Below are 44,360 nucleotides of genomic sequence, written 5' to 3'. Positions count from 1 at the left end.
CCACCTCCGTGCCGCCGGGGTCCCGCCGAGCGCCGACCCCGCACCCCGGGGAGGCGGGTGGGCAGCCACCGCCCCGCCCCGGCCCCTCGAGGGGGAGATGGCGGGCCCGAGCCGTACGCTCCGGACGTCGAGCCGCACCGCTCAGGCCGGCAGGACCACATGTACCCGGAACCCGCCGCCGTAGCGGGGGCCCGCGAAGCAGGAGCCGCCCAGGGCGCCCGCGCGTTCGCGCATGCCGAGGAGGCCGTGGCCGCCGCCCGGGGCGGCCGCGGGGGAGGGGTCGGCGCCGGTGCCGCCGTCGTCGAGGACGGTGACCTCGGTCGAGGCGCCGACCCGGACCACGCTGACCTCGGCCCGGGCCCCCGGGCCCGCGTGCTTGCGTACGTTGGTCAGGGCCTCCTGGATGACGCGGTACGCGGCGAGGTCCACGGCGGCCGGCAGCGGCCCCGGGTCCCGGCCCAGCTCCACCATCACCTTCACCGGCAGCCCGGCGTGCCGGAAGGTGTCCACGAGTTCGTCGAGCCGGGCCAGCCCCGGCGCCGGCTCGGTCGGGGCCTCCGGGTCGCCGGACTGGCGCAGCAGGCCGACCGTGGCGCGCAGTTCGTTCAGTGCCGAGCGGCTGGCGTCCCGTACGTGGGCGAGGGCCTCCTTGGCCTGGTCGGGCCGTTTGTCCATGACGTGCGCGGCCACCCCCGCCTGCACGTTGACCAGGGCGATGTGGTGGGCGACCACGTCGTGCAGATCGCGGGCGATGCGCAGGCGCTCCTCGGCGACGCGCCGGCGGGCCTCCTCCTCGCGGGTCCGCTCGGCCCGTTCGGCCCGCTCCCGTATCGCGTCGACGAACGCGCGCCGGCTGCGGACGGCGTCGCCGGCGGCCGCGGCCATCCCGGTCCAGGCGAAGATGCCGATGTTCTCCTGCGCGTACCAGGGCAGCGGGCCGGCCAGCATGGCGACGCCGGTCAGCCCGGCCATCGTGAGCAGGCCGATCCGCCAGGTGGTGGGCCGGTCGGTGCGGGAGGCCAGGGTGTACAGGGCGATCACGGTCGACATGGCGACGGGCGCGCGGGGTTCGCCGGTGGTCAGCTCCAGCAGGGACAGGGCGATGGTCGCGGCGAGCACCGCGCGGGGCCGGCGGCGCCGGAAGACGAGCGCGGCCGCGGCCAGCACCATGAGCAGCAGCGAGAACGGCTCGGGGGTGCGGGTGCCGAAGGTGGGCCCGTGCGGGCCGTGCGGGTCGGCGAACGAGCCGACGACCATGGAGACGAGCGCCCCGAGCGCGAGGACGGCGTCGAAGGCGAGCGGATGGGCCCGCAGCCACCGCCGGGTGCGGGCGAACGGCCCGAGGTCTGTCGTCACCCCGATACGGTACGGCCTGCCTTCCCGGGCGGAGCCGGGCAGTGCGGGCGGCCGGGCGGTCCGGGCGGACCGGTCGGCGGCCGGTCGGCGGCCCGTCAGCCGCCGGGGCGCGGTGGCCGCGGGGGTGCGGGCGCGGCCGGGGGCCGGCGGTGCGGCGGCGGGGCGGAGCAGGGCTGCGGGCGGCGGGCGGCGCGCACCAGGCACAGCGCCATGACGGCGGCGATCGCCGCGAGGTGCTCCTTGCCGGCCAGGTTGTCCTTGACGAGCACCTCGCCGATCATGACGGCGATCACCAGGGCGCCGGTCAGGTACGCCCGGTAGCGCCAGCACAGGTAGAGGGCGAGGCCGACGACCGCCGCCGACGGGCCGGTGTCGTTGACGACCCGGTCGGCGACCGGCAGGCCGAAGGGGTGGCCGGGGCCCAGGGAGAGCCCGATCCGCGCGTACGTGGTCCCGGCGAGGGTGGCGACGTAGCCGATCAGCAGCGTGCGCCACCAGCCGATGCAGACCTCGGCGATCCCGAAGACCAGCAGGATCTGGGCGAGGGCCCCCCACACGGGCAGGTCGAGGGCCGGGACGAAAAGGGAGAGGGGGGTCCGCAGCAGGGCCAGCCAGAACGGGTCGGCGGCCTTGACCGACCCGAGGTCCTGGACGGGCTGGAACCCCCACGGGGTGTTCTGGACGACCTGGAATGCCGAGGTGAGGCAGACCGCCCCGAGGGTCATCGGGGCGGCTCGCCAGCGGTCGCGGACGAGGGCGTCCCGGACGGTCCTCAGCAGGGGCCCCCACTCACGGCGGGCGAACCGCCGCAGTGGGGTGGTCGTCCAAGCCGTCAACGATTGGTCTCCAGATGTCTGCGGTTGAGCCACTTCGGCAGCCCGGGAGCCTCCAGGAAGCCCTCGGCCCGGCCCGCCGCGATGCCGATCCGCAGAAGGTCGGAGCTCTTCTCGAAGAGCATGAACCGCGGCTCCCAGATCGGGCGGTATTTGGCGTTGGCCCGGTAGAGGGACTCGATCTGCCACCAGCGGGAGAAGAAGCTCAGAAGCGAGCGCCACAGGCGCAGCACCGGACCCGCGCCGAGCTTGGACCCCCGCTCGAAGACGGAGCGGAACATCGCGAAGTTGAGCGAGACCTGTGTGACGCCGATCTCCTTGGAACGTTCGAGGAGTTCGATGACCATGAACTCCATCAGACCGTTCTCGGAATCGCGGTCACGGCGCATCAGGTCCAGCGACAGGCCCTTGGGGCCCCACGGCACGAAGGACAGCAGCGCCCGCAGGTCGCCGTTGCCGTCGCTGCACTCCAGCATCACGCACTGGCCGTCGCCCGGGTCGCCCAGGCGGCCCAGCGCCATGGAGAAGCCGCGCTCGGTGGCGCCGTCGCGCCAGTCGTCGGCGCGGCGCACCAGCTCGGCCATCTCCTCGGCCGGGATGTCGGCGTGGCGGCGGATGCGGACGGTGTAGCCGGCGCGCTTGACGCGGTTGAAGGCCTGCCGGACGGTGCGCATGGCGCGGCCCTCGAGGGTGAACTCGGCGGTCTCGACGATGGCCTCGTCGCCCAGCTCCAGGGCGTCCAGGCCGTGCCGGGCGTAGATCTGGCCCGCCTCCTCGCTCGCGCCCATCACGGCCGGCACCCAGCCGTGCTCGCGGGCCTCGGCCAGCCACGGGTCGATGGCGCCGGGCCAGGCCTCGGGGTCGCCGATGGGGTCGCCGGAGGCGAGGGAGACGCCGCCGACGACACGGTAGGTGACGGCGGCCTTGCCGGTGGGGGACCAGATGACGGACTTCTCGCGGCGCAGGGCGAAGTAGCCGAGCGAGTCGCGGTCGCCCTGCTTCGCCAGCAGCGCGCGCAGCTTGTCCTCGTCCTCGGGCGTGATCGGGTCCACGGCGCGGCGCGAGCGGAAGGCGGCGAGGAGCACGGCGAGCAGCAGGATCATCGACATCACGTTGATGACGACGTCGACCCAGGCGGGCGTGGTGATGGAGGCGTAGTCGCGGGCGTTGGGGTCCAGGGTGATCAGGCGCATCGCGCCGTAGCGCCAGCGGGCCAGGAACGTGGCGTCGGCGGCGTCGGGGTCGGTGTTGGCGGCGCCGACGATCAGCGCGGCGGCCAGCGAGGTGACCAGAAGGCCGACGGCGGCGACGGCGGTGGCCAGCTTGGGGTTGGAGCGGTCGCCCTTGGCGTAGAACTCCTTGCGGCCCACGACCAGGGCGGCGACGAAGGCCGCGGTCAGGACGAGCGAGATCCAGTTCTGGGTGTGGTCCCGGAACTCGGGGTAGCACAGGTTGAATTCGCCGCTGGTGCACGGCGCGAAGGCGGCGGTGGCGAAGGCCAGCAGGAGCAGGCCGCCGAGGACCAGGTTCAGGATCCACGCGGCCCGCTTGCGCCGGCCCATGGTGACGGCGAGCAGCAGCGAGAACAGGCCGGAGGCGAAGCCCGCCGTGAGCAGGTACGGGGTGTAGAAGTCGGCGGTGTTGTGCCGGCGCAGGTCCTGCCCGAGGGAGACCCACACCGCGCTGAGGAAGTTCACGAAGGTGACGGCGCGCAGGTACCAGACCGCGAAGGCGGCGCTGCGCCGGGAACGGGCCGATCCGCGCCCGGTGTCGCGGCCCCCGCCCTCGTCCTTCTTGCCGGCGTTGCTCCCGGTGTCCTTGCTGCTGGTCTCCTTGGCGCCGTCCTTGCCGGTCTCCCTGGTGGTGTCCTTGGTGGCGGACTGCGGTGTTTTCTTCGGCTGCGCACCCTGTGGGGCCTTTGCGGCCTGAGTGGCGATCCGGTCGGTCTGTTCGCTGGTCAAGCGGGCCTCTCCCATGAAACGCGATGATATGGGGCGCCGCCGTCCATGGGTGGCCGGGTCCGGGGGTCATGGCCTCGTCAAGACCCTGTCCCCCGGCGGCTCAGTCGTTCGGCTCCTGCTCCGGCCGCTCGGGCCGCTCCGGCTGCTCCGGGAGTTCCGGCCGCTCCGGGAGTTCCGCCGCGAGCGCGGCGGCCGCCTGGACCAGCGGAAGAGCAAGCAGTGCCCCGGTTCCTTCTCCCACGGTGACGCCGTGGGAGAGCACGGGGTTGAGTGCCATCCGGTCCAGGGCCTTGGTCTGGCCGGGCTCGCCGCTGGCCTGCCCGGCCAGCCACCAGTCCGGGGCCCGGAACGCCGCCCGCTGGGCCACCAGCCCGCAGGCCGCCGAGACGATGCCGTCGAGGACGACCGGCGTACGGCGCACCGCACACTGGAGCAGGAAGCCGGTGATGGCGGCCACGTCCGCGCCGCCGACCGCGGCGAGCAGAGCCACCTGGTCGCCCAGGACCGGCCGGGCCCGGCGCAGCGCGTCGCGGATCGCCGCGCACTTGCGCATCCACGTCAGGTCGTCGATCGGCAGGCCGCCGCGGCCGGTCACCACCGAGGCGTCGGTGCCGCACAGTGCGGCGACGAGCGTCGCGGCGACCGTGGTCCCGCCGACGCTCAGGTCCCCCAGGACCACCAGGTCGGTCCCCGAGTCCGCCTCCTCGTCGGCGATCCGCATGCCGAGCCGCAGGGCCGCCTCGGCCTCCTCGCGGGTCAGCGCGTCCTCGACGTCGATGCGCCCGCTGCCGCGGCGCACCCGGTGGCGGACCACATCCTGCGGCAGCAGCTCCGGGTCGCAGTCCAGCCCGGCGTCCACGACCCGCACCGAGGCGCCGAGCCGCCCCGCCAGGATCGACACGGGGCTGGCCCCGTCGAGCACGGAGCGCACCAGTGCGTGGGCGGAGCCGGCGGCCCGGGCGGAGACGCCGGCGGCGGCGATCCCGTGGTCCGCGGCGAACAGGACGACCTTGGGCGCCTCGATCGGCTTGACCGGAACCCGCCCCTGCGCGGCGGCGAGCCACTCGGCGAGCTCGTCGAGCCGCCCGAGTGCCCCGGCGGGCACGGCCAGCCGCTCACGGCGCTCCTCGGCGTCACGCCGGACGCCGCCGTCGGGGCGCTCGATCAGATCGGAGAAGTCGTCGAGATTCAGCGTGGTCATCTGCCAGAGCGTACAGCCGGTGAGGCCCTGCCCAAGCCTGTCCCGCCGCTGCGGCCCCCGGGGTCGGACCGGTGCGCCGGATCAGTCCTTCAGGACCAGCGCCTGACCGGCCACCACCAGCAGGACGTGCTCGCACTCGGAGGCCACCGCGGCGTTCAGGCGCCCGAGTTCGTCCCGGAAGCGCCGTCCCGATGCGGTCGCCGGGACGATCCCCGAGCCCACCTCGTTGCTGACGGCCACCACCGTGCGCCGGGTCGCCCGCAGCGCCGCCACCAGCTCCGCCGTCCGCTCCCGCAGGTCCTTCTGCCCCTGCCCGGCCCAGACCGCGTCGTCCCAGGCGCCCACCCGGTCCATCGCGTCCGTCAGCCACAGCGCCAGGCAGTCGATCAGCAGCGGCTCCCCGCCCTCCGACAGCAGCGGCACCAGCTCGCAGGTCTCCACCGTCCGCCAGCTCGCCGGCCGCCGCTCCCGGTGCAGCCCGACCCGCGCCGCCCACTCGGTGTCGCCCTCGCGGGAGCCCGAGGTGGCCACGTACACCACCTCCGGGAAGCTCTCCAGTCGCCGCTCCGCCTCCAGGGACTTGCCCGAGCGGGCCCCGCCCAGCACCAGCGTCCGGCGCGGCAGGTCCGGCACCGCGTGGTACTCGCCCACCGTCACCGTCGTCCCGTCCGGCACGGCCCGCGCCCCGGCCGCCGCGCACCGCCGCTCCAGCTCGCGCCCCGGAGGGACGTCGTGGTCCAGGTGTACGGCGATCACGTCCGTGGTCGGCCCGGCCGCCCCGGAGGCCCGCAGCCGCGCCAGCGCCTCCGGCCGGCCCAGCACGTCCGCGAGCACCATGTCGTACGGGCGCTGCGCCAGGCTCCAGGGCGTCCCGGCCGGCGCCCCGCCGGGCGGCAGGTACAGCAGCCGGGTGCCGTCCGGGCCGGTCACCTCGTACCCGGTGCCCGGTGCGTCCATGGGCACCGCCCGCACCCGGTGCCCGCTGATCACCGCGAGCTCGCGCCCGTCCGGCACCCGCCCGGCCGCCGGCAGCCCCGGCGGCAGTTCCACGGGGGGCCCGTCGTGCGGGTGGGTCAGCAGGACCTGGCGCACGCCGGCCAGGGAGTGGCCGGCGCGGGCACCGGCGAAGACCGCCCCGGGGGTCAGGTCGAGCAGCAGGGCCCCGTCGACGAGCAGGGAGGTCGCGGCCCGCGCGCGGGGGCCGACGCTGACCGCGCAGGCCGCGCAGGGACAGCCGGGGCGGGGCAGTCCTTCGGGTGTGCCGGTGCCGAGCAGAGTGAGTTCCACGAGAAGATCCTCCCGCGTCGCCGGGAGTGGTGCGCGCCCGGCTACTCTGCGGGCAGACTCAAGGCGACCAGCGGATGAGCAGCGGACGAGCAACGGAGGCGGACATGGCGTGGACGTGGCGGTTCGAGACGGCCGAGGGCACCGAGACGACCCCGGCGGTGACCCCCGAGGAGTTCACCACGCAGGGCGATGCGGAGTCCTGGATCGGGGAGTACTGGAAGCAGCTGCTGGAGGGCGGCGCCGAGCGGGTGAAGCTGTCCGACGACAACGGCGTCGAGCTGTACGCGATGAGCCTGCGCGAGGCGCTGGACGCCTGACCGGCCGGGGACGGTCCACGGCAGATACGGGTGCGCCCCGGGTCCCGTCAGGGGACCCGGGGCGCACCCGTGTCGCAGGGCGGGGAATCAGCCGCGCACGCCGCACAGGTGCAGCAGCGCCGCGACCCCGCGGTACGGATCGGTCCGGCCGGCCCGCTCCTCCGCCGCCAGGAGCTGCTCCAGCTCCTCGTCCGGCGGGAGCTGCTCGCCGGCCTCGGTCCCGTCGGTGAAGACGCGGACGCCGTACCAGCTCTGCAGCGGTGCGCCGATCCCGGACAGCGTGGCCGTCAGCTCGGACAGCCGGTCGGCCCGGACGTCCAGGCCCAGCCGGTTCGTGTAGTCGATCGTGTCGAAGGCGGACAGCGCCCCCGACCAGTCGCCGCCCAGGCCGGGCCGCATCGCGAGGGCGTCGCCGTTGCGCACGAGCAGGGACAGCAGGCCGCCGGGCGCCAGCATCCGGGCCAGCCCGGCGAGCATCGCGTCCGGCTCGGGCACGTACATCAGTACGCCGTGGCACAGCACCACGTCGAAGCTGCCGGGGGTGAAGTGCGCGCCGGTCTCCCGGCCGTCGCCCTCCATCAGCAGGACCCGCTCCTGGATGCCCGCGGGCTCGGACTCCAGCGCGGTACGGGCGACCGCCAGCATGTCGGGGTCCATCTCCAGGCCGGTGACCTTGTGCCCGGCGCGGGCGAGGCGCAGCGCCTGGGTGCCCTGGCCCATGCCGACGTCGAGGACGCGCAGCCGCTGCCCGACCGGGAAGCGCTGGGCGATCTGCTCCTCGACCTGTCGGCCCACGAGCTCCTGGCGGACGGCGTTGCGCAGTCCGCCGAGGCCCTCGAGCCACAGCCGGGCACCCCCGGAGAAGCCGTCCCCCGACCCTGCGGGCGCCTTTGCGCTCAGGGTCGTTCCCCGCGCTTGACCTGCGGCTTCGGCAGGCGCAGGCGGCGCATCTGGAGGGTGCGCATCAGGCCGTACGCCACCGCGCCGCGGCGCGGCTGGTCGGCGAAGCGCTGGTTGAGGGCCTTGCGGAGGCGGAAGCCGAGGCCGACGGAGTCGACGATGATCAGGACGATCACGGCGAGCCACAGCAGCAGGGCGACGTTCTGGATCTGCGGCACCCGGATCATGCTCAGGACGAGGATGACCACGGCCAGCGGCAGGAACATCTCGGCCACGGAGAAGCGGGAGTCCACGAAGTCGCGGACGAACTTGCGCACCGGGCCCTTGTCGCGGGCGGGCAGGTAGCGCTCGTCGCCGTTGGCCAGCGCCTCGCGCTGCTTGGCCAGCTCCACGCGGCGCCGCTCGCGGGCGCGCCGGGCGTCCTCCTTGCGGTCGCCGGTCGAGGCCACCACAGCCTTGCGCTGCGACTGGGCCACGGCGCGCTTGGGCGTCGGGCGGCCCTTGGGGGCCTGCGGGTCACGGGGCTTCGAGAGGTCGGCGCTCACCTTGTCGGTGGCGGCGGCCTTCTCTTCCTTGGAGGAGCGGCTACCAAACACAAAACCCAAGCCTACGTGGTTGCGGCCGGGTACCCCACCCCGTCGGGGAACGATCCGGCAACGGCGGGCGTCTGGAGTGGTGCAGGGTTCGTGCTCCCCCGACACCGCCGGACCCCGGCCGGGGTCCGGCGGTGTCGGGGGAGCATCGGGGAAGCACCTACTCCTTACGCCTGATCCGGGCGGGGACGCAGTCGTCCTGGAGGAGGAGCGCATCCGTCCACGAACAGTGCGGTAATGGAGGCAGGGCCCGTACTGTGGGTTCTGTGGCGGTCATCTCGGGTGATCGAGGATCGCAATGTGACCTGGAGCGAAGTCCGTCAGAAGGGGGCGCGCGAAGCCCATGAGCGGTGTCATGAAGCGTATGGGGATGATCTTCCGCGCGAAGGCGAACAAGGCCCTTGACCGGGCCGAGGACCCGCGCGAGACCCTCGACTACTCGTATCAGAAGCAGCTGGAGCTGCTGCAGAAGGTGCGGCGCGGCGTCGCCGACGTGGCCACCTCCCGCAAGCGGCTTGAGCTCCAGCTCAACCAGCTCCAGGGCCAGTCCGCCAAGCTGGAGGACCAGGGCCGCAAGGCGCTGGCGCTGGGCCGCGAGGACCTGGCGCGCGAGGCCCTCTCCCGCAAGGCCGCGCTCCAGCAGCAGGTCAGCGACCTGGAGGTGCAGCACCAGACCCTCCAGGGCGAGGAGGAGAAGCTGACGCTGGCCGCGCAGCGCCTCCAGGCCAAGGTGGACGCCTTCCGGACGAAGAAGGAGACCATCAAGGCCACGTACACGGCGGCCCAGGCCCAGACCCGGATCGCCGAGTCCTTCTCCGGCATCTCCGAGGAGATGAGCGACGTCGGCGTGGCCATCCAGCGTGCCGAGGACAAGACCGCCCAGCTCCAGGCCCGCGCCGGCGCCATCGACGAGCTGCTGGCCTCCGGCGCCCTCGACGACCAGAGCGGCCTGGGCGCCAAGGACGACATCCAGGCCGAGCTGGACCGCCTCTCGGGCGGTACGGACGTGGAACTGGAGCTCCAGCGCATGAAGGCCGAGCTGGCCGGCGGCCCGTCCGCGCAGCAGCAGGCCATCGAGGGCGGCGCCCCGGGCACCGCCCAGCAGCAGCACAACCAGCACCGGTTCGACAAGCAGTAGGACGGGGCCCGGCATGATTGTCCGCATCATGGGGGAAGGGCAGGTGACGGTGGCCGACAGCCACTTCGCCGAGCTCAACAGGCTGGACGACGAGCTGCTCGAGGAGATGGAGGGCGGCGACGAGGAGGGCTTCCGGCGGACGCTGGGCGCCCTGCTGGACGCCGTGCGGAGGCTCGGCGAGCCGCTGCCCGACGATGCGCTGGAGCCGTCCGAGCTGATCCTGCCGGCGCCCGACGCCTCGCTGGACGAGGTCCGGCAGATGCTCAGCGACGACGGGCTCATCCCGGGCTGAGTCTCCGGGAGGCGCGAGGGCGGGTGCTCAGTGTGGCGGCGGTTCCTTCGGGGCCGCCGCCGCTGTCCGTTCCGGGTCCGGGGTGCCGCCGATGAAGTTCTCGAACTTCCGGCGCGGGGCCGCCCAGCGGCGGTCGTGGTGGAAGGCGCGCAGCGAGGCCTTGGCCCGGGCCCGCGGCCGGTTCGCGTAGAACCTCTTCGCGTACGGGGAGCCCGGCCGGGCCAGGCGCACCGCGCCGATCAGCGCCAGGAACGGGATCACCGTGCCGAAGAGCGCGGTGCGCGCCTTGCCCTTCCACAGGGCGATCAGGGCCAGGAAGAAGTTCGCGGCGATGTTCACCACCACCAGGCCGCGGTTCTCGCGCTCGTCCGGGGTCAGGTCGTTCACGCCGAACGGCAGGAACCCGCTGAGGACCAAGGCCACCAGGGCGGCCGTCAGCACCACGACCTCGACGCTCTTGCGGCCCTGCTCGCTCCAGTAGACGTCGTCCAGGTGCAGAATCAGGGCGAACTCGTCGAGGACCAGGCCCGCCCCCAGGCCGAAGAGCACGGCGGAGAGCAGGGAGCCGAAGCCGTGGGCGCCGCTGCCGATGGCCCCGAAGCCGCCGATGATCACCAGGACCACGCCGGGGACGACGTGGTGGACGTGCAGGCCGCCGGGGGTGACGTTCCTGAAGGGGCCCTTCCCGGCCCGGATCAGACGCGTGATGACGCGCGTGACCAGGAACGACAGGACGAAGGACAGCAGGGCCAAGAGCAGCGGGAGCTTTCCCGGTTCGACGATGTTGCGGTACCACCAGTGACCCATCCCGCCCGCTCCTTGTGTCGTGGCAGCTCCCCGTTTGGCCCGTATTGGGCAATTTACCGGTCCCGGCGAGCGGGTAGCGTTCGCGCCGATGACAGATTCGTTCGATGATCAGCCTGCGCCGTCGCGCCTGACGCCGCCCGCCGAGCGGGCCTCGCTGCCCGACGGCCTCCGCTTCGCCTTCGGCACCCTCACCGTGCTGCCCGCCCGCATCACCCGCTGGGACCGGCCCGCGGCCCGCACCGGCATGGCCTGCGCGCCGCTCGCCGGGCTCGTCGTCGGCCTGCTCGCGGCGGCCGCCGGCGTGCTGCTGCTCGTCCTCGGCGGCGGGCCGCTGCTCGCCGCCGCCGTCACCCTCACCGTCCCGGCCGCCCTGACCCGCGGGCTCCACCTGGACGGCCTGGCCGACACCGCCGACGGGCTGGGCAGCGCCAAACCGGCCGCCGAGGCGCTGCGCATCATGAAGAAGTCCGACATCGGCCCCTTCGGGGTGGTGGCGCTGCTGCTGGTGCTGCTCGTGCAGGCCGGGGCGCTGTACGACCTTTACGCCGACGGCTGGGTCCGCGGCGGTCTCGCGGCGGTCGTCGCGGCCGTCACCGCCCGCCTCGCCATGACCCTGGCCTCCCGCGACGGGGTGCCGCCCGCCCGCCTCGAAGGGCTCGGCGCGGCCGTCGCCGGGGTCGTCCCGCGCGCCGCGGCCGCGCTGGCCGCCGTGGCGGTCGCCGGCCTGGCCGCGGCCGCCGCCGCACCGATGGGCCCGTTCTCCGCCGCCCGGCACGCGGCCGCCGTCCTCGTCGCCCTCGCGGTGGCGGAGGTGCTGCTGCGCCGGTGCACGGGCCGCTTCGGCGGGGTCACGGGCGACGTCTTCGGCGCCGTCGCCGAGGTGTCCGCGACCGTGGCCCTGGTCGTCCTGTCCCTCGGCTGACCCCGGGGCCCCTCCGGCGCGCCCCGGCCGCGTAGGGTCGGGCCGTGGAAGAGACGCCGACGCCCATCAGGGTCCTGCTCGCCGACGACCAGGCCCTGCTCCGCAGCGCCTTCAAGGTGCTCGTCGACTCCGAGCCCGACATGGAGGTCGTCGGCGAGGCCTGCGACGGGGCCCAGGCCTACGAGCTCGCCCGCCGGACCAGGCCCGACGTGGTGCTCATGGACATCCGCATGCCCGGCACGGACGGCCTCGCCGCCACCCGGCTCATCGGCGAGGACCCCGAACTGGGCGCGGTCCGCGTGGTCATGCTGACGACCTTCGAGGTCGACGAGTACGTGGTGTCGGCCCTGCGGGCCGGCGCCTCGGGCTTCCTCGGCAAAGGCGCCGAGCCCGACGAGCTGCTGAACGCCATCCGTGTCGCCGCCGCCGGCGAGGCGCTGCTGTCCCCGGCCGCGACCAAGGGGCTCATCGCCACCTTCCTCGCCCAGGGCGGCGGCGCCGGAGCCGCCGTCCCGGCCGCCGCCCACGCCGAGCGGCTCGCCGCGCTGACCGGCCGGGAGCGCGAGGTCCTCGTCCACGTCGCCGCGGGCCTGTCCAACGACGAGATCGCCGGCCGGCTGGAGGTCAGCCCGCTCACCGTCAAGACCCACGTGAACCGGGCCATGGCCAAGCTCGGCGCCCGCGACCGGGCCCAACTGGTCGTCGTCGCCTACGAGTCGGGCCTGGTCAGGCCGCGGGCCGACTAAATCGTGACCGGGCCGTGGGCGGTGGCGAACTCGACCGAGACCAGGCCCGGTTCCTCATCCTCGACCCAGGTGACGTCGATCTGGTCGAGGGGGTGGTCGGCCGGTTCGCCGAGGAATTCGGCGATGGAGGCGGCGTCGCCCGCGATGGAGAGCCCGTGGATGGTGGTGGAGGTGCGCGGGTCGGCGCTCGGGCGCTCCTCGACGGGGACCAACCACTGCAGGAAGTAGGGCAGCTGCGGGTCCTCCAGCAGTTCCAGCAGGCCGATCTGCTTCCACCTCAGGTCGAACCCGTCGGGGCGGACACGGTGGCCCTCGGCCGAGAGGCGGCCGAGGCGGGCCTCGACCGGGGCGATGTCGTCGACGGAGACCACCCAACCGAGCCAGCCGCCGCCCTCGGCGGCGCGGCGCGCGACCGCCTGGCCGAAGGGTGCGCGGTCGGCGGCGGGGTGGTCGAGCGTGGTGACGACCTCGACGTAGGTGCCGCCGCTCAGCGGGAGAACGAAATTGCGGGTGCCGAACCGCGGGTGCACGCCCCCGTCGACGAACCCGGCGCCGAGGGCCGATCCGATCCACTGGACGGTCGAGACGAAGCTGTCGCGGGCCACCGCATAGGACACGTGATCAAGTCGCACTGCGCCATCATCACCTGACAACCGGCACAAAACCGACGCCACGCCCGCCGCCCCGGCCGCGTCCGCCGTGGATTCAGCCGTGGAGCGGATCGATCATCGTCATCCCGGCGGGGGAGACCCGGTCGAAGCCGGGCAGCAGTACCACCGGCCCCGTACCGCGCCGCGTGTACTACAGGCGCGGTATGCGGGAGATAAGGACGGGACCTGGGGCCGACGCAGCGGCGCCCGGGCGTACGCCAGGCTGGAGGGCCACCGCGGCCCCTGCCGCCCTCGCGGCGCCCGCTCAGACCGACTGCAGAGAGATACCGACGCCCATGTCCTGGCTGTCCCGCTTCAGCCTGTCCCAAAGAGCGCTGATCGGCCTGGTCTCGATCACCGCGCTGCTCTTCGGCGCCATAGCCATCCCGCAGCTCAAGCAGCAGCTGCTGCCGTCCATCGAACTGCCGGTGGTGTCCGTGCTCGCCCCGTACCAGGGCGCCTCGCCCGACGTGGTGGAGAAGCAGGTCATCGAGCCGATCGAGGCCACCCTCAAGGGCGTCGACGGCATTACCGGCATCACCTCCACGGCCAGCGAGGGCAACGCCCTGATCATGGCCAAGTTCGACTACGGCGACAGCGGCACCAAGCAGCTCGTCGCCGACGTCCAGCAGGCCGTGAACCGGGCCCGCGTCCGGCTGCCCGCCGAGGTCGACCCGCAGGTCGTCGCCGGCTCCACCGACGACATCCCGACCGTCGTCCTCGCCGTCACCTCGGACAAGGACCAGCAGGCGCTCGCCGACCAGCTGAGCCGCTCCGTCGTCCCCGTCCTCGAGGACATCAAGGGCGTCGGCCAGGTCACCGTCGACGGCGTCCAGGAGCTCCGGGTCGCCGTCACCCCGGACCCCGCCAAGCTCGCCGCCGCCGGCCTCGACGGCGCCGCGCTCGCCCAGGGCCTCCAGACCGGCGGCGCCACCGTGCCGGCCGGCTCCTTCGACGAGGCCGGCAAGAACCGCACCGTCCGCGTCGGCGGCGGCTACACCTCGCTCGCCCAGCTGGAGGAGCTGCGCCTGAGCGCCGGCCCCGGAAAGCCGGCCGTCCGCCTGGGCGACGTGGCCACCGTCAAGCAGGAGCCCGCCAAGGCCGTCTCCCTCACCCGCACCAACGGCAAGCCCAGCCTCGCCCTCGTCCTGACCATGGACAAGGACGGCAGCGCCGTCGCCATCTCCGACGCCGTCAAGGACAAGCTGCCCGAGCTGCGCTCCGCACTCGGCGCCGGCGCCGAGCTCACCGTCGTCGGCGACCAGGGCCCGCCCGTCGCGAAGTCCATCTCCAGCCTCACCACCGAGGGCCTGCTCGGCCTGCTCTTCGCGGTGATCGTGATCCTGGTCTTCCTCGCCTCGCTGCGCTCGACGCTGGTCACCGCGGTCTCCATCCCGCTGTCCGTCGTCCTCGCGCTGATCGTGCTGTGGGCCGACGACCTGTCGCTGAACATGCTGACGCTCGGCGCCCTGACCATCGCCATCGGCCGGGTCGTCGACGACTCGATCGTGGTCCTGGAGAACATCAAGCGCCACCTCGGCTACGGCGAGGAGCGCGAGGCCGCCATCGTCGCCGCGGTCAAGGAGGTCGCCGGCGCGGTCACCTCCTCCACGCTCACCACCGTCGCCGTCTTCCTGCCGATCGCCTTCGTCGGCGGCATGGTCGGCGAGTTCTTCGGCCCGTTCTCCCTCACGGTCGCCGCGGCCCTGCTCGCCTCGCTGCTGGTCTCCCTCACCGTCGTGCCGGTGCTCTCGTACTGGTTCCTGCGGGCTCCGAAGGGCGCCCTGGAGGATCCCGACCGGGCGCGGCGCGAGGCGGAGGAGAAGGAGGCCAAGAGCCGCCTCCAGCGCTTCTACGTCCGGGCCCTCGGCCTGGTCACCCGCCGCCGGGCGAGCACCCTGGTCGTGGCCGTCGTGGTCCTCGTCGGCACCCTGGGGATGACCCCGCTGCTGAAGACGAACTTCTTCGACCAGGGCGAGCAGACCGTCCTGACGGTCAAGCAGCAGCTGCCGCCCGGCACCTCGCTGGCCGCCTCCGACGCGGCGAGCCGCACGGTCGAGAAGGCGCTCACCGGGATCGAGGGCGTCAAGGACTACCAGGTCACCGTCGGATCCTCGGGCTTCCTGGCGGCCTTCGGCGGCGGCACCGGCTCCAACCAGGCCTCGTACCAGGTGGTCCTGGAGGACGGCAGCGACTCCGAGGCCGTCAAGAAGCGGATCGAGGACACTCTCGGCTCGCTCGACGGCATCGGCGACACGAGCATCTCCGCGGGCGGCGGCTTCGGCAGCCAGAACCTCAGCGTGGTCGTCAAGGCGGGCGACGCCGGCGTCCTCGCCAAGGCCGCCGAGCAGGTCCGGGCCGAGATGGCCACCCTCGACGACGTCACCGACGTCCAGAGCGACCTGTCCCAGTCCGTGCCGCGGATCTCGGTGACCGCCACCCCGCGGACCGCCGAGGCCGGCCTGAACCAGGCCGCGCTCGGCGCGCTCGTCGCCCAGGCCGTACGCGGCACCCCGGCGGGCAAGGCCGTCCTGGACAACACCGAGCGGGACATCGTCATCACGTCCGCGCAGCCGGCCGCCACCCTGGCCGAGCTCCAGGCGCTGCCCGTCGGCCCGGCCCGGCTCGGCGACATCGCCGAGGTCAAGGAGGTGCCCGGCCCGGTCTCCATGACCCGGATCGACGGCGCCCGCGCCGCGACCGTCACCGCCAAGCCGGTCGGCGACAACACCGGAGCCATCGGCGCACAGCTCCAGACGAAGATCAAGGCGCTGGACCTGCCCGAGGGGGCCACCGCCACCATCGGCGGGGTCTCCGAGGACCAGGGCGAGGCCTTCGCCTCCCTGGGCCTGGCCATGCTCGCCGCCATCGCGATCGTCTTCATGCTGCTGGTCGCCACCTTCCGGTCGCTGGTGCAGCCGCTGATCCTGCTCGTGTCGATCCCGTTCGCGGCGACCGGCGCGCTCGGCCTGCTGCTGGTGACCGGGACCCCGCTGGGCGTGCCCGCCCTGATCGGCATGCTGATGCTCATCGGCATCGTCGTGACCAACGCGATCGTCCTGATCGACCTGGTCAACCAGTACCGCGCCCAGGGCCTGGGCGTCGTCGAGGCCGTGGTCGAGGGCGGCCGGCACCGCCTGCGCCCGATCCTGATGACGGCCCTGGCGACGATCTTCGCGCTGCTGCCGATGGCGCTCGGCGTCACCGGCGAGGGCGGTTTCATCTCGCAGCCGCTCGCGGTCGTGGTGATCGGCGGCCTGGTCTCCTCGACCCTGCTGACGCTGCTGCTGGTGCCGACCCTGTACACGATGGTCGAACTGCGGGGGGACCGCCGCCGCGCCAAGCGCACGGCCCGCCTCCGCGTGGTCCCCGACCCGCAGGACACGCCGGACGCCGACCCGGCCCCGGCCGGCGTCTGACCGGGCCGGCCGCAGGGAACGGAAACGGAAACGCAAACGGAAACGCGAACGGCCGAAGGGCCGCCCCCCTCGACGAGGGGGGCGGCCCTTCGGGGCGTTCTGCGGGGTACGCGGACCCTGCGCGGGCTGGGCTTGCGCGCTACGGGAGCGCGAGCATGCGCTCCAGGGCGAGCTTGGCGAAGCTCTCCGTCTCCTTGTCGACCTGGATCTGGTTGACCAGGGTGCCCTCGGCGAGGGACTCCAGGGTCCAGACCAGGTGCGGCAGGTCGATGCGGTTCATCGTCGAGCAGAAGCAGACCGTCTTGTCGAGGAAGACGACTTCCTTGTCCTCCGCGGCGAAACGGTTCGCCAGGCGCTTGACGAGGTTCAGCTCGGTGCCGATGGCCCACTTGGAGCCGACCGGGGCCGCCTCCAGCGTCTTGATGATGTACTCCGTCGAACCGACGTAGTCCGCGGCCGCCACGACCTCGTGCTTGCACTCCGGGTGCACCAGCACGTTCACGCCCGGGATCCGCTCGCGGACGTCGTTGACCGAGTCCAGCGAGAAGCGGCCGTGGACCGAGCAGTGCCCGCGCCACAGGATCATCTTCGCGCCCCGCAGCTGCTCGGCGGTCAGCCCGCCGTTCGGCTTGTGCGGGTTGTAGACCACGCAGTCGTCCAGGGACATGCCCATGTCGCGGACGGCGGTGTTGCGGCCCAGGTGCTGGTCGGGGAGGAAGAGCACCTTCTCGCCCTGCTCGAAGGCCCAGTCCAGGGCCTTCTTCGCGTTGGAGGAGGTGCAGATCGTGCCGCCGTGCTTGCCGGTGAAGGCCTTGATGTCGGCGGAGGAGTTCATGTACGAGACGGGGACCGTCACCTCGGCGATGCCCGCCTCGGTCAGCGCGTCCCAGCACTCGGCGACCTGCTCGGCGGTGGCCATGTCGGCCATCGAGCAGCCCGCGGCCAGGTCGGGCAGGACGACCTTCTGCGCGTCGGAGGTCAGGATGTCCGCCGACTCGGCCATGAAGTGGACGCCGCAGAAGACGATGTACTCGGCCTCCGGCTTGGCGGCCGCGTCACGGGCCAGCTTGAAGGAGTCGCCGGTGACGTCGGCGAACTCGATGACCTCGTCACGCTGGTAGTGGTGGCCGAGGATGAAGACCTTGTCGCCGAGCTTCTCCTTGGCCGCGCGGGCGCGCGCCACCAGGTCCGGGTCCGACGGCGAGGGCAGGTCGCCCGGACACTCCACACCGCGCTCGCTCTTGGGGTCGGCCTCGCGGCCGAGCAGCAGCAGGGCAAGGGGCGTCGGCTGGACGTCCAAAGGCTGGGCGGTGGTCACGACACGCACCCTTTCTGTTCTGCGACTACGAGACTTCGTGCGACTTCTCGTCTATTTGACGCTATCTATGATAGCCGCTTCATGTCACTTTGACGATGGCCATAGTGTCGATGTGACGCATTCGCCCGTGATGAACCCGTCGCTCCGCCGGGTCCGCCGCCGCGCGGCGGTGTGCGAGCATGAATGTCTGAAACATGCGTCGGGTCCGGAATGAATCCGCGGCCCCGCTCGTTGCCATCGACGGCAAGAGTCCGACGTTTCCCTGCCTGAGGCGGGGAGCCGCCCACTTCGGGAGTGAATGCAGATGTCCGTACAGGACGACAAGACCACTGTGAGCGACGGCATCCTCCTGTCCGACGCCGCCGCCGAGAAGGTCAGGACCCTGCTGGAGCAGGAGGGCCGCGATGACCTGGCGCTCCGCGTCGCCGTCCAGCCCGGCGGCTGCTCCGGCCTGCGCTACCAGCTCTTCTTCGACGAGCGCTCGCTCGACGGCGACGTCGTCAAGGACTTCGGCGGCGTGAAGGTCGTCACGGACCGGATGAGCTCCCCGTACCTGCAGGGTGCCTCGATCGACTTCGTCGACACGATCGAGAAGCAGGGCTTCACGATCGACAACCCGAACGCCACCGGCTCCTGCGCCTGCGGCGACTCCTTCAGCTAAGCCTGAAGCGTGACGAAGGCCCCCGGCACCACACGGTGCCGGGGGCCTTCGTGTCTGTACCCGGGCCGGAGCCCTACTGCTTCGGCAGCGGCTTGCCCGTGGTCCCGTCGACCACCTTGCGCTCGCCCAGCGGCTGCTGGAGCGTCGCCGACACCGACATCTCCTGGGCGATCATGATGCAGGCCCGGCCGGGATCGGTCGGGGTGTCCGTGATCCGCACCGTCACCGAACCGGCCTCCTCGCGGGCCTCCAGCGCGTACGTGCTGCACACCCCGCCCCAGAAGTTCACCGTCAGCTTCCGGTCCGCCTGCCCGTACGAGAACCCCGGCACCGTCCGCGCGCCCGACGCCGGAGCCGGCGGGACGGAGCCGCCGCCCTCCACGGCGGACTGGACCACCGTGCGACCCGGCGCACCGCCCGTACCCGCCACCTCGAAGTGCCAGGCCGGCACCAGCCCGCGGGCCCCGTTCACCGTCCCGGGGGCGAGCCCCAGCACGGCGCCCTTCACCGTCTCGGTCCGCGGCGGCTTCATCGGCCGCGGCTCCGGGTTGCACGGCAGCGTGTCCGAGGGGCCGACCGGCGTGTCCGGGGTCAGCGGGACCGAGGTCGCGCAGCCGCTCGGGCCGGGGCCCGTACCGTCCGCGCCGCCCGAGGCCCGGTTCAGCCTGGCCAGCGCCTCCACGGCTCCGATCACCGGCTGCTCCCCGGCCCGCTCCGGCGCCTTCAGTTCGCCGCCGCCCCCCACCACCGTGCCGTCCGCGCCGACGCTGACCTTGGTGGACCAGCCCTGCGTGGGCAGCCCGCCGATCACCGGGTCGGCGGTCACCACCCGGACCGCGCCCTGGGTCTGGCGGGCGTCCAGCCGGGCCCCGCTCTGTCCGGCCGCGGCCAGGACCGGGGCGGCGGCCGCCTTCGCGGCCTCCTCGCTCACCGGCTTGCCGCCGCCCTCGCCCTGGCCCTCGCCCTGGCCCTCGCCCTGGGGGAGCGTCGCGGGCCCGCAGGTGTCCTTGCCGCGCTTGCAGTCGTCGCCCGCGCCGCCGCCCCCGTGGAAGCGGGCGAAGTTCCAGGTGCCGGGGGCCTTGCGGCCCACGGTGAGCAGGGGCCCCGACCCGTCGCCGCCCTCCCCGGCCTGCCAGGTCTCGCCGACCAGCCGCGGGGCGCCCGCGATGCCCAGGGCCTGCGCCAGCCGGGCCACCTCCTGTTCGCCGACCTCGCCGGTCGCGGCGTACGAGGGCGCGCTCGCCGGGGCCTCAGGGAGCGGGACCTCCGCCCGGTAGGTCACGCCGCTGCCGTGCGGGTCCGGCTCGCCGGGGGCGATGGCCGGGCCGGACGGGCTCGGGGCCACGCGGGGCGCCGAGGCCGCGGCGGCGCCCGTACGGCCGCCGCCCGAGCCGCCGTCGCCGTACGCCGTGGACGCCCAGTACGCCGTGCCGCCGCCCGCGAGCAGGACGGCCGCCGCGATCGAGCCGATGGCCCAGGCGGGCCGCCGCCGTGTGCCGCGTGATGTGTCGGGTTGTTCGCTGGTCACCGCATGCTCCTTCGCCCGTACCGCCGGTGGCTGATGCGGGTGTGACGGAACAGGAGCGAAACCGGTTCCGCCCCGCTAGTCGCCGTACTCGGCGGTGGCGGCGATCAGACGGGCCGAGGACGGCGGCACGCTCACCCCGTGGATCTGCGCGGGCGCCACCCGGGCCGGCCGCGGGTCCGCCGGGACCGCCCAGTGCGGGGCCATCCTGGCGCAGTCGCCCAGCAGCTGCGCGAACCCGGGCCGCGTGTCGGCCGCGCACTCTCCGTATCCGAATCCATCGGTATAGGTCATGGGGGCACGGTAGGCTCGGCGCCGCCCGAGGAGAAAGACCTACTACGGGGTAGTTTCGTGGGGTCGGCGGGACGGCCGGGACCGGGTAGTTTTGACTGTCACCTCGCCGTCATCCGCAGGAGCATCCACGCCGTGCGTATCGCAGTCACCGGCTCCATCGCCACCGACCACCTCATGACCTTCCCCGGCCGCTTCGCCGACCAGTTCGTCGCGGACCAGCTGCACACGGTCTCCCTCTCCTTCCTCGTCGACAACCTCGACGTGCGGCGGGGCGGCGTCGGCCCGAACATCTGCTTCGGCATGGGCCAGCTCGGCAGCCGGCCGATCCTGGTCGGCGCGGCGGGCTCCGACTTCGACGAGTACCGCGCCTGGCTCGACCGGCACGGCGTCGACACCGCGTCCGTGCGGATCTCCGAGGTGCTGCACACCGCGCGCTTCGTCTGCACGACCGACGCCGACCACAACCAGATCGGGTCCTTCTACACGGGCGCGATGAGCGAGGCCCGCCAGATCGAGCTGAAGGCCGTCGCCGACCGGGTGGGCGGGCTCGACCTCGTCCTCATCGGCGCCGACGACCCCGAGGCGATGCTCCGCCACACGGAGGAGTGCCGGACGCGGGGCATCCCCTTCGCCGCGGACTTCTCGCAGCAGATCGCCCGCATGGACGGGGAGAACATCCGCACCCTGATGGAGGGCGCGACGTACCTGTTCTCGAACGAGTACGAGAAGGGCCTCATCGAGACGAAGTCCGGGTGGTCGGACGAGGAGATCCTCGCCAAGGTCGGCACGCGCGTGACGACGCTGGGGTCGCGGGGTGTCCGCATCGAGCGGGTCGGCGAGGAGACCATCCTGGTCGGCTGCCCGGAGGAGACGGCCAAGGTCGACCCGACCGGTGTCGGCGATGCCTTCCGTGCCGGGTTCCTCACGGGGCTTGGGTGGGGGGTGGGGCTGGAGCGGGCGGCTCAGCTGGGCTGCATGCTGGCCACGCTCGTCATCGAGACGCTGGGCACCCAGGAGTACACGCTGGCCCGGGCCCACTTCATGGAGCGGTTCACGAAGGCGTACGGCGAGGACGCCGCCGCCGAGGTCCGCGCCCACCTGGCGGCCTGACCCCGGCCCGGGGTCCCGCTGCGGGGTCCCGCTGCGCGGAGCCCCTTCCCCACCCCGCCCCTTCCCGAACCATGGCCTGCGGCCCCGGCCCCCGCTGCGGGGCTGCGCCCCGCACCCCGCCCGGGGCTCCGCCCCAGACCCCGCGCCTCAAACGCCGGCGGGGCTGGACAATCCAGCCCGCGCGGCGTTTGAGCGCACCGGGTGCGGAGCACCCGGAAACGGGGTCCGGGGCGGAGCCCCGGTTTCGGGAAGGGGCGGGGAGGGGATCGCTCCGCGCAGCGGGGGACCAGGGAACCCGGCTCCGCCGGGCACCGGGCTCCGCCCGGACCCGCGCCTCAAACGCCGGCGAGGCTGAATATGCCGGACCCTGGCTTCGGAGGTCGGGCGGGGCTGGATCGGTCGGCCAGCGGCTTCGGAAGCCGGGCGGGGCAGGAATCGCCCGGCTTCGAGGCGCGGTCGGGTCAGAGGTTGCGGCGGATGGTGTAGGCCGTGGCCGGGGGGCGGGGGGATTCGCCCAGGTACGTGTGGCCCCGCATCGCGCACCACGCCGGGATGTCCAGGCGGGCCACCTCGTCGTCCGAGACCACGGTGACGGTGCCGCCCACCGGGACCGTGCGGATGGCCCGGGCCAGCTCGATCACCGGCTGCGGGCAGCGCAAGCCCACGGCGTCCACCTCCAGGGACTCCGCGACAGGGGCCTGCGGCTCCTCCTCCGGCACGCCCAGCGTGGCCCGCACCCCGGCCACCACCCCCGGCAGCACCTCGAGGAAGCCGTTCACCTCCGCCGCGGTGGTCCCCGCCGGCAGGGACACCCGGACGTTGCCCTCGGACAGCACCCCCATCGCCTTCAGCACATGACTGGCGGTCAGCGTGGAGCTCGTGCAGGAGGAGCCGGAGGAGACGGAGTAGCCCGCCCGGTCCAACTCGTGCAGCAGGGTCTCGCCGTCCACGTACAGGCAGGAGAACGTGACGAGGTGCGGCAGCCGCCGCACCGGATCCCCGACCACCTCCACGTCCGGCACCAGCCGGGCGACCCGCCGCCGGATGCGGTCCACGAGCACCCGCAGCCGGGCCGCCTCCGCATCGGCCTCGGCCCGTACGGCCCGCAGGGACGCCGCGGCCGCCACGACGGCCGGGAGGTTGCCGAAGCCGGGGGAGCGCCCCGACTCCCGCTCGTCGGCGGGGCCTTGGGGGGCGAAGCGGACCCCCTTGCGGACCGCCAGCAGACCGACGCCGGGCGGGCCGCCCCACTTGTGGGCGCTGGCGGCCAGCACCGACCAGCGGCCCTCCACCGGCCCCCAGCCCAGGGACTGGGCCGCGTCCACCAGCAGCGGCACCCCGGCCGCCGCGCACACCTCGGCCACCTCGGCCACCGGCTGCACCGTGCCCACCTCGTGGTTGGCGGACTGCAGGCAGGCCAGCGCGGTCGACGCGGTCAGTGCCGAGGCGTAACCGGCCGCGGAGGCCGCGCCCATGCGGTCCACCGGCACCCGGGCCACCGTGCCGCCGCCCGCTTCGTGCACCTCCGCCGCGTGGAGCACGCTGCTGTGTTCGACCGCCGATACGACCATATGGCCGCCGACGCGCCGGCGGCCGGCCAGCACGCCCGCGATCCCGGAGTGAACCGCGTGCGTTCCCGAAGGAGTGAACACGAGCTCGTCGGGCCGGCAGCCCACCGCCTCCGCGGCCGCCTCGCGCGCCGCGTCCAGCAGCAGGCGGGCCCGCCGCCCCTCCCGGTACAGTCGGGCGGGATCGGCCCAGCCCTCGTCCAGCGAGGCCTGGAGCGCCTGCCGGGCGACGGGGTGCAGCGGGGCGGCGGACGCGGTGTCGAAGTACGGCATCCGGTCACGCTAACCGGCCGCCCCCCGAGCCGGAGGTCAGGGGGCGTCAGATACCGCCGGAAGGCCGCCATTCAGCCGGTGCTGCGCTGTCCCCCGTACGGCGGATCCATCCCTTCGGGGGCAGTAGCGGCGCGTTGGGCACCCTCCCCGCGCGACCCCAAATAGCGTCCAGTAGGGTTTGGTCCGCATAAACATCCAAACCCCTGCCTGCGTCAGGGCCGGCGACCGACCCGAACACGGCCGCGGCCGGCCGCGCGGGCCGAGACTCTCGGGAAGGCGCTACGTGAGTCCCTACGGCTCCGACCGCTCGCCGCGGCGCCCGATGCGGCGGAAGCTGCTGCAGGCGCTGACTGCGGGCGTGGTTCTGGCGACCGCCACTGGTTGCTCGTACACATGGAAAAACTTCCCCCGCCTCGGAATGCCCACCCCGGTCACGGAGGAGGCGCCTCGCATCCTCTCCCTGTGGCAGGGGTCCTGGGCGGCCGCTCTGGTCACCGGCATCCTGGTGTGGGGCCTGATCCTGTGGAGCGTCATCTTCCACCGGCGCAGCCGGACGAAGGTGGAGGTCCCCCCGCAGACCCGGTACAACATGCCCATCGAGGCGCTGTACACCGTGGTCCCGCTCATCATCGTCTCGGTGCTGTTCTACTTCACCGCCCGTGACGAGTCGAAGCTCCTCTCGCTCACCCCGAAGCCGGCGCACACGATCAACGTGATCGGCTTCCAGTGGAGCTGGGGCTTCAACTACGTCGAGAACGTCGACGGCGACGCGGCGACCCCGAAGGCCGGTGAGGTCCCGAAGGAGCTCTCCCGGATCCCGGACCGCTTCACCAAGGACTTCCCGGCGGGCGCCGAGGGCGTCTACGACAAGGGCATCCCGGGCGACCGCAACCCGCAGACCGACAACCCGGGGCCGACCCTCTGGCTGCCCAAGGGCGAGAAGGTCCGCTTCATCCTGTCCTCGAACGACGTCATCCACTCCTTCTGGGTGGTGCCGTTCCTCTTCAAGCAGGACGTCATCCCGGGCCACACCAACGTCTTCGAGGTCACGCCCACCGAAGAGGGCACGTTCATGGGCAAGTGCGCCGAGCTCTGCGGCGTCGACCACTCCCGGATGCTCTTCAACGTCAAGGTCGTGTCCCCCGAGGCGTACCGGGCGCACCTGAAGGAACTGGCCGAGAAGGGGCAGACCGGCTTCCTGCCGGCCGGCATCAAGCAGACTGACCCGGCCCGGAACGCGGAGACGAACAAACTGTGAGCATCCTCAACGAATCCCAGGGTGCCGCCGCCGACTCGTATGAGAACGAGCTGCCGGTGCGGCGCAAGCAGCCGGGCAACGTCGTCGTGAAGTGGATGACCACGACCGACCACAAGACCATCGGTACGCTGTACCTGGTCACGTCGTTCGTGTTCTTCCTCATCGGCGGCATCCTGGCGCTGTTCATGCGTGCCGAGCTCGCGCGCCCCGGCATGCAGATCATGTCGAACGAGCAGTTCAACCAGGCGTTCACCATGCATGGCACGATCATGCTGCTGATGTTCGCCACCCCGCTCTTCGCGGGCTTCGCCAACTGGATCATGCCGCTGCAGATCGGTGCGCCCGACGTGGCGTTCCCGCGGCTGAACATGTTCGCGTACTGGCTGTACCTCTTCGGCTCGACCATCGCGGTGGCCGGCTTCGTGACGCCGAACGGCGCCGCCGACTTCGGCTGGTTCGCCTACTCCCCGCTGTCGGACGCGGTCCGCTCGCCGGGCATCGGCGCCGACATGTGGATCATGGGTCTGGCCTTCTCCGGCTTCGGCACGATCCTCGGCTCGGTCAACTTCATCACCACGATCATCTGCATGCGCGCGCCCGGCATGACGATGTTCCGCATGCCGATCTTCACCTGGAACGTGCTGCTGACCGGTGTCCTGGTCCTGCTCGCCTTCCCGGTCCTGGCCGCCGCGCTCTTCGCGCTGGAGGCCGACCGCAAGTTCGGCGCCCACGTCTTCGACGCGGCCAACGGCGGCGCACTGCTGTGGCAACACCTCTTCTGGTTCTTCGGACACCCAGAGGTGTACATCATCGCCCTGCCGTTCTTCGGCATCGTCTCCGAGATCATCCCGGTCTTCAGCCGCAAGCCGATGTTCGGTTACATCGGCCTGATCGCCGCGACGATCGCGATCGCCGGCCTCTCGGTGACCGTGTGGGCCCACCACATGTACGTCACCGGCGGTGTGCTGCTGCCGTTCTTCTCCTTCATGACCTTCCTGATCGCGGTCCCGACCGGTGTGAAGTTCTTCAACTGGATCGGCACCATGTGGAAGGGCTCGCTGTCCTTCGAGACCCCGATGCTCTGGACGATCGGCTTCCTGGTCACCTTCACCTTCGGTGGTCTGACCGGCGTCATCCTGGCCTCGCCCCCGATGGACTTCCACGTCTCCGACTCGTACTTCGTCGTCGCCCACTTCCACTACGTCGTCTTCGGCACCGTGGTGTTCGCGATGTTCGCCGGCTTCCACTTCTGGTGGCCGAAGTTCACGGGCAAGATGCTGGACGAGCGCCTCGGCAAGATCACCTTCTGGACGCTGTTCATCGGCTTCCACGGCACCTTCCTGGTGCAGCACTGGCTGGGTGCCGAGGGCATGCCGCGCCGCTACGCGGACTACCTCGCCGCCGACGGCTTCACCGCGCTGAACACGATCTCGACGATCAGCTCGTTCGTGCTCGGCCTGTCGTTCCTGCCGTTCATGTACAACGTCTGGAAGACGGCCAAGTACGGCAAGAAGATCGAGGTCGACGACCCGTGGGGCTACGGCCGTTCGCTGGAGTGGGCGACGTCCTGCCCGCCGCCGCGGCACAACTTCCTCACCCTGCCGCGCATCCGCAGCGAATCGCCGGCGTTCGACCTGCACCACCCTGAGATCGCGGCCCTCGACCACCTCGAGGACCACGGTGCGAAGGCCGTGACCGGTGGCAAGGAGGCCGGCAAGTGAAGATCCAGGGCAAGATGTTCCTCTGGCTCTCCTTCTTCATCCTGATCATGGCCGTCGTGTACGGCGTGTGGTCGAAGGAGCCCGTCGGAACCACCGCGCTCTTCCTGGCCTTCGGCCTGAGCGTGATGATCGGCTACTACCTGGCCTTCACGGCCAAGCGCGTCGACGAGATGGCCCAGGACAACCTGGAGGCCGAAGTCGCCGACGAGGCCGGCGAGCTGGGGTTCTTCTCCCCGCACAGCTGGCAGCCGCTGTCGCTCGGCATCGGCGGTGCGCTCGCGTTCATGGGCGTCATCTTCGGCTGGTGGCTCATGTACTTCTCGGCCCCGATCATCCTGATCGGCCTGTGGGGCTGGGTGTACGAGTACTACCGCGGTGAGAACCAGAACCAGTAGCAGCACCGGCAGTACCACGCGGCGCAGAGCCGCACCTGGGGCCCGGACACCTCGAACAGAGGAGTCCGGGCCCCTCGTTTGGAGTCACCCCGCGCGCCATGATTTGCGTACTTTCATAGCGTGGGTCCCATGAAGCACTCACCGCGTCTTCGGACCGCACTCGGCTGCACCGCGCTGGTCGCGTCCCTCGGTGCCGGCGCCACCGCGTGCGGAGGCCGTGACAACCCGCTGTCCGCCCGCCCGTACGACGCGGGACAGCAGATCACCTTCAACCAGGCCGCCGACCGCCGCCCCGTCGACCCCGACAAGCCCCTCGAGATCACCGCCAAGGCGGGCTCGGGCCGGATCACCGACGTGACCGCCGTGGACACCCACGGCCGCCGTCTCGCGGGCGAGCTCACCGCCGCGGGCGACCGCTGGCACAACACCGCCCCGATGGCGGCCGGCGTGCACTACACGGTCCAGGTCAGCACGGAGGACCAACGCGGCGCTCCAGGGCTGCGTACGCTGGCCTTCGACACCAGCCCGGCCAAAAAGGTACTGGCGGTCGAATTGGGCCCGGCCACGGGCAAATACGGCGTCGGACAGCCCATCACGGCCACCCTCAGCGAGCCCGTCAAGGACAAGGCGGCCCGCGCCGTCGTCGAACGCGGCCTGGTCGTCGACACCCCGCCCGGGGTCGAGGGCTCCTGGTACTGGGTGGACGACAAGCACGTCCACTTCAGGCCCAAGGAGTACTGGCCCGCCCACACGACCGTCTCCGTACGGAGCAACCTGGAGGGCGTCCGGATCTCCGACCACCTCCACGGGGCCGGGAGCAAGCCGGTGAAGCTGGAGATCGGCGACCGCGTCGAGGTCACCACCGACGCCGCCGCCCACTCCCTCACGTTCCGGCGCAACGGAGAAGTGATCAACACCATTCCGGTGACCACCGGAAAGCCCGGCTTCTCCACCCGCAACGGGGTCAAGGTGGTGCTCGGCAAGCAGTACTTCGTTCGGATGCGCGGCGACACCGTGGGCATCGGCGGCAGCGAGTACTACGACCTGCCCGTGTACTACGCGACCCGGGTCACCTGGAGCGGTGAATTCGTCCACGCCGCCCCCTGGTCCGTCGACTCGCAGGGCTACGAGAACGTCAGCCACGGCTGCACCGGCATGAGCACGGGCAACGCCGCCTGGTTCTACGAGAACATCACCGAGGGCGACGTCGTGAAGGTGATCAATTCCATCGGCGCCGACATGGACGTCTTCGGCAACGGCTTCGGCGAGTGGAACATGGACTGGAAGCACTGGCGCGAGGGCAGCGCCCTGCTCAAGGGCACCCAGGACGGCCGCAGTCCGATCGACCAGGCCCGCCTGCGCCCGCAGGTCTGAGCCCCGGCCTCTCCCGCGCCGGGCACCGAGCGCGAGGGCCGGGCCCCGGTGCCCAGGAGCCCGTACGGGGCCCTGCGCACCGGGGGCCGTCGTCCTAGGCGTCCAGCGACAGCCGGGAGCGCAGCAGGGCCGCCAGTGCGTCCGCGAACTCCACCGGGTCGACCGGAAGGGTCACCGCCGCATCCGCGCGGCTCCACGTGGCCAGCCAGGCGTCCTGCGGACGCCCCATCAGCAGCAGTACCGGAGGGCAGCGGAAGACCTCGTCCTTGATCTGCCGGCACACCCCCATGCCCCCGGCCGGAACCGCCTCGCCGTCCAGCACGCACACGTCGATCCCGCCCGCGTCCAGTTCGCTCAGGACCGCCGGCAGCGTGGCGCACTCCGTGAACTCGACGGGCGGCAGGTCCGCGGCCGGCCTGCGCCCGGCCGCCAGGCGCACCTGCTGCCGGGTGTTCGCGTCGTCGCTGTAGACCAGAACCCGTGCAGTCGACCGCATTTCGTTCCTCCACGGTGCCGTGAATCACGTTGATGTTGCGCGGGATGCTACTCCTCCCGACCCGGTGTCAACATCGGTTCGCACACCCTCGCGAACGGTGCTCCGATGGGCCGTTCGGGCCTTGCACACGGCCCTGACACTCCGAACGGCACCCCCCGGGGTGAGGGCGGGATAAGCGACCGACATAATGTCGGTCGTGGCGACAGCAACGACAGTAGATACCGGGCACGCGCACCCGACGGTCAATCGACCGAACCTCGTCAGCGTCGGAACGATCATCTGGTTGAGTTCCGAGCTGATGTTCTTCGCGGCCCTCTTCGCGATGTACTTCACCCTGCGATCGGTGACGGGCGCCGAGTACTGGACAGAGCAGGCCTCGGCCCTGAATCTGCCCTTCTCGGCGACGAACACCACGATCCTGGTGCTCTCCTCCCTCACCTGCCAGCTCGGCGTCTTCGCCGCCGAGCGCGGTGACGTGAAGAAGCTCCGGACGTGGTTCATCGTCACGTTCATCATGGGTGCGATCTTCATTGGCGGCCAGGTGTTCGAGTACACCGAGCTGGTCAAGCACGAGGGCATCTCCCTCTCGTCCGGTCCGTACGGTTCGGTCTTCTACCTGACCACCGGCTTCCACGGACTGCACGTGACGGGCGGTCTGATCGCCTTCCTGCTGGTCCTCGGCCGGACGTACGCGGCCAAGAGGTTCACCCACGAACAGGCCACGTCGGCCATCGTCGTGTCCTACTACTGGCACTTCGTCGATGTCGTCTGGATCGGCCTCTTCGCGACGATCTACCTGATCAAGTAGCGGGAACACGTCGCCGGGCGCCGCCCGGCACTCCATCCAGAAACACCGACGCAGAAGATCCTGACACCGGGGTAATCCGTGAAAAAGCTCTCCGCACGACGACGCCATCCGCTGGCGGCGGTCGTCGTTCTACTCCTCGCGCTGGCGGCCACTGGGGGGCTGTACGCCGCCTTCGCCCCTGCGGGCAAGGCGCAGGCCGATGAAACCGCCCAGTCCCTCGCCATCGAGGAGGGCAAGAAGCTCTACGCCGTGGGTTGCGCAAGCTGCCACGGAACCGGCGGTCAGGGAACCACTGACGGCCCCAGCCTGGTCGGCGTCGGCTCCGCAGCCGTCGACTTCCAGGTGAGCACGGGCCGCATGCCCGCCCAGCAGCCCGGCGCCCAGGTGCCGAAGAAGCCGGTGATCTACTCCCAGGCGCAGATCGACCAGCTGGCCGCGTACATCGCCTCCCTCGGCGCCGGCCCGATCACGCCGACCGAGAAGCAGTACTCCACGGTGGGTGCCGACGTCGCCAAGGGTGGCGAGCTGTTCCGCAACAACTGCGCGCAGTGCCACAACTTCACCGGTGAGGGCGGCGCCCTGACGAACGGCAAGTACGCCCCCAACCTCGAGGGCGTCGAGCCGAAGCACATCTACGAGGCCATGCTCACCGGCCCGCAGAACATGCCCTCCTTCCCGGACAGCACCATGCCGGAGAAGCAGAAGAAGGACATCATCGCGTACCTCCAGCACGTGAACGGCGAGAAGTCGGTCAGCCCGGGCGGCCTCAAGCTCGGCGGCCTCGGCCCCGTCTCCGAGGGCCTCTTCGGCTGGATCTTCGGTCTGGGTGCGCTGATCGCTGTCGCCGTCTGGGTCGCGGCCCACACCGCTAAGGCCAAGAAGTCATGAGTAGCCAAGACATTCCCGAAGACAAGCACCTGCCGAGCGAGCAGGGCGACGCGCACCACGGTGGTGTGGCGGTCGCGGACGACCCGTTCGCCGACCCCGGCCTCCCGGTCCACAAGCCGCGTATCCAGGACATCGACGAGCGGGCCGCCCGGCGCTCCGAGCGCACCGTGGCGATGCTGTTCACGCTGTCGATGCTGGCCACGATCGGCTTCATCGCCGCCTACGTGAGCATCCCGGTCGACAAGATCGTGTTCATCTTCCCCATCGGGAAGGTGAGCGCCCTCAACTTCGCCCTGGGTCTGACGCTCGGCGCGGCCCTCTTCTGCATCGGCGCGGGCGCGGTCCACTGGGCCCGCACCCTGATGTCCGACGTCGAGGTCGCCGACGAGCGCCACCCGATCGCCGCCCCGGCGGAGGTCAAGGCGAAGGTCATGCAGGACTTCGCCGACGGTGCGAACGAGTCCGCCATCGGCCGCCGCCCGCTGATCCGCAACACGATGCTGGGCGCGCTGGCCATGCTGCCGCTGTCCGCCGTCGTGATCATGCGCGACCTGGGCCCGCTGCCCGAGGACAAGCTGCGCAAGACCGTGTGGGCCAAGGGCAAGCTGCTCATCAACCAGAACACGATGGAGCCGCTGCGTCCCGAGGACGTCCAGACCGGTTCGCTGACCTTCGCCATGCCCGAGGGCCTGGAGGAGGCGCAGCACGACTTCCAGACCCAGATCGCCAAGGCCGCCCTGATGATCGTCCGGATCAAGCCGGAGGACATCAAGGACAAGCGGGAGCTGGAGTGGTCCCACGACGGCATCGTGGCCTACTCGAAGATCTGCACCCACGTCGGCTGCCCGATCAGCCTGTACGAGCAGCAGACGCACCACGTGCTCTGCCCGTGCCACCAGTCCACCTTCGACCTCTCCGACGGCGCCCGTGTCATCTTCGGCCCGGCCGGCCACGCGCTTCCGCAGCTGCGGATCGGCGTGAATGGTGAAGGCTTCCTCGAGGCGCTCGGCGACTTCGAGGAGCCCGTCGGTCCTGCATTCTGGGAGCGCGGCGCATGAGCACTGCCACTGACACGAAGCGCAAAGCGCCCGCCGGCGAGCGCGTAGCGGACTGGGCGGACGGCCGCCTGGGCATCTACAGCCTCGCCAAGGCGAACATGCGCAAGATCTTCCCGGACCACTGGTCCTTCATGCTGGGTGAGATCTGCCTCTACAGCTTCATCATCATCATCCTCACGGGTGTGTACCTGACGCTGTTCTTCCACCCGAGCATGAACGAGGTCGTGTACCACGGCTCGTACGTCCCGATGCAGGGCGTCACGATGTCCGAGGCCTTCTCCTCGACGCTCGACATCAGCTTCGACGTCCGCGGCGGTCTGCTCATCCGGCAGATCCACCACTGGTCGGCGCTGATCTTCGTCGCGGGCATGGTCGTGCACATGATGCGCGTCTTCTTCACCGGCGCGTTCCGCAAGCCGCGCGAGGTCAACTGGATCTTCGGCTTCCTGCTGCTGGTCCTCGGCATGTTCACCGGCTTCACCGGTTACTCCCTGCCGGACGACCTGCTCTCGGGCACCGGTGTCCGCTTCATGGAAGGCGCGATCCTGTCCGTGCCGGTCATCGGCACGTACCTGTCGTTCTTCCTCTTCGGCGGCGAGTTCCCCGGCGGCGACTTCGTCGCGCGGTTCTACTCGATCCACATCCTGCTGCTGCCCGGCATCATGATGGGCCTGCTGGTGGCCCACCTGATCCTGGTCTTCTACCACAAGCACACCCAGTTCGCGGGTCCCGGCAAGACGAACAACAACGTCGTCGGCATGCCGCTGCTGCCCGTCTACATGGCCAAGGCCGGAGGCTTCTTCTTCCTGGTCTTCGGTGTCATCGCGGCCATCGCGGCGATCGCCTCGATCAACCCGATCTGGGCGCTCGGCCCGTACCGCCCGGACCACGTGTCCACCGGTGCGCAGCCCGACTGGTACATGGGTATGCCGGAAGGCCTGATCCGTGCCATGCCCGGCTGGGAGATCAACCTGTGGGGCCACACGCTGGTGCTCGGCGTGTTCATCCCGCTGCTGCTCTTCCCGCTGGTCCTCGGCGCGATCGCGGTGTGGCCGTTCATCGAGTCCTGGGTCACCGGCGACAAGCGCGAGCACCACATCCTGGACCGCCCGCGCAACGTCCCGACCCGTACCGCGTTCGGTGTCGCCTGGATCGCGGAGTACATCGTGCTCCTCATCGGCGGCGGCAACGACATGTTCGCGCAGTACTTCCACCTGTCGATCAACAACATCACCTGGTTCGTGCGGATCGGCTTCTTCGTCGTCCCGGTGCTCGCGTTCATCGTCACCAAGCGGATCTGCCTGGGTCTGCAGCGCCGCGACCACGACAAGGTGCTGCACGGTCGCGAGACCGGCATCATCAAGCGCCTGCCGCACGGTGAGTTCGTCGAGGTCCACGAGCCGCTGTCGCAGGACAAGCTGCACACGCTGACCGCGCACGAGCAGTACAAGCCGCTCGAACTCGGCCCGACGGTCGACGAGAACGGCGTCGAGCGCAAGGTCGGCCGCATGGAGAAGCTCCGCGTGAAGCTCAGCAAGGGCCTCTACGCCGAGAACAACCAGATTCCGAAGCCCACGGTGGAGGAGTACAAGGAGATCCAGAGCGGCCACGGCCACCACTGATCCCGTAGGGGACTGATTCCGGTCAGTTCCGGTGTCGCCACGGCGAGAGCCCCGTCCAGGGTCTGGACGGGGCTCTTTGCCGTGTTCCGGGCTGGATAGGCTGAAGCCTTCAAGACCTCTTCATTCGACTTCATTCGACGGTGGACCCTCAGGAGCGGACCATGAACGTTGTGACCCCGGCAGGCGGCGACAGCGTGGCGGCCCCCACCTGGCCGGGCGTCCTCGACGCCCTGCTCGGCGGCCGGGACCTGCACGCCGACGACACCGCCTGGGCGATGGACCGGATCATGCGGGGCGCCGCCACCGACGCCCAGATCGCCGGTTTCGTGGTGGCCCTGCGGGCCAAGGGGGAGACCGTCGAGGAGATCAACGGCATGGTGCGCGCGATGTACGCGCACGCCAACCTGATCGAGGTGCCGGGCCGGACCGTGGACATCGTCGGCACCGGCGGCGACGGCGCCAAGACGGTGAACATCTCCACGATGTCGTCCATCGTCGTCGCCGGCACGGGCGCCAAGGTCGTCAAGCACGGCAACCGGGCCGCCTCCTCGGCGAGCGGGGCCTCCGACGTGCTCGAGAAGCTCGGCGTCAACCTCGACCTCACCCCGGTGCGGGTGGCCGAGGTCGCCGAGGAGGCAGGCATCACCTTCTGCTTCGCGGTGAAGTTCCACCCGGCGCTGCGGCACGTCGCCGCCGCCCGCCGGGAGCTCGGCATCCGGACCACCTTCAACTTCCTGGGCCCGCTGACGAACCCGGCCCGGGTGCGGGCGCAGGCCACCGGCGTCGCCGACGCCCGCGTGGCGCCGATCGTGGCGGGCGTGCTGGCGGAGCGCGGCTCCTCGGCGCTGGTGTTCCGCGGGGACGACGGCCTGGACGAGCTGACGACGACGGCGACCTCCCGGGTGTGGTGGGTGCGCGACGGCCGCGTGCAGGAGCAGCCCTTCGACCCGCGCGACGTGGGCATCGGCCTGGTCGACGTCTCCGAGCTGCGCGGCGCGGACGCCTCGTACAACGCGGACGTCGCCCGCCGGCTGCTGGCCGGCGAGACCGGCCCGGTGCGCGACGCGGTCCTGCTGAACACGGCGGCCGCCCTGGTGGCGCTCGACCCCGGCTCCGGCTCCCTGGAGGAGCAGATCCGCGAGGGCATCGCCCGCGGGGCGGAGGCCATCGACTCCGGGGCCGCGCGGGCCGCCCTCGAGCGGTGGGTGGCGGCCAGCAACGCGTGAGCTGACGGATCCCTTCCGTCGATTTCCGGCCAGGCCCCGGTCCCAGCATGCGGACCGGGGCCTTGTGCGTGCGGGATCTTGTGGCAGGATGCTGCCCAGGTCACGAGTGACAGCGTTTTGGCCCCGGCTTGCTGTCCGGCAACCCTCCTTCCGTGGCGGGGTGCCCCGGGTGATGACCAGGCCGCAGGCAACAAGGTCTGCGGCAAGCGCGGATCCCTCGACACCAGGGGTCCTGGTCTCTCGAGGAGCGTTTTTCCGTGAGCAAGCGAATGCGATAGGGCGAATCCGCCCCTTCTTCACCCCTCGGAACAGGGTCCTCTTCGCGTACCCGCACCCCTTCCGAGACCTTTCCCCGTACCCCGGACGACGGCCGGCCCGTAGCGCCGCCGTACCCGCCCACGGGTGACCTCCGAAGCCATTCCGCCCTGCCTGCCGGGAGAATCCGCCATGTCCGCATCCCTGAACGCCGCGCCCACCGCTGTCGCCACCGCCACCGCCACCGCCGCCTGCGACCCCGCCCGTACCGAGCCGCTCGCCGTGCTCGGCCGCGACGTCACCGTCCCCCTCGTCACCGGCGGGGAGGTCACCTATGCGGCCCTGGACTATGCGGCGAGCGCCCCGGCCCTGCAGCGCGTGTGGGACGACGTGGCCGCGTACGCCCCCTACTACGGCAGCGTGCACCGCGGCGCGGGCTACCTCTCGCAGCTGTCCACCGACCTGTTCGAGCAGAGCCGGGACGCGGTCGCCGCGTTCCTGGACTGCCGCCCGTCCGATCAGGTGATCTTCACCCGGTCCACCACCGACTCCCTGAACCTGCTGGCGGCCGCCCTGCCGGCCGGCTGCCGGGTCTTCGTCTTCGAGACCGAGCACCACGCCTCGCTGCTGCCGTGGGACGACGCGCAGGTCACGTACCTCAACGCACCGCGCACCCCCGGCGAGGCCGTGGCCACCCTGGAGCAGGCCCTGGCGGACCGAGACCCGTACGGTCCCGCGCTGGTGTGCGTGACCGGCGCCTCCAACGTCACCGGCGAGCTGTGGCCGGTGAAGGAGCTCGCCGCCGCCGCGCACGCCCACGGCGCGCGGATCGTCCTCGACGCCGCCCAGCTGGCCCCGCACCACCCCGTCTCCGTGCAGGAGCTGGACGTGGACTGGGTGGCCTTCTCCGGGCACAAGCTGTACGCGCCCTTCGGCTCAGGCGTGCTGGCCGGCCGGGCCGACTGGCTCCAGCAGGCCGAGCCGTACCTGGCGGGCGGCGGCGCCTCGCGGCGGGTCACCCGCCGCGAGGACGGCGGCGTCGAGGTCGAGTGGCACACCACGGCCGCGCGCCACGAGGCCGGCTCCCCGAACGTCATCGGCGTCTACGCGATCGCTTCGGCCTGCCGGGCCCTGACGGAGGCCGGCTTCGACGCCCTCGTCGCCCGCGAGCGCCACCTGATCGCGAAGGTCCGGGCCGGCCTCGCGGACGTCCCGCAGGTGCGGATCCTGTCCCTCTTCGGCGACGAGGCCCCGCGGGTCGGCGTGATCTCCTTCGTGGTGGACGGCTGGAACAGCTCCCACTTCGCCGCCGCCCTGTCCGCCGAGTACGGCATCGGGGTGCGCGACGGCCTGTTCTGCGCGCACCCGCTGGTCCGCACCCTGCTGGGCAGCGCCCCTCAGGAGCCGGGCGAGTGCGGATCCCCGGAGGCGGCGCCCGGCGAGCTCCCCCAGACTTCGTCCGGGGTGACCCCCTCCCTGAACGCCATCCGCGTCAGCTTCGGCGCCGGCACCCCCGACGAGCACGTGGACCGCTTCGTCCGCGCCGTCAGGGAACTCGTCACCGAGGGGGCGAAGTGGCAGTACCGCACGGAGGAGGGCCGCTGCGTCCCGGCCGTGTGACACCCTGCCGCCGTTGCCCCTGGACGACCTACTGGGACCCGGTCCCGACCGTCCGCGCCGCCGCCGGCCGCGTCCTTGCGCAGTGGGGCGCGCCGGTGCTGGACTGGAGCGCCCCGGTCCCGGGCCGCCGGGAGAAGCGCAGCCGGCGCGACGCCTGATCTGCGCCGCCGAGGCCGATCCCTTCGCCGGCTACGGCGCCGATGGCGACCTGTACTGGACGCCGGAACCGGTCCGGGACTGGTGGCGCGAGCGGGGGCGGGTGCGCGAGTGGGCCGTGGGCGCGGCCCGGACCTGGTCGGCGTCGGCGAGCCCGTACGAGCGCGAGGCCGCCCTCGGGGCACGGGAGTACGTCGCGCACATCGACACCGGCCTCGGCGACTGCCTGCGCGGGTACGTCTTCCGGCTGGCCGAGGGCCGACCGGCCGGGCCGGGGGAGGCGCTGCCCCGGCTGTGAGCCGGGGGCGGTGCGGCGGACGGGCCCTACGCGTCCAGGCCGATGGCGAAGGCCGCTTCCAGGTCGTGCTGGGAGTAGGTGCGGAAGGCCACGTGGGTGTCGGTGGCCTCGACGCCCGGGATCTTGCTGATACGGCCCGGGATGATGTCCGCCAGGTCGTCGTGGCGGGCCACGCGGACCAGCGCGATGAGGTCGTACGTACCGGTGACGGAGTACACCTCGCTGACGTTCTCCAGCGCGGCGATGGACTCGGCGATCTCGGGGATGCGGTCCACGCTGGTCTTGATGAGCACGATCGCGGTGATCATGGCTGGCTGTCTCCCTCGGTGGCCGTCGCTGATCGCCTCACTCTAGTCGTACGCCGGTAGCGCCCCCACGCGTAGACGAAGCCGAGCGAGAAGCCCACCAGGTGGGCCAGGTACGCCACCCCCGGCCCGCTGCCCGCCCGGTGCGCCGCCAACCATTGCAGGGCGAACCAGAACAGCAGCACCAGCCAGGCGGGGAACCGCAGCGGCAGGAACAGCAGGAACGGGAACAGGCTCGTCACCCGCGCCCGCGGGAACAGGCACAGGAACGCCCCCAGCACCGCCGAGATCGCGCCCGAGGCGCCGACGAGGGTCTGGTCGGAGGAGGCGTTGGCGGCCGCGTACGCGGCGAGGGCCAGGTAGCCGGTGCAGACGTAGAAGCACAGGAACGCCGGGCGCCCCATCCGCTCCTCCGCCATGGCGCCGAAGACGTACAGGAACAGCATGTTCCCGAGCAGGTGCAGCCAGCTGCCGTGCACGAACAGCGCGGTCAGCGGGGTCAGCAGGGCCCGCCCGGACCCGGTGAAGAGCTCGTCCGGGACCACGCCCCAGCGCCGGAAGTACGCGCCCCCCGTCTCCAGGAGCCGCTCGCCGGTCCCGTAGGAGGGGTTCAGCCCCGACGCCGGGCCGAGCACGAACACCAGGCAGCAGCCGGCGATCAGGGCGTGGGTGGCCACCGGGCCCCGCGCGGCCTCGCGCACGGCAGCCCGCCACTTTACGATCATGCGATTGAGCATGACCCAACCGGCCCCGCCCTACGCACCGGCAGGCCGTAGGGTTACGTGCTGCGGTCCGCCGATTCGCGCAGACGGCGGCTTTAATTGAATCAGCTACGAAGGAGAGAGCGGCCCGATGACGGTTCCCCTGCCGACCGACACCACCCGGTGGCGCTGCACGCTGTGCGGCAACCTCACGCGCTTCGACGTCACTCGTTCGTCGAAGGTCGTGGAGTACGTACACCTGGATCTCGCCGGGGAGCCCAAGGTCGAGGAACGCGAGGTGGTCAGTGAGACCATCGAGTCGGTCCGCTGCCGCTGGTGCAACGCGGTGGACCAGATCGAACTCGTGGACAGGCCGGGCGCGGACTCCTGAGGGAGCCACGCCCTTTTCGGAAAGATCACGGTAGGGGTGACGGATTGTGGAGCCAGCAAGCGGCGCTGAGCCGGCCGATGCGGCCGGCGACGCCGCCGAGGTGCTCGACCGCCCGCTGCCGGAAGGCGTGCGGCGCCGGGTCGTCGCGCTCGTCTCGGACGCCTTCGGCGGACTGACGGTCGCGGACCTCCCGGCGCAGCTGCGCCAGTACGCCCGGTTCACCCCGACCCGGCGCGCCAAGTTCGCGGGCAACGCCATGGCCGCGGCCGTGGAGAGCGACGCCGTCTTCCGCGGCCGCGTCGCCGAGAAGGTGCGCGAGGCCCAGCCGGAGCTGGCCGGGGCGCTGGACGCCGGTGCGCCGCCCGCCGCCGCCGACCCGCTGGACGTGGCCGCGGCCGCGTACGTGCTGCGGCCGGCCGGCTGGGTGAAGCTGGTGGCCGCCGCGGGAGAGGAGGCGCAGCGCGCCGACGCCGAGCGGGCCGACGAGGAGACCCGGCGCGAACTGGACCGGCTGCGCGAGGAGCTGGCCCACGTACGGGACCTCCAGCGCGCCGGCGGGGAGCAGGTCCGCGCCGAGCTGGAGGCGGCGCGCAAGGAAGCCGAATCGCTTCAGCGCAAGCTGCGCAGCGCCCAGAGCGACGTCAAGCGGGGCGAGGCGGCGCTGCGCAAGGTGACCGCGGAGATCGACGCGATCCGCGCCGAGGCCGCCGCCCAGGTGGTGGCCGCCGAGAGCGAGACCCGCCGGCTGAAGTCCCGTCTGGCGGAGGCCGAGTCGGCGCTGGAGACCTCCCGCCGGGCCACCCGCGAGGGCCGCAGCGTCGAGGACATGCGGCTGCGGCTGCTGCTGGACACGGTGCTGGACGCGGCGCAGGGGCTGCGCCGCGAGCTGGCGCTGCCGCCGGTCTCGACGCGGCCGGCCGACACCGTGGACGCGGTGGAGCCGGGCCGGATGACCCCGAAGGACATCGCGGCGCGGGCCCTGTCGGAGACCGACCCGGCGCTGCTGGACCAGCTGCTGGCGCTGCCCCAGGCCCATCTGGTGGTCGACGGCTACAACGTGACCAAGACCGGCTATCCGACGATGCCGCTGGAGAAGCAGCGGCTGCGGCTGCTGGGCGGGCTGTCGATGCTGGCCGCGCAGACCGGCGCGGAGATGACCTGCGTGTTCGACGGGGCGGAGCTGGCGGCCCCGGTGCTGCTCGCGCCGCCGCGCGGGGTGCGGGTGCTGTTCTCCAAGCCCGGCGTGACGGCGGACGAGCTGATCCGCCAGCTGGTGCGTGCCGAACCGCCCGGGCGGCCGGTGGTCGTGGTCTCCACGGACCGCGAGGTGGCCGACGGGGTGGCGAAGGCCGGGGCCCGGCCCGTCACGTCCGCTTTGCTCCTGAAGCGGCTTTCGCGCGTTTCGTAACTCCTTGGCGGAATACGGCATTTCGCCGAGAGCTCGGCGAACGGACCGTCAAGTCGCCTGCACGGAGCGTGCGCCATAGGTAAAGAACCTGGTCGGAGCAAGGGATTTTTGCCGCGAGGATTTGAAGTGATCACAGCCGGGTCACTAGGGTCTGCTCAAACCTTCGTGCGGTAGATCACTCATTCGGGGTGACGGCGAAGGCGACGCCGGGGTGCGTGCGTGCGTTCGTCGCATGCGTTGGACTTTCCCGTTCCCCCCTCCGGCGGCACTGGAAGAAGGAGCTCGGCTTCGTGGCGTCCCACCGTCGACCCAAGCAGCCGACCCGCGCACGGGTGACCGTCCTCACCGCCACGGCCGCCGCAGCCGTCGCTCTCTCCGCGCACGCCGCCTCCGCCGCTCCCGGCGGACCGGGCAAGGACGAGGTCAAGGCCAAGGTCGACGCGCTCTACGAGGAGGCCGAGCAGGCCACCGAGAAGGCCAACTCGGCCAAGGAGCGGCAGGAGAAGCTGGAGAAGGAGATATCCCAGCTCCAGGACCAGGTCGCCCGCGGCCAGGAGGAACTCAACCAGCTGCGCAACACCCTCGGTTCGATGGCCAGCGCCCAGTACCGCACCGGCGGCATGGACCAGTCCGTCGCCCTCTTCCTCTCCGGCGACCCCGAGACCTACCTCGAGAAGGCCTCCACCCTCGAGCAGTTGACGGGCAAGCAGGTCGAGGCCGTCCAGCGCATCCAGGCCAAGCAGCGCAGCCTCGCGCAGCAGCGCCAGGAGGCCGCCGGCAAGCTCGCCGACCTCGACGCCACCCGCAAGGAGCTCGCCGAGAAGAAGAAGGCCTCGCAGGACAAGCTCGCCGAGGCCCAGGCCCAGCTGAACACCCTGACCGCGCAGGAGCGCGCCCAGCTCAAGGACGACGACAGCCGCGCCAGCCGCGGCGACGGCGACCGCGCCGACCTCGGCAACGTGAAGGTCTCCGGCCGCGCCGGGGCCGCCCTGGAGGCGGCCAAGACCAAGCTGGGCAGCGCCTACGTCTCCGGCGCCACGGGCCCGAGCGCCTTCGACTGCTCCGGGCTGACCCAGTGGGCCTACAAGCAGGCCGGTGTCAGCATCACCCGCACCACCTACACCCAGCAGAACGACGGCACGCGCATCGGCCGCAGCGAGCTCCAGCCCGGCGACCTGGTCTTCTTCTACTCGGACATCCACCACGTCGGCCTGTACGCCGGCAACGGGATCGTGCTGCACGCCTCGAACCCGCGCGGCGGCGTCAAGTACGAGTCCATCAACAACATGCCGTTCCAGTTCGGCGTCCGCATCTGACGCCCTGCGCCCGAGGGCCCGCGGCCCCGGCGCGCGATCCGGCGCCTGCGCGCGGGCGCGCCGTACACCGCCCATCCGGGCGAATTCGGCGGCCCCGACGTGACCCCGCGCCCCGCCCGTGACCTGCACACGGGCGGGGCGTCGCCGTGTGCGCCCCGCGGCGGTCGTTGGCCGGTGCCCGCCGCCGCGGCTACTGTCTGCCCCCGCGGAGCCCGGCACACGGCCGTCCACGGGGGCGGACCCGGTCCGCGCAGCGGAAGGGAGCGGTTTCACATGGCGTCCCATCGCCGGTCCGGTCTCGGCGGCCTCGACCGCGCCACCAAGGCCACCGTCCTGACCGCCGCGGCCACGGCCGCCGCCGCCATGACGGGCGCAGCCGCCACCGCGGCCCCGGCCCTGCCGCAGGAACCCCCTTCCGGCGCCCGCGCCCAGGTCGACCGGCTCTTCGAGGAGGCCGAACAGGCCACCGAGCGCTACAACAAGGCCGGCGAGCGGGCCGGTGAGCTGCGAGCCGAGATCGACCGGGCGCAGGACCAGCTGGCGCGGGGCCAGGAGCGCATCAACACCATGCGCGGCGTGCTCGGCGCCTTCGCCGGTGCCCAGTACCGCTCGGGCGGCATCGATCCCGCCGTCGAGCTGATGCTGTCGGACGATCCGGACGAATACCTCGAAAAGGCCTCCGCCCTCGACCGGTTGACCGGCCGCCAGGCCCAGCAGCTCGCCGAGCTGCGGGGGGAGCAGCGCCGACTGGGCCAGCAGCGCCACGAGGCCTCGCTCAAGCTCGCCGAGCTCGACACCGTACGCGCCGACGTGGCCCGCCAGAAGCGCGTCGTCACGGCGAAGCTCGCCGCGGCCCGCCGGCTGCTGAACGAGATGCCGGCGCAGGAGCGGGCCGACTACGAGCGGGCCTCGCGCTCCGGCGACCGCCCCTACGCCCTGCCGCCCGAGCTGCCCGCGCCCGGCTCCGGCGCCTCCTCCGGCCGCGCCGCCGCGGCCGTGCGGGCCGCCCGCTCCGCGGTGGGCCGCCCGTACGTCTGGGGCTCCACCGGCCCCACCGGGTTCGACTGCTCGGGGCTGATGGTGTGGTCGTACCGGCAGGCCGGCGTCTCCCTGCCGCGCACCTCCCAGGCCCAGCGGTACGCGGGCCGCCAGGTCCCGCTGTCCGAGGCCCGGCCCGGCGACCTGGTCACCTACCGCTCCGACGCCAGCCACGTCGGCATGTACGTCGGCAACGGCCAGGTCGTACACGCCCCCTACCCGGGGGCCCGGGTCCGCTACGACCCGGTCGGGATGATGCCCGTGTCCTCCGTCACCCGGCCCTGAGCGGGGCAGTGGCTACGATCGGCGGATGCCCCCGGTCCCTCCGGCCGCCGCCGTACGAGCCGCCCGCCCCCGCCGTCCCCTCCTCCGCGGTGTCCTCCGTCGCGCCGGGGTGCTGCTGCTGGTGGGCGGCCTGCTCGGCGGGTGTTCCGCGGCCCCGGCGCGCGACGCCGCGGAGCGGGACGTGCGGGCGGCCGTCGCCGCCTGGGCGCAGCGGCCGCCCGACCGGCTCGCCGGGATCCCGCTCGAGGGGTGGGCGTACGAGGTCGGCGCGGTCCGGCGGGACGGGGACCGGGCCACCGCGGAGGCCCGGCTCGACTACCGGCTCGCCGGATACGACACGGCCCCGGCCGGATCCGTCCGCGAGGTGCGCCTCGGCCGGTCCGGCGGGCGGTGGCGGGTTACCGGCGAGGGGCCCGGCCCCGGCGCCCCGCAGCAGCTGTGGGACCAGGGGCCGGTCTCCGCGGCCCGGGGCGCGCACGCACTGGTGCTGGGCACCGGCCGCGACGCCGGGGAGCTCTCCGGGATCGCGGCCGAGGCCGACCGGGCGGTGGCCGCGGCGGGTGCCGCCTGGCCGCGGCCGTGGGCGGGGCGGGTCGTGGTGCTGGTACCCGGCTCCACCCAGGGGATGGCGGCTCTGCTGGGCCGGCCGGCCGCCGACTACGCGGGCATGGCCGCGGTGACCACCGGCAGCACGGGCGCCGCGGCGGGCCCCGCCGACCGGATCGTGGTCAACCCGGCCGGGTACGCCGAGCTCAGCGCCGCCGGCCGGGGCGTCGTCCTGGCCCACGAGGCCACCCACGTCGCCACCCGCACCGCCACCTCCGCCCGGACCCCGCTGTGGCTCTCGGAGGGCTTCGCCGACTGGGCCGCCTACCGCGCCGGCGCCACCGCCCCGGCCGGAGCCGCGCCCGCCCTCGGCCGGGCCGTGCGCCGCGGGGAGCTGCCGGCGGAGCTGCCCCGCAACGAGGCGTTCGCCTTCGGCGGCGATCCGGAGGTGCTGGCGCGGGCGTACGAGGGGGCCTGGCTGGCCTGCCGGCTGATCGCACAGCGGTGGGGGGAGGAGGCGCTGGTCGGCCTGTACGAGCGCGCGGGGCGCGAGCCGCTGCCGGGCGCCCTGGAGGGCGTACTGGGTCTGGACGAGGCGGAGCTGACCCGGGCCTGGCAGGAGGCGCTGCGCCGGGAGGCGGCCGGGGTCCGACCGGGCTGACGGGCCCCTCCGGCCCGTCCGGTACTGTCGGCAGGCGATGCACAAGACGCTGATCGTGACCAACGACTTCCCGCCGCGACCGGGCGGCATCCAGGCCTTCCTGCACAACATGGCGCTGCGGCTGGATCCCGACCGGATCGTCGTCTACGCCTCCACCTGGAAGCACAGCGCGGAGGGCCGCGAGGCCACCGCCGCCTTCGATGCGGAACAGCCGTTCCAGGTGGTGCGCGACCGCACCACGATGCTGCTGCCGACACCGCGCGTGACGCGCCGGGCGGTGGGACTGCTGCGCGAACACGGCTGCGAGTCGGTGTGGTTCGGGGCGGCCGCCCCGCTCGGGCTGATGGGGCCGGCACTGCGGCGGGCCGGGGCGCGGCGGATCGTCGCGACCACGCACGGGCACGAGGCCGGCTGGGCGCAGCTGCCCGCGGCGCGGCAGCTGCTGCGGCGGATCGGCGAGGGCACGGACACCCTGACGTACCTGGGGGAGTACACCCGCTCGCGGATAGCGTCCGCCCTGACCGACGGGGCCGCGGCCCGGATGGTCCAACTGCCGCCGGGCGTCGACGAGAAGACCTTCCACCCCGGGTCCGGGGGCGAGGAGATCCGGGCCAGGCTGGGCCTGTCCGACCGGCCGGTGGTCGTCTGCGTCTCCCGCCTCGTCCCGCGCAAGGGCCAGGACACCCTGATCGAGGCCATGCCGCGGATCCTGGCGGAGGTGCCGGACGCGGTGCTGCTGGTGGTGGGCGGGGGGCCGTACGAGGCGGACCTGCGGGCCCTGGCCGTCGCGACGGGCGTCGCGGACTCCGTGGTCTTCACGGGCGCCGTCCCGTGGGCCGAGCTGCCGGCCCACTACGGCGCCGGCGACGTCTTCGCCATGCCGTGCCGGACCCGGCGGGGCGGGCTGGACGTGGAGGGGCTCGGCATCGTGTACCTGGAGGCTTCGGCGACCGGTCTGCCGGTGGTCGCGGGGGACTCGGGAGGAGCCCCGGACGCGGTCCTGGACGGCGAGACGGGGTGGGTGGTCCGGGGTGGCTCCCCGGCGGATGCCGCCGACCGCATCACGGCCCTCCTCCAGGACCCGGCCCTTCGCTCCCGCATGGGGGAACGGGGCCGTGCCTGGGTCGAGGAGAAGTGGCGCTGGGACCTCCTGGCCGACCGCCTCCGCGCCCTCCTGTAACGCCCGCCTGCCGCCTGGCCGCTGCCGCTGCCGGTTCCCGCTGCGCGGAGCCAGTCCCCTCCCCGCCCCTTCTCCCCCAGCTACCGCTGGGAGGTGCCCCCAGAAACCGGGCTCTGCCCGGACCCGGTTCCGGGGGGGGGGGGGCCCGGCGGCGGGGGAGGCGACCCAGGAATAAAAGACAAC

Annotated in this window: 41 protein-coding genes and 1 riboswitch; of the genes, 25 read left to right on the top strand and 16 right to left on the bottom strand. The window is 72.4% G+C overall.

Going from position 1 to position 44,360, the window contains the following annotated elements; genetic code table 11:
• Nucleotides 1–141 precede the first annotated feature (141 nt).
• The 5 genes from ABZ924_RS25460 to ABZ924_RS25440 form a co-directional block, all read right to left on the bottom strand.
• Entirely contained in the window at nucleotides 142–1,356 is a 1,215-nt protein-coding gene (locus tag ABZ924_RS25460; protein ID WP_361914086.1) for a sensor histidine kinase, read from the bottom strand.
• Between the two features lie 95 nt (nucleotides 1,357–1,451).
• Nucleotides 1,452–2,192, bottom strand: a complete 741-nt coding sequence (locus tag ABZ924_RS25455; RefSeq protein ID WP_361914083.1) for a hypothetical protein — start codon at nucleotides 2,190–2,192, stop codon at nucleotides 1,452–1,454.
• Nucleotides 2,189–4,165, bottom strand: a complete 1,977-nt coding sequence (locus ABZ924_RS25450; RefSeq protein ID WP_361914080.1) for a phosphatidylglycerol lysyltransferase domain-containing protein — start codon at nucleotides 4,163–4,165, stop codon at nucleotides 2,189–2,191. Before ABZ924_RS25450 ends, ABZ924_RS25455 begins: the two co-directional genes overlap by 4 nt.
• Before the next feature lie 85 nt (nucleotides 4,166–4,250).
• Nucleotides 4,251–5,351 carry a nicotinate-nucleotide--dimethylbenzimidazole phosphoribosyltransferase gene (gene cobT / locus ABZ924_RS25445; protein ID WP_361914077.1) on the bottom strand — a complete coding sequence of 367 codons (1,101 nt, stop codon included), beginning with the start codon at nucleotides 5,349–5,351 and terminating at the stop codon, nucleotides 4,251–4,253.
• An 81-nt stretch (nucleotides 5,352–5,432) separates the two neighbouring features.
• Nucleotides 5,433–6,638 carry a bifunctional adenosylcobinamide kinase/adenosylcobinamide-phosphate guanylyltransferase gene (locus tag ABZ924_RS25440; protein WP_361914074.1) on the bottom strand — a complete coding sequence of 402 codons (1,206 nt, stop codon included), beginning with the start codon at nucleotides 6,636–6,638 and terminating at the stop codon, nucleotides 5,433–5,435.
• A 74-nt stretch (nucleotides 6,639–6,712) separates the two neighbouring features.
• On the opposite strand from ABZ924_RS25440, the gene ABZ924_RS25435 reads away from it, so the two are divergent.
• A complete protein-coding gene (locus ABZ924_RS25435; RefSeq protein WP_361914072.1) occupies nucleotides 6,713–6,955 on the top strand; it encodes a hypothetical protein in 243 nt (80 codons plus the stop codon).
• Between the two features lie 87 nt (nucleotides 6,956–7,042).
• Here the strand turns inward: ABZ924_RS25435 and ABZ924_RS25430 are convergent, their stop codons facing one another.
• Nucleotides 7,043–7,750, bottom strand: coding sequence for a methyltransferase domain-containing protein (locus ABZ924_RS25430; RefSeq protein ID WP_361914069.1), 708 nt, complete (start codon nucleotides 7,748–7,750; stop codon nucleotides 7,043–7,045).
• A 101-nt stretch (nucleotides 7,751–7,851) separates the two neighbouring features.
• Nucleotides 7,852–8,460, bottom strand: coding sequence for a DUF3043 domain-containing protein (locus tag ABZ924_RS25425; protein ID WP_361914066.1), 609 nt, complete (start codon nucleotides 8,458–8,460; stop codon nucleotides 7,852–7,854).
• Nucleotides 8,461–8,791: 331 nt separating this feature from the next.
• Between ABZ924_RS25425 and ABZ924_RS25420 the strand changes: the two genes are divergently transcribed.
• Nucleotides 8,792–9,586: a PspA/IM30 family protein gene (locus ABZ924_RS25420; RefSeq protein WP_361914063.1), complete on the top strand. Its 795-nt coding sequence runs from the start codon at nucleotides 8,792–8,794 to the stop codon at nucleotides 9,584–9,586.
• Nucleotides 9,587–9,599: 13 nt separating this feature from the next.
• Nucleotides 9,600–9,878: a hypothetical protein gene (locus tag ABZ924_RS25415; protein WP_361914061.1), complete on the top strand. Its 279-nt coding sequence runs from the start codon at nucleotides 9,600–9,602 to the stop codon at nucleotides 9,876–9,878.
• 27 nt (nucleotides 9,879–9,905) lie between these two features.
• On the opposite strand, the gene ABZ924_RS25410 is transcribed toward ABZ924_RS25415, so the two are convergent.
• Entirely contained in the window at nucleotides 9,906–10,685 is a 780-nt protein-coding gene (locus tag ABZ924_RS25410; protein ID WP_361914058.1) for a hypothetical protein, read from the bottom strand.
• An 88-nt stretch (nucleotides 10,686–10,773) separates the two neighbouring features.
• Between ABZ924_RS25410 and ABZ924_RS25405 the strand changes: the two genes are divergently transcribed.
• Together ABZ924_RS25405 and ABZ924_RS25400 are read left to right on the top strand one after the other, a co-directional pair.
• Nucleotides 10,774–11,607 carry an adenosylcobinamide-GDP ribazoletransferase gene (locus tag ABZ924_RS25405; protein ID WP_361914055.1) on the top strand — a complete coding sequence of 278 codons (834 nt, stop codon included), beginning with the start codon at nucleotides 10,774–10,776 and terminating at the stop codon, nucleotides 11,605–11,607.
• A 44-nt stretch (nucleotides 11,608–11,651) separates the two neighbouring features.
• Nucleotides 11,652–12,353 carry a response regulator transcription factor gene (locus tag ABZ924_RS25400; protein ID WP_361914052.1) on the top strand — a complete coding sequence of 234 codons (702 nt, stop codon included), beginning with the start codon at nucleotides 11,652–11,654 and terminating at the stop codon, nucleotides 12,351–12,353.
• On the opposite strand, the gene ABZ924_RS25395 is transcribed toward ABZ924_RS25400, so the two are convergent.
• Nucleotides 12,350–12,985, bottom strand: coding sequence for a VOC family protein (locus ABZ924_RS25395; RefSeq protein WP_361914049.1), 636 nt, complete (start codon nucleotides 12,983–12,985; stop codon nucleotides 12,350–12,352). The two genes, ABZ924_RS25400 and ABZ924_RS25395, sit on opposite strands and share 4 nt — an antisense overlap.
• Nucleotides 12,986–13,299: 314 nt before the next feature.
• Here ABZ924_RS25395 and ABZ924_RS25390 point away from each other — a divergent pair, with 314 nt between their 5' ends.
• On the top strand, nucleotides 13,300–16,422 hold the full coding sequence (locus ABZ924_RS25390) for an efflux RND transporter permease subunit (RefSeq protein ID WP_361914046.1): 3,123 nt from the start codon (nucleotides 13,300–13,302) through the stop codon (nucleotides 16,420–16,422).
• Nucleotides 16,423–16,561: 139 nt separating this feature from the next.
• Here the strand turns inward: ABZ924_RS25390 and nadA are convergent, their stop codons facing one another.
• Nucleotides 16,562–17,749: a quinolinate synthase NadA gene (gene nadA / locus ABZ924_RS25385; RefSeq protein ID WP_361914044.1), complete on the bottom strand. Its 1,188-nt coding sequence runs from the start codon at nucleotides 17,747–17,749 to the stop codon at nucleotides 16,562–16,564.
• 295 nt (nucleotides 17,750–18,044) lie between these two features.
• On the opposite strand from nadA, the gene ABZ924_RS25380 reads away from it, so the two are divergent.
• Nucleotides 18,045–18,401 carry an iron-sulfur cluster assembly accessory protein gene (locus tag ABZ924_RS25380; protein WP_114058871.1) on the top strand — a complete coding sequence of 119 codons (357 nt, stop codon included), beginning with the start codon at nucleotides 18,045–18,047 and terminating at the stop codon, nucleotides 18,399–18,401.
• A gap of 73 nt (nucleotides 18,402–18,474) precedes the next feature.
• Here ABZ924_RS25380 and ABZ924_RS25375 read toward each other — a convergent pair whose 3' ends face one another.
• On the bottom strand, nucleotides 18,475–19,929 hold the full coding sequence (locus tag ABZ924_RS25375) for a hypothetical protein (RefSeq protein WP_361914041.1): 1,455 nt from the start codon (nucleotides 19,927–19,929) through the stop codon (nucleotides 18,475–18,477).
• Nucleotides 19,930–20,004: 75 nt separating this feature from the next.
• Nucleotides 20,005–20,220: a hypothetical protein gene (locus ABZ924_RS25370; protein ID WP_361914038.1), complete on the bottom strand. Its 216-nt coding sequence runs from the start codon at nucleotides 20,218–20,220 to the stop codon at nucleotides 20,005–20,007.
• 132 nt (nucleotides 20,221–20,352) lie between these two features.
• On the opposite strand from ABZ924_RS25370, the gene ABZ924_RS25365 reads away from it, so the two are divergent.
• Nucleotides 20,353–21,330: a carbohydrate kinase family protein gene (locus ABZ924_RS25365; RefSeq protein WP_361914036.1), complete on the top strand. Its 978-nt coding sequence runs from the start codon at nucleotides 20,353–20,355 to the stop codon at nucleotides 21,328–21,330.
• A 461-nt stretch (nucleotides 21,331–21,791) separates the two neighbouring features.
• Here the strand turns inward: ABZ924_RS25365 and ABZ924_RS25360 are convergent, their stop codons facing one another.
• Nucleotides 21,792–23,171 carry an aminotransferase class V-fold PLP-dependent enzyme gene (locus tag ABZ924_RS25360; protein WP_361914033.1) on the bottom strand — a complete coding sequence of 460 codons (1,380 nt, stop codon included), beginning with the start codon at nucleotides 23,169–23,171 and terminating at the stop codon, nucleotides 21,792–21,794.
• Nucleotides 23,172–23,454: 283 nt separating this feature from the next.
• Here ABZ924_RS25360 and coxB point away from each other — a divergent pair, with 283 nt between their 5' ends.
• From coxB to ABZ924_RS25340, 4 genes are all read left to right on the top strand, one after another.
• The gene (coxB, locus tag ABZ924_RS25355) at nucleotides 23,455–24,429 is read left to right on the top strand and encodes a cytochrome c oxidase subunit II (protein WP_361914030.1); all 975 of its coding nucleotides are present in this window, start codon (nucleotides 23,455–23,457) and stop codon (nucleotides 24,427–24,429) included.
• Entirely contained in the window at nucleotides 24,426–26,150 is a 1,725-nt protein-coding gene (gene ctaD, locus ABZ924_RS25350) for a cytochrome c oxidase subunit I (RefSeq protein WP_361914027.1), read from the top strand. The genes coxB and ctaD overlap by 4 nt, the downstream gene beginning before the upstream one ends.
• Nucleotides 26,147–26,545 carry a cytochrome c oxidase subunit 4 gene (locus ABZ924_RS25345; RefSeq protein ID WP_361914025.1) on the top strand — a complete coding sequence of 133 codons (399 nt, stop codon included), beginning with the start codon at nucleotides 26,147–26,149 and terminating at the stop codon, nucleotides 26,543–26,545. Before ctaD ends, ABZ924_RS25345 begins: the two co-directional genes overlap by 4 nt.
• Nucleotides 26,546–26,674: 129 nt before the next feature.
• Nucleotides 26,675–27,919, top strand: coding sequence for an Ig-like domain-containing protein (locus ABZ924_RS25340; RefSeq protein WP_361914022.1), 1,245 nt, complete (start codon nucleotides 26,675–26,677; stop codon nucleotides 27,917–27,919).
• Between the two features lie 94 nt (nucleotides 27,920–28,013).
• Here ABZ924_RS25340 and ABZ924_RS25335 read toward each other — a convergent pair whose 3' ends face one another.
• Entirely contained in the window at nucleotides 28,014–28,415 is a 402-nt protein-coding gene (locus tag ABZ924_RS25335) for a hypothetical protein (RefSeq protein ID WP_361914019.1), read from the bottom strand.
• A 187-nt stretch (nucleotides 28,416–28,602) separates the two neighbouring features.
• Between ABZ924_RS25335 and ABZ924_RS25330 the strand changes: the two genes are divergently transcribed.
• From ABZ924_RS25330 to ABZ924_RS25300, 7 genes are all read left to right on the top strand, one after another.
• The gene (locus tag ABZ924_RS25330; RefSeq protein WP_361914016.1) at nucleotides 28,603–29,223 is read left to right on the top strand and encodes a heme-copper oxidase subunit III; all 621 of its coding nucleotides are present in this window, start codon (nucleotides 28,603–28,605) and stop codon (nucleotides 29,221–29,223) included.
• A gap of 78 nt (nucleotides 29,224–29,301) precedes the next feature.
• A complete protein-coding gene (locus tag ABZ924_RS25325; RefSeq protein ID WP_361914014.1) occupies nucleotides 29,302–30,111 on the top strand; it encodes a c-type cytochrome in 810 nt (269 codons plus the stop codon).
• Entirely contained in the window at nucleotides 30,108–31,169 is a 1,062-nt protein-coding gene (locus tag ABZ924_RS25320; protein WP_361914011.1) for a Rieske 2Fe-2S domain-containing protein, read from the top strand. The genes ABZ924_RS25325 and ABZ924_RS25320 overlap by 4 nt, the downstream gene beginning before the upstream one ends.
• Nucleotides 31,166–32,791 carry a cytochrome bc complex cytochrome b subunit gene (locus tag ABZ924_RS25315; protein WP_361914008.1) on the top strand — a complete coding sequence of 542 codons (1,626 nt, stop codon included), beginning with the start codon at nucleotides 31,166–31,168 and terminating at the stop codon, nucleotides 32,789–32,791. Before ABZ924_RS25320 ends, ABZ924_RS25315 begins: the two co-directional genes overlap by 4 nt.
• Before the next feature lie 161 nt (nucleotides 32,792–32,952).
• The gene (gene trpD / locus ABZ924_RS25310; protein ID WP_361914005.1) at nucleotides 32,953–34,017 is read left to right on the top strand and encodes an anthranilate phosphoribosyltransferase; all 1,065 of its coding nucleotides are present in this window, start codon (nucleotides 32,953–32,955) and stop codon (nucleotides 34,015–34,017) included.
• A 98-nt stretch (nucleotides 34,018–34,115) separates the two neighbouring features.
• A riboswitch (SAM riboswitch) is annotated at nucleotides 34,116–34,232 on the top strand.
• 232 nt (nucleotides 34,233–34,464) lie between these two features.
• A complete protein-coding gene (locus tag ABZ924_RS25305; protein WP_361914002.1) occupies nucleotides 34,465–35,892 on the top strand; it encodes an aminotransferase class V-fold PLP-dependent enzyme in 1,428 nt (475 codons plus the stop codon).
• Between the two features lie 82 nt (nucleotides 35,893–35,974).
• Nucleotides 35,975–36,346, top strand: a complete 372-nt coding sequence (locus ABZ924_RS25300; protein WP_361913999.1) for a hypothetical protein — start codon at nucleotides 35,975–35,977, stop codon at nucleotides 36,344–36,346.
• 26 nt (nucleotides 36,347–36,372) lie between these two features.
• On the opposite strand, the gene ABZ924_RS25295 is transcribed toward ABZ924_RS25300, so the two are convergent.
• Both ABZ924_RS25295 and ABZ924_RS25290 read right to left on the bottom strand, forming a co-directional pair.
• Nucleotides 36,373–36,654: an Lrp/AsnC ligand binding domain-containing protein gene (locus ABZ924_RS25295; RefSeq protein WP_114057247.1), complete on the bottom strand. Its 282-nt coding sequence runs from the start codon at nucleotides 36,652–36,654 to the stop codon at nucleotides 36,373–36,375.
• Entirely contained in the window at nucleotides 36,651–37,376 is a 726-nt protein-coding gene (locus tag ABZ924_RS25290) for a rhomboid family intramembrane serine protease (protein ID WP_361913996.1), read from the bottom strand. Before ABZ924_RS25290 ends, ABZ924_RS25295 begins: the two co-directional genes overlap by 4 nt.
• A 127-nt stretch (nucleotides 37,377–37,503) precedes the next feature.
• Between ABZ924_RS25290 and ABZ924_RS25285 the strand changes: the two genes are divergently transcribed.
• From ABZ924_RS25285 to ABZ924_RS25260, 6 genes are all read left to right on the top strand, one after another.
• Nucleotides 37,504–37,743 carry a hypothetical protein gene (locus tag ABZ924_RS25285; protein ID WP_249771655.1) on the top strand — a complete coding sequence of 80 codons (240 nt, stop codon included), beginning with the start codon at nucleotides 37,504–37,506 and terminating at the stop codon, nucleotides 37,741–37,743.
• Nucleotides 37,744–37,786: 43 nt separating this feature from the next.
• Entirely contained in the window at nucleotides 37,787–39,151 is a 1,365-nt protein-coding gene (locus tag ABZ924_RS25280) for an NYN domain-containing protein (RefSeq protein WP_361914089.1), read from the top strand.
• Nucleotides 39,152–39,441: 290 nt separating this feature from the next.
• Nucleotides 39,442–40,467, top strand: a complete 1,026-nt coding sequence (locus ABZ924_RS25275; RefSeq protein WP_361913993.1) for an NlpC/P60 family protein — start codon at nucleotides 39,442–39,444, stop codon at nucleotides 40,465–40,467.
• Nucleotides 40,468–40,740: 273 nt separating this feature from the next.
• Nucleotides 40,741–41,790, top strand: a complete 1,050-nt coding sequence (locus ABZ924_RS25270; protein WP_361913991.1) for an NlpC/P60 family protein — start codon at nucleotides 40,741–40,743, stop codon at nucleotides 41,788–41,790.
• Between the two features lie 25 nt (nucleotides 41,791–41,815).
• Nucleotides 41,816–42,997, top strand: coding sequence for a hypothetical protein (locus ABZ924_RS25265; RefSeq protein ID WP_361913988.1), 1,182 nt, complete (start codon nucleotides 41,816–41,818; stop codon nucleotides 42,995–42,997).
• Between the two features lie 37 nt (nucleotides 42,998–43,034).
• On the top strand, nucleotides 43,035–44,177 hold the full coding sequence (locus ABZ924_RS25260) for a glycosyltransferase family 4 protein (RefSeq protein WP_361913985.1): 1,143 nt from the start codon (nucleotides 43,035–43,037) through the stop codon (nucleotides 44,175–44,177).
• The last annotated feature ends 183 nt before the right edge of the window (nucleotides 44,178–44,360 follow it).

This window comes from Streptomyces sp. NPDC046876 (genome assembly GCF_040645035.1).
Taxonomy (GTDB): Bacteria; Actinomycetota; Actinomycetes; order Streptomycetales; family Streptomycetaceae; genus Streptomyces.
The sequence above is the reverse complement of the archived record's forward strand: the minus strand, read 5'-3'. Positions and strand labels throughout refer to the sequence as shown.

Coding starts and splice junctions, on each gene's coding strand:
- cobT (WP_361914077.1), bottom strand. CDS start 5,351: ATGACCACGCTGAATCTCGACGACTTCTCCGATCTGATCGAGCGCCCC.
- ABZ924_RS25405 (WP_361914055.1), top strand. CDS start 10,774: ATGACAGATTCGTTCGATGATCAGCCTGCGCCGTCGCGCCTGACGCCG.
- ABZ924_RS25435 (WP_361914072.1), top strand. CDS start 6,713: ATGAGCAGCGGACGAGCAACGGAGGCGGACATGGCGTGGACGTGGCGG.
- ABZ924_RS25415 (WP_361914061.1), top strand. CDS start 9,600: ATGATTGTCCGCATCATGGGGGAAGGGCAGGTGACGGTGGCCGACAGC.
- ABZ924_RS25360 (WP_361914033.1), bottom strand. CDS start 23,171: ATGCCGTACTTCGACACCGCGTCCGCCGCCCCGCTGCACCCCGTCGCC.
- ABZ924_RS25420 (WP_361914063.1), top strand. CDS start 8,792: ATGAGCGGTGTCATGAAGCGTATGGGGATGATCTTCCGCGCGAAGGCG.
- ABZ924_RS25265 (WP_361913988.1), top strand. CDS start 41,816: ATGCCCCCGGTCCCTCCGGCCGCCGCCGTACGAGCCGCCCGCCCCCGC.
- ABZ924_RS25410 (WP_361914058.1), bottom strand. CDS start 10,685: ATGGGTCACTGGTGGTACCGCAACATCGTCGAACCGGGAAAGCTCCCG.
- ABZ924_RS25295 (WP_114057247.1), bottom strand. CDS start 36,654: ATGATCACCGCGATCGTGCTCATCAAGACCAGCGTGGACCGCATCCCC.
- ABZ924_RS25260 (WP_361913985.1), top strand. CDS start 43,035: ATGCACAAGACGCTGATCGTGACCAACGACTTCCCGCCGCGACCGGGC.
- ABZ924_RS25305 (WP_361914002.1), top strand. CDS start 34,465: ATGTCCGCATCCCTGAACGCCGCGCCCACCGCTGTCGCCACCGCCACC.
- ABZ924_RS25340 (WP_361914022.1), top strand. CDS start 26,675: ATGAAGCACTCACCGCGTCTTCGGACCGCACTCGGCTGCACCGCGCTG.
- ABZ924_RS25290 (WP_361913996.1), bottom strand. CDS start 37,376: ATGATCGTAAAGTGGCGGGCTGCCGTGCGCGAGGCCGCGCGGGGCCCG.
- ABZ924_RS25270 (WP_361913991.1), top strand. CDS start 40,741: ATGGCGTCCCATCGCCGGTCCGGTCTCGGCGGCCTCGACCGCGCCACC.
- ABZ924_RS25320 (WP_361914011.1), top strand. CDS start 30,108: ATGAGTAGCCAAGACATTCCCGAAGACAAGCACCTGCCGAGCGAGCAG.
- ABZ924_RS25335 (WP_361914019.1), bottom strand. CDS start 28,415: ATGCGGTCGACTGCACGGGTTCTGGTCTACAGCGACGACGCGAACACC.
- ABZ924_RS25450 (WP_361914080.1), bottom strand. CDS start 4,165: ATGGGAGAGGCCCGCTTGACCAGCGAACAGACCGACCGGATCGCCACT.
- ABZ924_RS25370 (WP_361914038.1), bottom strand. CDS start 20,220: ATGACCTATACCGATGGATTCGGATACGGAGAGTGCGCGGCCGACACG.
- ABZ924_RS25285 (WP_249771655.1), top strand. CDS start 37,504: ATGACGGTTCCCCTGCCGACCGACACCACCCGGTGGCGCTGCACGCTG.
- ABZ924_RS25390 (WP_361914046.1), top strand. CDS start 13,300: ATGTCCTGGCTGTCCCGCTTCAGCCTGTCCCAAAGAGCGCTGATCGGC.
- ABZ924_RS25330 (WP_361914016.1), top strand. CDS start 28,603: ATGTCGGTCGTGGCGACAGCAACGACAGTAGATACCGGGCACGCGCAC.
- ABZ924_RS25315 (WP_361914008.1), top strand. CDS start 31,166: ATGAGCACTGCCACTGACACGAAGCGCAAAGCGCCCGCCGGCGAGCGC.
- ABZ924_RS25380 (WP_114058871.1), top strand. CDS start 18,045: ATGTCCGTACAGGACGACAAGACCACTGTGAGCGACGGCATCCTCCTG.
- trpD (WP_361914005.1), top strand. CDS start 32,953: ATGAACGTTGTGACCCCGGCAGGCGGCGACAGCGTGGCGGCCCCCACC.